The organism is Natrarchaeobaculum sulfurireducens (assembly GCF_003430825.1).
Taxonomy (GTDB): domain Archaea; phylum Halobacteriota; class Halobacteria; order Halobacteriales; family Natrialbaceae; genus Natrarchaeobaculum; species Natrarchaeobaculum sulfurireducens.
In genome coordinates this window covers 1-57671 of the sequence record NZ_CP024046.1, presented here as the reverse complement: position 1 = coordinate 57671, position 57671 = coordinate 1, and the positions used below count along the sequence as shown (strand labels likewise).

General features: G+C 57.5%; 39 protein-coding genes and 1 pseudogene (1 of these 40 running past the window's edge). 22 read left to right on the top strand and 18 right to left on the bottom strand.

Annotated elements, in window-relative coordinates:
• From AArc1_RS00600 to AArc1_RS00590, 3 genes are all read left to right on the top strand, one after another.
• A protein-coding gene (locus AArc1_RS00600) for a DUF6498-containing protein (protein ID WP_133412310.1) crosses the window boundary here: on the top strand, positions 1–510 show its 3' portion. It extends 150 nt beyond the left edge of the window; only the last 510 of its 660 coding nucleotides appear in the window; its start codon lies off the left edge, out of view; the stop codon is at positions 508–510.
• A gap of 273 nt (positions 511–783) precedes the next feature.
• Entirely contained in the window at positions 784–1293 is a 510-nt protein-coding gene (locus AArc1_RS00595) for an IS630 family transposase (protein WP_117362371.1), read from the top strand.
• Entirely contained in the window at positions 1290–1841 is a 552-nt protein-coding gene (locus tag AArc1_RS00590; protein WP_117362370.1) for a transposase, read from the top strand. Before AArc1_RS00595 ends, AArc1_RS00590 begins: the two co-directional genes overlap by 4 nt.
• 191 nt (positions 1842–2032) lie before the next feature.
• Here AArc1_RS00590 and AArc1_RS18415 read toward each other — a convergent pair whose 3' ends face one another.
• Both AArc1_RS18415 and AArc1_RS00585 read right to left on the bottom strand, forming a co-directional pair.
• Positions 2033–2770 carry a hypothetical protein gene (locus AArc1_RS18415; protein WP_133412309.1) on the bottom strand — a complete coding sequence of 246 codons (738 nt, stop codon included), beginning with the start codon at positions 2768–2770 and terminating at the stop codon, positions 2033–2035.
• Positions 2771–3034: 264 nt separating this feature from the next.
• Positions 3035–4804: a transposase gene (locus AArc1_RS00585; RefSeq protein WP_117362443.1), complete on the bottom strand. Its 1770-nt coding sequence runs from the start codon at positions 4802–4804 to the stop codon at positions 3035–3037.
• 499 nt (positions 4805–5303) lie between these two features.
• Between AArc1_RS00585 and AArc1_RS00580 the strand changes: the two genes are divergently transcribed.
• Positions 5304–5864: a TATA-box-binding protein gene (locus AArc1_RS00580; protein ID WP_117362442.1), complete on the top strand. Its 561-nt coding sequence runs from the start codon at positions 5304–5306 to the stop codon at positions 5862–5864.
• 148 nt (positions 5865–6012) lie between these two features.
• Here the strand turns inward: AArc1_RS00580 and AArc1_RS00575 are convergent, their stop codons facing one another.
• Entirely contained in the window at positions 6013–6645 is a 633-nt protein-coding gene (locus tag AArc1_RS00575; RefSeq protein ID WP_186336583.1) for an SOUL family heme-binding protein, read from the bottom strand.
• Between the two features lie 68 nt (positions 6646–6713).
• A complete protein-coding gene (gene tnpA / locus AArc1_RS00570; protein WP_117362441.1) occupies positions 6714–7112 on the bottom strand; it encodes an IS200/IS605 family transposase in 399 nt (132 codons plus the stop codon).
• A gap of 62 nt (positions 7113–7174) precedes the next feature.
• Here tnpA and AArc1_RS18850 point away from each other — a divergent pair, with 62 nt between their 5' ends.
• Positions 7175–7315 (top strand): hypothetical protein, encoded by a 141-nt coding sequence (locus tag AArc1_RS18850; protein ID WP_186336582.1) that lies wholly within the window; start codon positions 7175–7177, stop codon positions 7313–7315.
• Between the two features lie 9 nt (positions 7316–7324).
• Entirely contained in the window at positions 7325–8572 is a 1248-nt protein-coding gene (locus tag AArc1_RS00565) for an RNA-guided endonuclease TnpB family protein (RefSeq protein WP_117362440.1), read from the top strand.
• Between the two features lie 326 nt (positions 8573–8898).
• Here the strand turns inward: AArc1_RS00565 and AArc1_RS00555 are convergent, their stop codons facing one another.
• A complete protein-coding gene (locus AArc1_RS00555; protein WP_117362439.1) occupies positions 8899–10167 on the bottom strand; it encodes a saccharopine dehydrogenase family protein in 1269 nt (422 codons plus the stop codon).
• Between the two features lie 123 nt (positions 10168–10290).
• Positions 10291–10683 (bottom strand): annotated as a pseudogene (locus tag AArc1_RS00550) (hypothetical protein); the annotation flags it as partial.
• A gap of 235 nt (positions 10684–10918) precedes the next feature.
• On the opposite strand from AArc1_RS00550, the gene AArc1_RS00545 reads away from it, so the two are divergent.
• Positions 10919–11512 carry an AsnC family transcriptional regulator gene (locus AArc1_RS00545; protein WP_161958277.1) on the top strand — a complete coding sequence of 198 codons (594 nt, stop codon included), beginning with the start codon at positions 10919–10921 and terminating at the stop codon, positions 11510–11512.
• Positions 11513–11674: 162 nt separating this feature from the next.
• Positions 11675–13954: a heavy metal translocating P-type ATPase gene (locus AArc1_RS00540; RefSeq protein WP_228443363.1), complete on the top strand. Its 2280-nt coding sequence runs from the start codon at positions 11675–11677 to the stop codon at positions 13952–13954.
• Between the two features lie 105 nt (positions 13955–14059).
• On the opposite strand, the gene AArc1_RS00535 is transcribed toward AArc1_RS00540, so the two are convergent.
• On the bottom strand, positions 14060–15088 hold the full coding sequence (locus AArc1_RS00535; RefSeq protein WP_117362436.1) for a proline racemase family protein: 1029 nt from the start codon (positions 15086–15088) through the stop codon (positions 14060–14062).
• A gap of 343 nt (positions 15089–15431) precedes the next feature.
• Between AArc1_RS00535 and AArc1_RS00530 the strand changes: the two genes are divergently transcribed.
• A complete protein-coding gene (locus AArc1_RS00530) occupies positions 15432–16706 on the top strand; it encodes an RNA-guided endonuclease InsQ/TnpB family protein (RefSeq protein WP_117362435.1) in 1275 nt (424 codons plus the stop codon).
• A 42-nt stretch (positions 16707–16748) separates the two neighbouring features.
• On the opposite strand, the gene AArc1_RS00525 is transcribed toward AArc1_RS00530, so the two are convergent.
• The 3 genes from AArc1_RS00525 to AArc1_RS00515 all read right to left on the bottom strand — a co-directional run bounded on the left by AArc1_RS00525 (position 16749) and on the right by AArc1_RS00515 (position 21827).
• Positions 16749–17411 carry a protoglobin domain-containing protein gene (locus tag AArc1_RS00525; protein WP_117362434.1) on the bottom strand — a complete coding sequence of 221 codons (663 nt, stop codon included), beginning with the start codon at positions 17409–17411 and terminating at the stop codon, positions 16749–16751.
• A 246-nt stretch (positions 17412–17657) separates the two neighbouring features.
• Positions 17658–19976 carry a PAS domain S-box protein gene (locus AArc1_RS00520; RefSeq protein WP_117362433.1) on the bottom strand — a complete coding sequence of 773 codons (2319 nt, stop codon included), beginning with the start codon at positions 19974–19976 and terminating at the stop codon, positions 17658–17660.
• A 240-nt stretch (positions 19977–20216) separates the two neighbouring features.
• Positions 20217–21827: a hypothetical protein gene (locus AArc1_RS00515; protein ID WP_117362432.1), complete on the bottom strand. Its 1611-nt coding sequence runs from the start codon at positions 21825–21827 to the stop codon at positions 20217–20219.
• A 111-nt stretch (positions 21828–21938) separates the two neighbouring features.
• On the opposite strand from AArc1_RS00515, the gene AArc1_RS00510 reads away from it, so the two are divergent.
• The 3 genes from AArc1_RS00510 to AArc1_RS00500 all read left to right on the top strand — a co-directional run bounded on the left by AArc1_RS00510 (position 21939) and on the right by AArc1_RS00500 (position 25380).
• Positions 21939–22649 carry an ABC transporter ATP-binding protein gene (locus tag AArc1_RS00510; RefSeq protein WP_117362431.1) on the top strand — a complete coding sequence of 237 codons (711 nt, stop codon included), beginning with the start codon at positions 21939–21941 and terminating at the stop codon, positions 22647–22649.
• A complete protein-coding gene (locus tag AArc1_RS00505; protein WP_117362430.1) occupies positions 22646–23914 on the top strand; it encodes an ABC transporter permease in 1269 nt (422 codons plus the stop codon). Before AArc1_RS00510 ends, AArc1_RS00505 begins: the two co-directional genes overlap by 4 nt.
• A 233-nt stretch (positions 23915–24147) precedes the next feature.
• On the top strand, positions 24148–25380 hold the full coding sequence (locus tag AArc1_RS00500; protein WP_117362429.1) for an ABC transporter substrate-binding protein: 1233 nt from the start codon (positions 24148–24150) through the stop codon (positions 25378–25380).
• A gap of 66 nt (positions 25381–25446) precedes the next feature.
• Here the strand turns inward: AArc1_RS00500 and AArc1_RS00495 are convergent, their stop codons facing one another.
• From AArc1_RS00495 to AArc1_RS00480, 4 genes are read right to left on the bottom strand one after another with little or no spacing between them, the layout of a single operon-like run.
• Complete coding sequence (locus tag AArc1_RS00495; RefSeq protein ID WP_117362428.1) at positions 25447–26151, bottom strand: ABC transporter ATP-binding protein; 705 nt, start codon at positions 26149–26151, stop codon at positions 25447–25449.
• On the bottom strand, positions 26151–26993 hold the full coding sequence (locus tag AArc1_RS00490; RefSeq protein WP_117362533.1) for an ABC transporter ATP-binding protein: 843 nt from the start codon (positions 26991–26993) through the stop codon (positions 26151–26153). The genes AArc1_RS00495 and AArc1_RS00490 overlap by 1 nt, the downstream gene beginning before the upstream one ends.
• Complete coding sequence (locus AArc1_RS00485) at positions 26986–28329, bottom strand: branched-chain amino acid ABC transporter permease (RefSeq protein WP_117362427.1); 1344 nt, start codon at positions 28327–28329, stop codon at positions 26986–26988. The genes AArc1_RS00490 and AArc1_RS00485 overlap by 8 nt, the downstream gene beginning before the upstream one ends.
• Positions 28326–29432 (bottom strand): branched-chain amino acid ABC transporter permease, encoded by a 1107-nt coding sequence (locus AArc1_RS00480; RefSeq protein WP_117362426.1) that lies wholly within the window; start codon positions 29430–29432, stop codon positions 28326–28328. The genes AArc1_RS00485 and AArc1_RS00480 overlap by 4 nt, the downstream gene beginning before the upstream one ends.
• 230 nt (positions 29433–29662) lie before the next feature.
• On the opposite strand from AArc1_RS00480, the gene AArc1_RS00475 reads away from it, so the two are divergent.
• Positions 29663–29944 (top strand): hypothetical protein, encoded by a 282-nt coding sequence (locus tag AArc1_RS00475; protein WP_133412192.1) that lies wholly within the window; start codon positions 29663–29665, stop codon positions 29942–29944.
• A gap of 203 nt (positions 29945–30147) precedes the next feature.
• Positions 30148–30831, top strand: coding sequence for an HAD family hydrolase (locus tag AArc1_RS00470; protein ID WP_117362424.1), 684 nt, complete (start codon positions 30148–30150; stop codon positions 30829–30831).
• Positions 30832–30930: 99 nt separating this feature from the next.
• On the opposite strand, the gene AArc1_RS00465 is transcribed toward AArc1_RS00470, so the two are convergent.
• A complete protein-coding gene (locus tag AArc1_RS00465) occupies positions 30931–31788 on the bottom strand; it encodes an IS5 family transposase (protein ID WP_117362423.1) in 858 nt (285 codons plus the stop codon).
• A gap of 910 nt (positions 31789–32698) precedes the next feature.
• Here AArc1_RS00465 and AArc1_RS00460 point away from each other — a divergent pair.
• The 5 genes from AArc1_RS00460 to AArc1_RS00440 all read left to right on the top strand — a co-directional run bounded on the left by AArc1_RS00460 (position 32699) and on the right by AArc1_RS00440 (position 37393).
• On the top strand, positions 32699–33574 hold the full coding sequence (locus AArc1_RS00460; protein ID WP_117362422.1) for a ParA family protein: 876 nt from the start codon (positions 32699–32701) through the stop codon (positions 33572–33574).
• On the top strand, positions 33571–33993 hold the full coding sequence (locus AArc1_RS00455; protein WP_117362421.1) for a hypothetical protein: 423 nt from the start codon (positions 33571–33573) through the stop codon (positions 33991–33993). The genes AArc1_RS00460 and AArc1_RS00455 overlap by 4 nt, the downstream gene beginning before the upstream one ends.
• 910 nt (positions 33994–34903) lie before the next feature.
• Positions 34904–35230 (top strand): hypothetical protein, encoded by a 327-nt coding sequence (locus tag AArc1_RS00450; RefSeq protein WP_117362420.1) that lies wholly within the window; start codon positions 34904–34906, stop codon positions 35228–35230.
• Complete coding sequence (locus AArc1_RS00445) at positions 35220–35834, top strand: hypothetical protein (RefSeq protein WP_117362419.1); 615 nt, start codon at positions 35220–35222, stop codon at positions 35832–35834. The genes AArc1_RS00450 and AArc1_RS00445 overlap by 11 nt, the downstream gene beginning before the upstream one ends.
• 275 nt (positions 35835–36109) lie before the next feature.
• Positions 36110–37393, top strand: a complete 1284-nt coding sequence (locus AArc1_RS00440) for a tyrosine-type recombinase/integrase (RefSeq protein ID WP_117362418.1) — start codon at positions 36110–36112, stop codon at positions 37391–37393.
• 461 nt (positions 37394–37854) lie between these two features.
• Here AArc1_RS00440 and AArc1_RS00430 read toward each other — a convergent pair whose 3' ends face one another.
• Positions 37855–38835, bottom strand: a complete 981-nt coding sequence (locus tag AArc1_RS00430) for a hybrid sensor histidine kinase/response regulator (protein WP_323368552.1) — start codon at positions 38833–38835, stop codon at positions 37855–37857.
• A 343-nt stretch (positions 38836–39178) separates the two neighbouring features.
• On the opposite strand from AArc1_RS00430, the gene AArc1_RS00425 reads away from it, so the two are divergent.
• The 3 genes from AArc1_RS00425 (at position 39179) to AArc1_RS00415 (ending at position 53308) form a co-directional block, all read left to right on the top strand.
• Positions 39179–39934, top strand: a complete 756-nt coding sequence (locus tag AArc1_RS00425; protein WP_228442308.1) for a winged helix-turn-helix transcriptional regulator — start codon at positions 39179–39181, stop codon at positions 39932–39934.
• A gap of 551 nt (positions 39935–40485) precedes the next feature.
• Entirely contained in the window at positions 40486–51207 is a 10722-nt protein-coding gene (locus tag AArc1_RS00420; protein ID WP_161958276.1) for a right-handed parallel beta-helix repeat-containing protein, read from the top strand.
• Between the two features lie 58 nt (positions 51208–51265).
• Complete coding sequence (locus tag AArc1_RS00415; RefSeq protein ID WP_117362414.1) at positions 51266–53308, top strand: histidine kinase N-terminal 7TM domain-containing protein; 2043 nt, start codon at positions 51266–51268, stop codon at positions 53306–53308.
• 63 nt (positions 53309–53371) lie between these two features.
• Here AArc1_RS00415 and AArc1_RS00410 read toward each other — a convergent pair whose 3' ends face one another.
• Positions 53372–55627, bottom strand: coding sequence for an NADP-dependent malic enzyme (locus AArc1_RS00410; RefSeq protein ID WP_117362413.1), 2256 nt, complete (start codon positions 55625–55627; stop codon positions 53372–53374).
• Positions 55628–55961: 334 nt separating this feature from the next.
• Positions 55962–57176, bottom strand: coding sequence for a Cdc6/Cdc18 family protein (locus tag AArc1_RS00405; protein WP_117362412.1), 1215 nt, complete (start codon positions 57174–57176; stop codon positions 55962–55964).
• Positions 57177–57671: the final 495 nt, after the last annotated feature.

The window sequence follows — 57671 nt, the reverse complement described above, 5'->3', positions numbered from 1 at the left end:
TACGTTCAAAAGATTTCCCGAGCAGAGGGAACCGATGACCCCGAGTCCATTCGGGCGTTTTGGAATATTGCCGGCGAGCCCCCTCGTTCGTACATCGGCAAGCCGAAAGGAGACATTCTGGGCGCGCTCCTTGAGCAGTACGTAGTCATTTGGCTCCTGCTGGGTTTGTTTGTGGCTGGTCCGCTCGTTGGTGCTCTAGAGATCGAGCCTGCGAGTCCACTTACCGTGGTTCTCATCGCCGTTAGCCTCGTTGTCTCCCACATCTATTCATACTGGGCCGAGTATCTCGGCAACCGAGAGTACGAACGCCGCGGCCCTGTCTCGTTGCTGGTCGAACCGGCGGCCCGGTTCGTGGCGCTGTTTGGTGTGGTCTTTATTGGGGGACTCACCGCCCACCTCACCCAAGAACCGCTTGGCGTGGTCGTCGTTCTGATCTTTTTCAAGACCTGTGCCGATCTGTTCCAGCACCGCCGCGAGCGAAAACGGGTGCTGCGGACTCATGAACACTAGCTGTTCAGTCTCCAACACATACGCAGTCAGCCATCTAGGCCTCACAAATTCCAGCAGGGATGAGTAAACGACGAGATTGCTGAATACATCCTCTGGACCTTGTTTAGACGCAGCAGAAATCGGCTCTAACGCTTCGTTCTCAGCCTGTGAATCTGTACCGTGAGATGCTCTTTACTGCGTTCTGCTCAGCCAAAATGATTCCCGGACCGCCCATTCGGGAGCGTCTATAGTGATGTCCAAAGTGATTTACCGGTCTGAATGCAACGAGATGTGATGGGTCGTCTGGACGATATCTCTATAGAAGAGCTTCACGAGCTTCGAGAGCAGACAGAGGGAGAGATTCCACGGGAGCGAGTGCTTGCGGCGATCGGCCGCAAGCAGGGCGACAAGATCGCGACGCTGGCTGAACGTCACGGGGTTGTCGAGAAAACCATCCGTAACTGGCTCGATCGGTTCGAGGAAGAACCGATCGAGCAGGCACCCTACGACGACCCTCGACCGGGTGGACCATCGAAACTCACCGCTGACGAACGCGAGCAGTTGGAAGAAGCTCTCCAGCAGCCACCGACCGAACTTGGCTACGAGCACCAAGCGTGGTCGCCAAAGCTTCTGCTTCACTACGTCAAAGAAGAGTTCGACGTTGAGTACACCGAAAGCCACGCGCGATATCTCTTGCACGAGGCCGGGCTGTCCTGGCGGACAGCGCGGCCTCGCAATCACGAAGCCGATCCCGAAGAAGAAGCCGAATTTAAAGAGACAGTCGAAAAAAACGGCCCGAACTGAGCGAGAAGACTGTCGTTGTCGTTGATCAGTTCACCAAGCGAGTCGGGACGGTTCAACGACGTGGGTGGTATCCGATTGGCTCGAATCCAACAATAGAGACCTCGAACTCTTGGAAGAAGGTGACAGTGCTCGGCGCTGTCACCGACGACGGTGACAGCTTCTACTTCTGGACGGAAGAAAACCTGAACAGATTTCACGGGATTCGGCTGTTAGAAGCGTTGAAAGAGAAGTTTGGGGAGGAGTTAGTGGTATTTCTTGACCGGGCAGGGTACTTCTATGCACGGGATCTGTGGGAACACGTTAGTGGTGAGCGGGCGACCGAAACTGTCGGAGACAGTTCGGTCGCCTGCGTGCGTGGAGACGGCCTCGAAGTGTGGTACTTTCCGTCGAAACTCCCCGAGCTGAACCCTGTCGAAGGTTGCTGGGATCAGCTAAACGAGTGGTTCAAACATCGGTTGATCCCAGATCTCCCGAGGCTGAAACAACATCTAGCGAGAGGAATCTCACAGATCAACGAACCAAACATCTGGAATTATCTGTGTCCCTGATGAACGGTAAAAATACATCTGCATCACTATAAACAAAGCCCATCCTCTCTATGCAGCAGGCCGGTTCTGACGTTCTCCGGATAGGTTGACGAGCGTCTGCTGAATCTATAGCGCGAATGTCGCACGAGGTCTATCTCTGTTTGCAAAGGTAGTGGTCCTCAGTACAGAAGAATCAGTTACCAGTACGTTCGCTATCGGTCAAAGCCCCTTGATATAGCTAAATAGGCTATTCCGATCACTAGTCCACCAGCAACAGGCTTGATAGGAGAGCCGTCAATATTTGTATAGACTATAAGATATGGCCAAATAATAAACGACATACCGTATCCTATGAATCCAAGTGATAGCAGTGGGTGCGACTCGCCTCTAAAATAGGTGAATCCGCCAATGAATAACCCGTATGCAGCAAACAGTGCTGCCGTTACGAAGGCATCTATACTTGGTCCGATGTGCATCGCAGGAGCTAGAGAATGAATTTGCTTTACCACGTACAGTTCGTCATCGTGTTCAACAACAGTGAAAAATGCAGAGTGCACCGTATCAAGTGTGATTTTAGCAGTAGTTGGGAAATCTGGCTGCTCTGTGTACTCATCACATGCAAGCATCAGCTCGACGCATACTGTAATATCACCATATTGCCAGCCAGAACCTGATAGAGAATCTGACTCAACTGGTTGAGCTTTCATCTCGTTGAAAGCGCGTTGGGTTTCAGACGAAAGGCCGGCCACTTGAGTTGGGTTGTCTTCGCTCAAGTGAGTCTCCTGTAAGGTTTGATTGAACGCTTCGGTTGATTCGTGAGCGACCGCGTACTCTACCGCAAGATCTGGGTCTTCGTATGGTTGATGGTAGGGCCCAGAGGCCAAGACGCTCATTGGGAGAAGTACTGCCACAACGATTGCGAGCAGTAGTATCCCTTTGTGTAATTTCACTCATAGGAGATGTACGGGTTATAGATAAATGTTTTCTGATATAACCAGTCTTAATGATTGAAATCAAGTCCATTGACCAGTATATTCGTCGCAGTTGTGTTGGAATGAATGAGATTAATTTGCTGGATCTATGCTCTGACGGCACAGGAGAAAGGGGTGTTCCGCAGGGAACACCCCGAGTGAGTTCTTCCAAGAGATCTATTGAATCGCTTACCAACTCGATGAAACCAGCACTCGGGCCGAGAAAAAATCCTTCTATTCCGGTTATCCGGCTGAATGCTCCTGCTTCGCCTCCGATTCCAAGAATCGTGAGGCTCGCTTGAGATTCGTCCCGATAGCTTTCGCTATCGACGCGTTCTTCACCTTGATCGTCCCTGTGAACCGTGTTTTCTCCCCGTCCTGGTGATACACCTCATTGACCAACGACTCAGCTCCAGCGCGTAAATTCAGAAACTCCTTCTCTGCCGGATCGTCCAACCGCTTGCGTCGGTGGGCGAGGGCTAATTTTCGCTCGTAGAAGCCGTAACTGTAGAACTCCTCTTTCTCCTTGACGAAACAGGTCTCCTTGTGTGGACAGCCTTCACAGAACTCTTTGCCCATTCGTCCTGAGATACGACCACTCTCGGGCATGTATCGCTGCTCGAATGGTTCGTGTCCGGCAGGACACGCAACCATTCGATGCTCATCCCACTCTGCTTCTGCTAGCGACAACTTCTCCGCAGGCGGGGGCTGCCCCGTTAGTCCTGTGAAGTGCTGCGTGATCCCGTGAACACCGCAGCACGCCTCCACTTCTTTGTGCATGTAGCCGCCGTCGACGAGGAGATCAGTTAACCCGGTCTCTTCTGGCAATTCTGGGACGTCTTCGGCTAACAGGTCGCCATCGGCTGTATTGTTCGTGTCAACGCGAATCGTCGTGATCAGGCGAAACGGGTTTTCCGCATCACAGGTCTCGGCGACGTTCGCTTTATACCCGCAGTACGACTCACCGCCCTTTCGGCGGTGAGTCGCGTCCACGTCATGCGGATTTTGTATCGAACCGCTACTGATCTCATCAGGTTCTTTCAGCCCAACGCGATCGTGCTCGGAACCGTCCTCATCGGGCTGAGCTGGCTCATCGGTCGCCTGCTCGTGGCTTGGCTCATCTTCGCTGGATGTGAACGTTCTGAGTGGTTCCCATCCCGGTGACGGCGAGTCACCGGGATGGTCGTCATCCTCGTCTTCATCGTGCTCACGGTGATCATCTTCGAGATCAGGAATGCGGTAGCACTGTTCGTCGAGGACTTGCTGGAGATGAGCAAAGCTCTCCAGTTCAGCGTAGTTTTCCTCCGCTTCGAACGCGTCGATTAACCAGACAGCGTGCTCGATGAGCGTTTCCATGGTCGACCCAACCTCACCTGGGTCCAGTTCATAGGACAGTTCCAGGTTCTCCGTGTCGGCGAATTCGTCTAGACCAGCCGGAAGTTCCTGGACGATCTCGTCAGGGAGATCGTCCAGGAAGTTGTGAACGACTTTAGCGATGAGGTCGATTCGAGAGAGTTGCTTGACGTTAGCCTCGATAAACGTTGAATCCATCCGCTGGGTGCTGGCGTCAATCTCGAACTCGTCTTGGATGTAACTTCGGTGATCCTGGAAAACCTCGTGCAACAGGTCTCGACCGGTTTCTTCCTCGTACTCCATCAACCGTCGGCGGAAATTCGTGAACGTCTTCGCACAGATATTGTCGCCGAGTGTTTCTTTACCCAGGGCGTTTCGGACGCGAAAATCGAACAGATAGGCATGTTCGAGCTGCTTATCGGACAGTCCAAGCAGGTGCTTGATAATCTCCAGCGAAACCAACTCGTTGACTGGCTTGTTCGGACGGCTATACCCGCCATGGTATAGCCGTCCGAACGTTCTCTCATCTATCTGAGTGAAGACGTGTTCGTAAAAATGGGTAGACCAGTGATTTCGCAATTTCTTCTTCGGTCCAGTAGGAAGGTCTTTGACGGGCGAAAAGAGCTTCTCCTGCTGATGTTCGTAGTTTTCCCTAAACACATTTTCACCCAGTTTAGCAACTAATCGAGCTGAAGTAACGTATAGCTATCTTATATAATCTCGGTAAGTTTTGCAGTGCCTACCTGTGACCAATGAACCGTCAAAAGGGACTCCTTTTTACTGCGCCCTCATGCTCTGAGTTAGTCACGCCACTCCTGACAAAAGCTGAGCAGTTAGAACAATCCGTGCTGAACTCAACGCGCGAATGTGGTACAGACTGAGCACCAATCTGAGAGTGTAGTGATCGTTAAGTACAGGTCAAGAAAATAACGAAGGGGTAATCAATATTTCTGATAACTATCGCGAACAGCGCGCCAAATCACTGACTCAACGTTGCACAGCGATATTGTATGATCTAAACACAGGAAACAGTCGATACCGGTCCCTTGGTGGTGAAACTCGCTGGTTAAAATAAATGAACGATTAGTGTTTCGGTTTGTGGCACTCAAATAGAAAATAGCCAGCTACTTCGTTGGTAAAATCGACGTTTAGCGTAGGCATGTCCAATTTAGAATCCTCTCCCACGATAGAGAATATCGTCGCTTCGACTGGGGTCAGTCAAGAACTCGACCTCGAATCGGTCGCCGAAGACCTTGACAGAACGGACTACGACCGAGAGAAGTTCCCCGGGGCGGTTTATCGGACACAGAACCCGAAATCCGCCTCTTTGATCTTCCGAACAGGTAAGATCGTTTGCACGGGCACGAAAAGTACTGACGACGTCTACGAGAGTCTTGATATCGTGTTTGATGAACTTCGTGGTCTGGGTATCGACGTTCCGTCCAATCCTGAGATCGTCATCCAGAATATTGTCTCGACTGGCGATCTGGACTGTCCAGTCAATCTGCACGCCACCGCCATTGGCTTCGGTCTCGAAAATATCGAATACGAACCCGAGCAGTTCCCGGGTCTCGTCTATCGGCTGGACGATCCCGACGTGGTTACTCTCATCTTCGGTAGCGGCAAAGTTGTCGTCACTGGAGCAAAAGAACCCGCGGAAGCGGACCACGCACTCGATGTAATCTCCTCGCGCCTCGATCGACTCGATCTATTAGCCTGACCAATCTTGATCAACGCACGTTCGTCGGTTCGTCGTAGCTGTTGGTCAAAATAAACGAAGGCAGTTCGCTGCATCTATGCTCTATAGTCAGCAGCGCCTATCTGACGGAGCCGAAGTATTTCATTCAGGAGCTGCTGGCTACACAGCGCTAGGTTGGTAGGACTTCTACCGCGATTTCGTTCCGTCGCATGAACGGGGGCGTCCACGGATCATTGTATCGGAGCAGATAGGGGTCGCCTTGCGGTTCCATACCTTCCCGGTCGAGCGTGGACAGAAGCTTCCGCGTCCGCCGTGCGACCCGCCACTCGGGGGTCCACCAAGAAAATTGATCCACAGCAACGGCTTTCCGTGGCTCTGTGACGAGCGAAACGTGCGCTTCAGTCGGTTCTGGTGCAGTTTCAGGGCTATATTCTGCGGGCAGATAGAACGCCATCCGAACCGAATCAGCGTCAGTGTTGGTCACCGCTGACCGGACGGGGGCAGTCATCGGGATCGAATCCTCGCTTTGAGTTTCGACGGGGGCAGTCATCGGGATCGACTCATCACGCTGGTTGGCTCCGGAGATGTAGTTGAAGAGTCGTCGAAACGCGATCCGCTGATTCGGTGCCGAGGTTTCGACGAGAACCGTTTGGGGATACTGACGGAGTTCACCGCCATCTAGCGTTCGCAGCCGTTCATACGGCACGGTCTTTGTGCCTCTGGTCGAATAGAGCCCCCATCCAATCCACCCCGCAAGTGCCACACCACTACCGAGGATGGCAGCCTTCGTGAGCAGTCTCATACGGTTCTATAGGCGGTGCAGGGCGAGAACCCCGACCCTTGAGGTCGGGGGTAAAGCCCGTCGAAGGACTACACATGCTCACTACGATTGATATACTGTTCAATCGTTTCTCGGCTTACCTCACCCGCCGTCCCCACGTAGAACGAACGCTCCCAACACCCCCCTCCCCAGTATAACGACCGCATCACTTCGGGATAGTCTGACCACAATCTCCGGGCCGTCACGCTCTTTAACCTCGACACGATTTCGCTCGGTGAGTGTTTCGGGTGCGCTCCCAAGAACACATGAACATGGTCGGGAGAGATATGCAACGACCGCAACTCGTAGTCGTTCCGTTCGATAATGGCATGGAACTCAGATTCCAGTGTATCCGCAACGTGGTTGAGAAACGAGTGCCGATACCGGGGGCACCACACGAAATGATAGTTGATATTGTACACTGTGTGGTTCGAGCGAGTCGCCTCCATACACACTGGACGACGTAACAACATTTAAGTTGATGTGTTAATAATTATCTACTGCAAACAAGATGGCACGACGATTCACCGTCGATTTCGAGGAGGACTTCTACAAAGACTTCTCGAAGAAATGCATCGACGAAGACCGAACGAAAGCCGATGTCGTACGCGAACTCCTCCGAGAGTGGACGTACGACGAAGACACCGAGTGAGTACCACGCATGGACATCGAAGACCAAAATCTTACGAAAACCCTCCCACTCCAACTCCAGTTTTACGAGGAGGGGAGCGAGACAAAGGTCTTCGAATCCATGCAGGAATCACGCTCGGTGTACAACGACACCATCCGCCTCGCCAAACAAGGCGACGACTGGGATGACATCCGTCGCCAGATGGAGCAAGACGCCAACCTCGTGAAAAACAACACGCAATTGGTCGTCAAGAAAGCTCTCGAAGCGATGGAGAACTACTACGAATACGACGATTACAACATGCCCAGTCACACCAAAATTGGGCCATATCCCTTGCGGATGAACCACACCGAGGGATACACGCTCTCACTTACCGACGACGGTGACGTTGAGTTCCGTATCTCTCCGAAACCGTACAATCCTGTTCGTGGCACGGTCGTTGGCGACCCGGTGCATCTCGACGTGCTGAAAACCGCGTTGTCGAGTGACGAGTGGAAGATAGGGACGGCTGAAGCTCTGTTCCCGGATGGCCGTGCTGAACTCCACGTCAACGTCACCCACCAGACGCAGACCGTTCGAGACAAGACCGACTCGCAGACGGTGATTGGTGTGGATGTGAACGAGGACAACATCGCGTTGACCGCGATGGACGAAACGGGAGTTCTCGACACACTCGTCATCGACTTCCCCGAAATCAAGTCCGAGCGCCACCGCTATTTCACGATGAAAAAGCGGATGCAGAACGCGGGGAAACCGTCGTACAAGAATGTGGTTCGTGACCGGGAGTATCGGTTTGTCCACGACAGACTCCACAAATTGTCTCGGGCTGTAGTCGAGTTTGCGAAGCGGTTTCCTGACCCGTGTATTGCTCTTGAAGACCTCAAGGATATGCGCGAGTCAATCGACTACGGCACTCGGATGAATCGTCGGCTCCACGCGATGCCGTTCCGCGCAACACAAGTGTTCATCGCGTACAAAGCAGCGTTTGAATGCATTCCAATTGCCTCGGTTGAGGCGGAGTACACGAGTCAGGGCTGTGCGTTGACTGGGTGTGAACACGCCGAGCGAGCGAATCGACGGCGGAAACGATTCAAGTGTAAGTCGTGTGGTCATCAAGACCATTCGGATAGGAATGCATCGGTGAACGTTGCGAAGCGTGGATTGGAGAAGTGTATGTTAGATGTGCCTACTCTCAAGAGCCTTCCTCAAGTTCGGAAGGTGCGACGGTGGGCATCGGGGCGCGTGAACCGCCCGACCTCATCCCTCGTAACCGCTTGAGACGGCCTTGCTCTGGAACGGGTAGGCGTCAAGGTTGCAGGGAGTGTTAGCGATAATCTGAGGGAACCACGAAGAAGCCCCGACCCTTGTGGTCGGGGTTGTTCACCTCATACACTTTCCCGGTCGGCCGAAGTCTGTTTTCCATCGATAGAACGTTTTTGACTGCGCTCGACCATGCATACCTATAAACTGGGACGAAAAGAGGAACAGCGTGAAGAAGGGGCCTCAATTCGATGAGAGACAGCCGTTACTGGAGTTGATCAAGAACCACGCCGACGAACTGCCTGGCGACTGGCTCTGACTCCCGGCGATCGAATCCGCACTCGCTACGTTTGATCGGGTACCCGCTCGCTCACTTCGACCATCAGTCCCGCCCGGCGCAGCCCGTCCGCGAGCGGCCCACCGATAGCTGCCGCCGGTGTGAGAATACCGCCCGCGAGCGGCGAATCGATATCCTCGTTCACGAGGCACATCGCGGCCTCACTTAGCATCTTCGCAGTCGCACCATAACCGGGGTCTCGGTCGGCGCTGATCCGACTCTCGACGACGAACGGCCCGTCGGTGGCAGTTCCGCGACCGAGCACGCAAATCCTAAAGTACCCATTCTCGATCTCCTCTCTCGTCGGTCCCTCGCCCGGCTCGGGGAACGCAAAGCGACGGAGCGCCTCCCGCGTCGGGCCAAAGGCCAGTGCTCCAGTCGTCAATCCGAGGCCGGCTGTGACCGCGCTTGCACCCATCATACCGACGAGCCCAGGTCCGACAGGGGCGACCTCCGTACACTCGAACTCGCGACCCCACGGATACTCGAGCAGGGCGTTACTTCGTCGGATCACCCGCTCGTTCACGACCGCCATCGGCGACGGGGCCGTCCACTCGCCTCGTAGTGGGTCTTTCCTCGGGAGAGACTGTGCGCCCGGATCGACGCCATCGCGCTCGCCCGGCGGCGCTAGCGAATACGGGTTCCGAAGCGTCTGCCGGGCGAGCGGATCGGTGGAGGCGGCCCTGAACACCTCGACGACGCTCGACATCGTTCCACCGCTTACCCCGCCACGACCGTCCTCAAGGTAGATCCGAACCAGGTCACAGGGTGTCCCGAACTCGTCGATAGCGTAGGACTGTGCGAGTAACGTAGCGAGATCGGCTGGGATCGAATCGAATCCGCAGCTGTGGACGATACGAGCGCCCGCATCGACCGCATCGTCGTGGTACCGGTCGATCATCTCTCGAACCCAGTTTACTTCCCCGGTAAGATCACAGTAGTCCGTTCCGGCCGAGACACACGCCTCGACGAGCGGCGTGCCATACGTTGTGTACGGGCCGACAGTCGTACAGACGACACGGGTATCCTCGGCGATAGCACGCAGACTCTCCGGCTCAGTCGCGTCGCCGATGACGACTGGGAGTTCTTCCCATCCGGAGCGGTGCGTTACGAGTGTAGCTTCCAGTTCTCCAAGTCGCGTCTCGTCGCGACCGCCGAGTGCGAGTGAGAGGTCGTCCGACGTATACTGTTCGGTGAGGTATTCGGCGACGAGACGGCCGGCGACGCCAGTTGCACCCCAGACGACGAGATCGTATGTCCGGTTGGTGTTCGACACGAGTATCAGTCGCTTCGTGGCCCATCGCCCTCAACCGTTCGGTGACCTCCACACCGGTCCCGCGTCACTCTGCGGAGCGTGGCCATCACGGGGAAATCATCTCACAGACGGTCCCGGGGGTAGTCAGGATTCCTCCAGCAACGAGCGGGCTCGCTGCACGTAGCTGTTCGCATCCCAGCTACGGGCGTCGCTGATTCCATCGAGGAGCATCTGAGCATCGGAAGTTGACAGCTGTTCGCTTCGAACGAGGACTGAGAGCAAGGTCGGAGTCGTCACGAGCCGAGTATCGGCGAGCGACGCGTGAATCAAGCCGAGTTGGTTGAACTCATCACAGAGAAATAGTGCGGCATCAAGTTCGTTCGTGAGGGTGACAGCAGCGTTCTCGCCGTCATCGAGTGGAAACTCAGCATCGAGGTCGACCGACTGTGTCTCGAGCGACCCTGTTTGGTCGAGGACGGCGGTTGCGCCACGACCGTACGCATCATCATACGAGGCAATCTCCCTGAGTTCTTCGATGAACTCCCAGCTCAACGGCCGGCCAGACATACGATGTACTTCCAGCGCGTCAGGGGCTTTCAGAGACGTCACAACTCACCCCGGTGACGGTGATAGTTCGCGCATGTCGTGTCTAGGAGAGCCGTTCTCTTATTCCCATTCCTGTTTCAAATGTTCAGCTATTATCCCCAGCTGGTTTTGAATGTGAAGTGGTTCTTCGGATAAGGTTAACCCAATGGCAGAGGTAGTCGTTTACATGAGGAGTCCAGATGAAACCGACCTCGAGATACTCCAATTGTTAGTCGACGATGCCCGACGACCGTACAGTGAGATAGCCGACCACGTCGGTCTTACACCGCCGGCGGTATCCGATCGCGTCGCTCGACTGCAGGAACTCGACGTTATACAGAACTTCACGCTCGACGTCGATCGAACGAAACTCCAGAACCGCGTGCCGGTGCTTTTGCATCTGGAAGTCAAGCCAGAGGCCGTTGAACGTGTTTTTGAACACGTCTCAACGCTCGACAAAACAGAACACAGTTTCCAGCAACTAGATGGGAGTATCGTCGCTCACGTGAACGCGCCGAATCAGGACGTGCATTCGTGGTTTCGGGAAGCGCTCGACGTTGCTGACCTGGTTTCGTACGATATCAAGCCGCTTGCTCACTACGAGTGGAACACCGGGATAACCCCCGCCGATTTCAGCCTCTCCTGTGCTGTCTGTGACAATACCGTCACGAGTGACGGTGAGACAGCTCGGATCGGTGACGAGATCAAGGTGTTCTGTTGCAGTTCCTGTAAGGGCATGTACGAGCGACGCTACGAATCGATCCAGCAGGGGACCGATTGACTCTCGTTGTGGACTTTGGATTTGAAGATCTACTCCCGTCTCCACTCGAGTATTTGTAACGACAATCCGCTTCAAATTGTAGCCCATAGGTTGACACGAGGTGAAGACGCCATGCCAAGTGATCAACCAACCCTAGAACGAACGGACCTGTCCCTCTCAGGAATGTCGTGCACGACCTGTGCATCGACGATAGCGGACAGTCTCGAGGACGTCGACGGCGTAGAAGAAGCGTCGGTCAACTTCGCGACGGAGCGTGCGGACGTCGAGCACGATACGGACGTGAGCGTCGACGACCTCATCGAGGCCGTCGAGGACGCTGGCTACGGCGTTCGAGAGGAACTCCTCGACGACGAACGAGAGATGGAGGACGAAGAGGAACTACAGAAACTTCGTCGATTAGGGATCCACGCCTGGATCGTCACGTCGCCTATCGTCCTTTTGATGGTCTTCATGTGGACGCCGCTTGATCCGTTGACCGGCTTCCAGATCGACGTCTTGATGCTCATCTTCGCGACGCCCGTCGTCTTCTACTACGGCCTGCGAACACACTCGGCAGCGTACCGTGGCCTCAAAAACGGCGTGTTCAACATGCACGCGCTGATCTCGGTCGGGACGCTCGTCGCGTGGGTCACTGGGGTGATGGTCTTCGTGGCGCCGATGGAGAACTACGCCGGCGTGGGGGCGATGATCATGGCCTCGCACAACGTCGGCACCTACCTTGAGCACCGAGCCAAGGGCCGTGCGAGTTCGGCAATCGAGGGGCTGATGTCGATGCAAGCAGAGACGGCGCGGGTCCTCCGAGACGGCGAGGAACTAGAGGTCCCTATCGACGACGTCGACGTTGGTGACCTGATGGTCGTCCGGCCCGGCGAGAAGATCCCCGTCGACGGACTCGTGGTCGACGGCCGAAGCAACGTCGACGAGTCGATGGTCACTGGTGAGTCGGACCCCGTCACCAAGGAGGAAGGAGACGACGTGATCGGGTCGACGGTCAACAACGCCGGTCGGCTCAAGGTCGAGGCGACCAAAGTCGGCGACGACACCTTCCTTTCGGAGGTGGTCGAACTCGTCGAGGAGGCTCAGGGAACCAAAGTCCCGATTCAGGCGCTCACCGACCGCATCACGAACTACTTCGTGCCGACGGTGTTTGCCATTGCGGGCCTGTCGTTCCTGCTGTGGTGGCTCACGCCGGGTGCGATGGAGACCGTCGCCAGCGTCGGTGCGCCGTACCTCCCGTGGGTCGACCTCGCGCTCGATCCGCTCACGCTGGGGGTCTTCGCGGCCGTAGCCGTCCTGGTGATCTCCTGTCCCTGCGCACTCGGCTTGGCAACGCCGACTGCGCTGATGGCTGGTACAGGTAAGGCCGCCGAGAACGGCATCCTGTTCCGTGACGGCGAGGCCATCCAGACGATGAAGGACCTCGACGTCGTCGTGCTCGACAAGACGGGCACCATCACTGAGGGCGACCACTCCGTCACGGACGTGGTCGTCGAAGCCGACCGGCAGAGTGTTACCGACGGCGGAATCGCTACCGACGATCCTGGCGACGACGCCGACGTCGCCTCCGGAGCAGAGCTCGACGAGGACGAACTTATCAGACTCGCTGCCTCCGCCGAACGCGGGAGCGAACATCCGATTGGCCACGCCATGATCGAGTACGCCGAGAACTCGGGGATCGAACTTTCGGACCCTGATACGTTCGAGAGCGTTCCCGGTAAAGGAGTCACGGCGACAGTCGACGGACGATCGGTCGCCGTGGGCAACCCCAGGTTCTTCGAGGATGAACTCGAGGTCAGTCTCCCGACACGAATCGACGACCGGTTGCGCGACCTCGAGCGAGAAGGGAAGACGACGGTGATCGTCGGCCTCGAGGACGAACCGGTCGGACTGGTCAGCACAGCCGACACCATCAAGGAGGGCTCCGTGGACGCGATCGCACAATTCCACGAGCGTGATATCGAGACGTGGATGATCACCGGCGACAACGAGCGGACCGCCCGTGCGATCGCCGACCAGGCCGATATCGATCCCGAACGGGTGATGGCCAGCGTCCTGCCGCAGGACAAGATCGACAAAGTCGCACAGTTACAAGACAAGGGGTACACGGTTGGAATGGTCGGCGACGGTATCAACGACGCGCCGGCGCTCAAGCAGGCCAACGTCGGGATCGCCATTGGGACTGGGACAGACATCGCAATACAATCCAGTGACGTCAGCCTCGTTCGCGGACAGCTCGACGCGCTCGTGGACGCCTTTACTCTCTCCGAGCGGATCTTCTCGAAGATCAAACAGAACCTCTTCTGGGCGTTCATCTACAACGCGGTCGCCATCCCGGTCGCGTTCTTCGGACTACTCCATCCGGTCATCGCGGTCGCCGCGATGATCACCTCGAGCGTCTCGGTCATCACTAATTCGGCGCGGCTGGGGAGGCTCGAATTGTAGAACACCACGGATCGGGTGACCCGTGGAACTCTCGTTGTCTCGTTTATACGCGCCTTCACAGGCGAGGGAACTGGTTCGGAGCGGAGAGGGGACGATAGCTCCGAGTCATCCCAGATCGAACCCGTCTCGAAGCGGGTCGTCGGGATCGATCAGCAACTGGTTGTGTCCGGTAATATGGGCGCTGCCGGTGATGCGTGGGATGACAGCCGAACGTCCATCTTCGGTCGTCACTTCGTCGATCGTTCCCGTGAACGTGGTTCCAATGATACTCTCGACGACGAAGTCGTCACCGACCTCGAGGGTGCCGCGCTCGTGGTTGATCGCTAATCGGCCGCTCACGCCGGTCCCCGTCGGAGAGCGGTCGATCTGACCGTTGGCGAAGACACAGACGTTTCGACTGTCACAGTCCGGGTTCTCTGGAGGGCCTCGGAAGATGGTCCCGTACAAAAAGCTCAAATCGTCTTCCCGTGGGTGTTCGATCGGTACCGCGTCGGCAACTGCTCGTTTGATCGCCATGCCAGCCCGCCTGATCTCGTCGGTGTTTTCCGGTGTCAGCTCGAGTCCGAGCTGATCGGCATCACAGTAGGCATAAAACGCACCACCGTATGCAAGATCGTACTCGATGGTTCCATACTCGGGTACCGTTATCTGCCGGTCGAGGCCGTCTGCAAAGGACGTGACGTTTTTGAAAGAGACCGATTCGACCCGTCCGTCCGAAAGCGCTGCTTTCGCCGACACGAGTCCCGCAGGTGTGTCGAAGTTAATCGTTTCCGATGGAGGAGATGCCGCCACCATCCCGGTCTCGACCAGCACGACACCCAGTGCGATGATCCCGTGGCCACACATCGTACTATACCCCTTGTTGGTCGTGAAGAGAACGCCGACGTCGCCGGCCGGTGTGCAAGGATCCGTCAGAATGGCCCCATACATATCCGTGTGGCCTCGCGGTTCCCACATCAGTGCCGTGCGCAATTCGTCGTGATGCTCTCGCATGTACCGTCGCCGTTCGAGTATCGAGGTCCCCTCGAGTGGTGGAACCCCATCGATGATCACCCGGAGGGGTTCACCGGCGGTGTGTGACTCTATCGTTTCGACAGTTGTCCACTGCTCGGGGAATTGCGGGACACGGTCCATTGGCACTTCAGTGGTAGCTGAGAGGGAAATAAACTTGGGTCAAAGATGTTATAGCTGTCACTTTGTGATGGGGGAGTCTCCTCTTCACTACGACGTTTGGTTTTTCGGAACCAAGCCACATTTTGATGGTAGTCCCTCGTCAGTGAGCAGCCAACGGAAGTTCCACCACGAACACACTCCCGGTCGGATCGTTATACAGATTCGAGGAGAATACCTGACCCTTTAGGGTCAGGATGAATCCGACATCTCCTACACAACCCACCGCCGATAGCAAGGCTGGATATTCAACGCTAACCGACACTATTAAGAAAACGCTACGCATAACCAGTTATGAAGCCAACATATGAGTCGAACCATCCGAACCTTCGAGGCCACGATCACGAACCAGCGACAGGTTCGTGACGACCTCGACCAACTCGGATGGGCCGCCTCAAAACTCTGGAACGTCGGTCGCTACTACGCACAAGAACAGTGGGACGAAACGGGCGAGATTCCCGATGACGGGGAACTCAAAGCCGAACTCAAAGGTCACGAACGCTATACGGACTTACATTCTCAATCCAGTCAGCGCGTTCTCGAAGAACTCGCTGAAGCGTTTAACGGCTGGTTCGGCAAGCGTCGGAACGGCGACGACCGTGCCCGACCGCCCGGCTACCGCAAAAACGGAGACTCCCATCCACGTTCAACCGTGTCGTTCAAAGTGGCTGGCTTCAAGCACGATGAACAGTTCAACCGCGTTCGCCTCTCGAAAGGCCGCAACCTCAAAGAACACCGTTCAGACTTCATCCTGTGCGAGTACCAGACTCGCCCGGATGTTGACCTGACCGAGTGGGACATTCAACAAGTTCGCGCAATCTACAAGCATGACGAGTGGCGTCTTCAATTCATCTGTCGCACCGTCATCGACCCGGAATCACCGGGTGAAGAGGTGGCTGGTGTTGACCTCGGGATTTGCAACTTCGCCGCCGTCTCGTTCGGCGGCGAGTCGGTGTTGTATCCCGGTGGCGCACTCAAAGAGGACGAATACTACTTTACGAAGAAGAAAGCCAAGTGCGACGATTCCTCATCTCGTGAAGCTACTCGGCTTGACCGGAATCGAACAGGCCGCCGGACACACTTCTTGCACACGCTCTCGAAAGCAATCGTAGAAGAGTGTGTCAAACGAGGTGTCGGCACGCTCGTCGTTGGCGATCTCGGTGGCATTCGAGAGGACGGCGAGAACGGTGAACCCCGAAACTGGGGTGACCACGGAAATCTTGACTTGCACGGGTGGGCGTTCGACCGTTTCACGACGCTACTCGACTACAAGGCGGAAGCCGAGGGCATCGACGTAGAGTTGGTGTCGGAACGCGATACGTCGAACTCGTGTTCAGCGTGTGGTCAAACCGACGACAAACAGCGTGTGGAACGCGGACTGTACGTGTGTGAAAAGTGCGACACGGTTGCGAACGCAGACGTGAACGGCGCGGAGAACATTCGACAAAAGGTACTCCCGAGTCTCGCCACGGATGGCGGTGATAGGGATAACGGCTGGTTGGCACAGCCAGCGGTTCACCTGTTCGACCGTAGTGAGAGTTGTTTCGCCCCACGAGAACAGGTCGTGAACCGCGAACCCTAATATCCCAACTCAGCGGTGCGGTTCCGTGGGATTCCCGCGTCTTTAGGCGCGGGAGGATGTCAACTCGAAGATCGGATCAGGAATGAGATTGATCGCTTCACGAAGTTCCCGGCGACGACTTTCGTAGGTGTCGTTAACTACCTGCATCTCGAGATTGATACACCGAGTTGTCGCCATCGCATCTGCAAACCCCTCTTCGATGGCCGCTTCGACCGCATCTGGGCCGTCACTCTCGGCAGCGTTGCGAGCCGTCTCGATCGTGTTCGCTTTGATTTCTTCGAGAAAGAGTGTCGTCACGTTCCCGAACATCCCACTAAAGTGGTGCAGTGGCAGGTCCAGTTGATCGTGAATTCGCCCGATTCGGCAGCGTTGAGTATAATATTCTGTATCGTATGTGCCACCAGTAAGCGTCTCGAGATACGTTTCGACGACCCGACGGAGTCCGTCGTCTCCCTGTGACGATCGATCGACGACTGCCCGGGTTCGATCGTGGGCATAGATGGTCTCGAGAAATGCGTCGGTGAGTTGCTCTTTCTCCTCTGAAACGACATCGCCCAGCCTCGCCATCCGCTCTTGCTCTTCCGTGTCAAACCCAACAAACGCTTTTCGCCAAGCGATTTCCTCCTCGGTAAGTCCGATCTCCTCGGCCAACTGGTTAGCAGTCTTGTCCAAACTGGTCGATCCGGACCACCCTTCCGTATCCATAAAAACGAGTTGATCGGAAAGCGTATAAGCTATGTTAAATAGAATAAAAGTCCTATGAAACTTCGAGAAATCAGTTTGAGATCGACTTCCGGTGCTTAGCCGGTGTTCTCATGTATGAAAACCATCGAATCACTTTCACTGATATTGCGAGCACATACCCGCGACTTCACGCGTGGGAAGAGGTCAACGTGTATTCCGACGGCCTGTTGTCAGTCTGCACGTCTCACAAAGCCATTTTCAGACCTGTCATCGAAACAGCGTCGTCGGACAGGTATCAACCGCCTTCACTGATTCCTCAGAGGTTACGGCCGGTAATCTGAGTCTGGCAACGGTTCCCGTCTCTGCGTCGGCCGTCTGGTGGACCTGGAAAGAGCCGCCATACTTCGTGACGATCCAGTTTACGATCCACAACCCAAGCCCGAGGTTGTGATCAAGAGCGGTTTCTCGCCCCGCCTCGATTACTGACGACTCGTCGGGATGAATCCCCGGCCCGTTATCGATCACGGTGATCTCAAGATACCCCCTATCGCTTCGAGCCTCGAGATCGACTCTCGTTGGGCGATCGTCGTCGTGGACCAGAGCGTTTTCGAGGAGTTCTGCGAGTGCTCGCTCGATCTCGGGTCCGGCAACGAGTTGATCGTCAGTCTGGACGTCGATATCGACGGTTGCATCCGGGAACTCATCGCAGCACCTCGAGACGACCCGCTCGAGCAGTGCCTGTGGGTCGTGGCCATAGGGGGCGTGCTCGCGATCGATGAATTGCTCGAGTTCTCGAGCTCGTTCGGATACGTCGAGGAGCTCTGTCCCGGTCTCACCGATGTCTTCGGCGACGGTTTCGACTCCGGACACCCCCGCTTCGAGGAGATCCGCATAGCCGAGAATGACTGTCAAGTCATTACGGATGTTGTGACGTAAGACACGGTTGAGGACATCGAGCAGGCGTTCCGTCCGCTTTCGGTCCGTAATGTCGGTGTGGAACCCGACGGAGTGGGTAACCTCTCCATCAGGTCCGTGGACAGGCGTTAGGCTGGTGGCGTTCCAGAACGGGGCCCCGTTCTTGCGGTAGTTGATCCACTCGATCGAGACCGATTCGCCGGCCTCGATTGACTTTTCGAGTGTCTGGATGGAGGTCGCATCAGTCGCCTCTCCGGTAAGGACGCTCAGCTCCTGGGCCAGGAGTTTCTCGGAGTCGTAGCCAGTAAGCGACTCGAAGTGATCATTGACGTACGTTAACGTTCGTTTCCCATCCTCGACCTCGAAGATGGTGATCCCGACACTCGCCTCGTCGACGGCCCGGTTTTTGAGCTTGAGTTCGGCCTCCCGTTCAAGCCGATCCGTGATGTCCTGATTTATCGCCACATATCCCTCGATATCCCCGATATCGTCTTTGATTGGGGCGATAGTCTGGTTTATCACGTACTCCTCACCGTCTTTCCGTTCGTTAACGACTTCTCCTTCCCAGATCTCTCCGTCCGTGATCGTGCTCCACATCTCCTCGTGGAACGTCGGATCGTGTTCGTTCGAGTTCAGTAGGGCCGGCGTTTCACCGATTACTTCCTCGCGGTCGTATCCAGTTGCTCCTTCGAAGGCGGGGTTTACGTACTCGATTTTTCCTTTGCCATCGGTAATCATCACGACGTGGCCAGCGTGTTCGACAGCGTTCTCGAGCCGCCTGAGGCGCTGTTCGCGTTCTTTCCGCATCGTGATATCGCGGGCGACACCCTGGGCGAGAATCACCTCTCCCTCTTCGAGGACGGGCATCGCGTTGACTGCGAGCGTCGCACTCGTTCCATCAGCGCGTTCGACTTCGAGTTCGATACCTTCGACCGCTTTCCCTTCGAGGTTTTTCTCAAGCGTGTTGTCTGCGGTCGTGTGGCTAGCCTCGTGGATAATCTCGGTGAACTGTTTCCCAATGAGCGCCTCAGGGTCGTAGCCGAGCATCTTTTCGACCCCTGGTGAGACGTACTTGAAGTTCCCCTCGTGGTCGAGCTGATAGACCACGTCGAAGTTGGCCTCGACGAGCGACTGGTACCGCCTGCTCTCCCGCTCGAGGCGTCGGTGGTGTTTGCGACGCTCGAGCGCTTGGCCAATCAGCTGTGCCAGCAGTTCGACGAACAGTTCTTCGTCTTCGGAGAACCCCGCTGATCGTAATTCTGGGTCACTAAAACAGACTGTTCCGTGTGTCTCGCCGTCGACGAGGACCTTTGTACCGATGTAGGCGTCCTGATCGAACGTCTCATAGGCGATGTCACTAATCGCTCCCGATTCAGGCGCATTCTGGACGCACAATGGGTCGTCACTCTCGATTGTACGCTTGCAGTAGGCCTGGTCAAGTGGGCACCTGGAGCCGGTTTCAAGCGTGTCTTCTCCACCCACAGAAACGGTGATCGTCTGGACACCGTCTTCGATACGAGTCAAAAATCCAATACTCAAACCTAATCGCTTACGGCCGACGTCGAGTGCCTGCCGAGTCGCCGATTCAACACCGAGACTGCGATCAGCAAAGGCAGCGTAGACGGCCTGGCGAGCAGTTGTGGGTGTAGTTGTAGATTTCTGTATGGTCATACCGTCTTCTCCTGCCAGTTTTTAAGCAAGGGGTTCAGGAGATATTAATCATCTGGCTACACTTGACCTCGTCTCGCGCCCAGAGGCGCAGACGTGGGCTCGTATTGTACGGATTCAACGGGAATACTGGTGGGTTCAGCCAACAATTGACATCCTCCCGCGCCTAAAGACGCGTGTCACTAACTGACGGCGCGTATCCACGGCCTGAAGATCGTGGCATTGCGCCTGTTAACCTGTAAACTACGACCCGTCGACTTCAAGACCAGCGACAACCTCCTGAAGTTCGCGTTCGCTCAAATCGCCTGCGACCGTCGTCGAAACACCATCCTCGACGAACGTGCCTACGACGCCATCGTCGGTTGCCACTACGAGAAGCTCACGATCGTCTACCGGAATCGTCTGCTGTTTGTCCACCCACTCCGAACCGTTCGGCTTCGATTCTGGCGTCTCCATCCACTCCGTCGCTGCCGTTCTCTCGTCAGGACCGACTTCCGACTGTCCGATCAGGATCGATCGATCTCCATCGACGTAGCCCGCAACCACCACGTCCGGACGGTCTTCGTCGATGAGTTCGGGTGCCTCCCCGGAGACGACGGCGCCGTTCTCGAACGCCCACTGCTCGTCCGGTGTGGCGGTCGCAAATGGAGCGACCGCGGAGAACTCCTCGGCCGTTTCGGCGGTTGAAACACCGATGCTGGCCAGCTCAACGGCACCCGGGGGATCGAACGTGCTGTCGGCCACCGGGACGTCAAACTGCGTCTCGTGGACATCGACGGTTACGGTTATGTCGGCAGTTGTTGTCACCATCTTGAGCACCTCCCCGGAGTCCACGCCAATCCATAACCGCGTCTCTCCCTCCGCCTCAGGGTGAGTGAGCAGGAGTTCGTCGGCCGCCTTCCCATCGATAGTCGCTGAGCCGGCGTGCTCGACGGAGACCTCGGAGTCGTTGATATCGCCGGTAACCATCCGTTCAGGGTGAGTGATCTCTGCCTGGTGGTCCTCGAGCGCGGCGATTCGCTCTTCGAGCATGGATTCGTTCCAGTCGTCGAGAGCCGCCCACGTGTCTTCCCAACCGTCTCCGTCTTCCAGCTGCCCGTCCTCGATGGCACCAAACACTGCCGCGAGGTCGCTATCGTTAGCTGCTCCGTCGACGCCCGAGTCCTCCCATGCCTTGGAGAGGTCAGCTTCGTCGTAGTCTTCCCATGCCTCAGGGAGGTCAATCTCGTCGTAGTCCTCCCACGCCTCGTCGTGGTCGACCCCGTCGTAGTCTTCACCGTCGACGCCCGCATCGGCAAGCAGTTCCGCGACGGTGACGTTTTCCGGGAGCTCGTCAGAGTCGACGCCGTCAGAAAGGTCCTCGAACTCCTCGAGGACGTCCCCGAGCTCGTCGTCCCCGTCGATGCGTTCAGGGTCGATCGGGAGCTCCGAGAGCGAGAGGCCAGCGGGCTCCTCGGTTCCGGCCCGGACGCTAGCGGTCTTCTCCCCTTCGTTCTCCTCTACGACGCCAGTGAGGCTACTGTGGGACTCATAGAGCCATACCACTTCGCCGTCGGTGCCAGTCACCACGTGCCCTTCGTCGGTCGAGACGTTGGTCCGCATCTGCTCTTCACCTGCCACGACCGTAGAGAGTCCGAACTCCGTCTCGGCTTCGTCGGTTTCGACAGTCACCGTCGCGTCGGCCACGACGGAGTCCGCAGTATTGTACGTTTCTTGAACGTCTTCGAGCACTTTCTCTCCGCTCGGCTCGTCGCTAGCGAGGGCAAGCCCGACCGTCGCTGTAACCACGACGGCAGCTAGTACGAGCCCTAGGAGTGCGAGCGATCTGACCGCTCCGGCGTCGTCGATCCCCATCTACTGAATGTATGTCTCTCGAGCGTTTATACTCTCGGTATTTTGGAATGCTCACAAGTTATCTTCACGGGAGCGAAACGTTCACCCGCGTGGCAACCTGATCTCGAGCCGATGAGCGGAGTTACGGACCGGGAGCCGGTCGTCAGTCTCAAAGACGTAAGGAAGGAGTATCAGCTTGGCGGGACGGTGACGGCCCTAGACGGCGTCGGCCTAGAGCTCCCGTCCGGCTCATACACCGCGGTGATGGGGCCGAGCGGGTCGGGCAAGAGCACGCTATTGAACCTGGTTGGTGCCCTCGACACACCGACAGACGGCGACGTTGTCGTCGCCGGGGAGAACGTGGCGACCCTCTCGGAGAGTGGACGGGCCCGCCTCCGCGGGGATCGAATCGGCTTCATCTTCCAGACGTTCAACCTCATGAGCCGACTGACCGCCGCAGAGAACGTCACGTTGCCGCTCATGTTCGCCGGGTGGGGACGAAAGCAACGCCGCGAGCGCGCCCAGACAATATTGGAGGAAGTCGGCCTCGGGGACCGCCTCGAGCACCTTCCCAGGGAGTTGTCGGGCGGCCAACGCCAGCGGGTTGCCATCGCCCGCGCGCTCGCCTCTGACCCCGAGTTAATCCTCGCCGATGAGCCAACCGGCAATCTCGACACAGAAACCGGCAACGGCATCATGCAACTGCTGGAGGCGGCGAACGATCGTGGGAACGCGATCCTACTCGTTACTCACGAGCGCCGGATCGCGGAACACGCCGATCGGATCGTCCACGTGAAAGATGGTGTCATCGAAGAGATCGAGACGGCCCCGGTGGAGCAATGAAGCCGCGTGACGCGGTTCGGCTTGCTGGTCGGTCGCTGCTCGGCCATCGGTTGCGGTCGGCGCTGACCATCGTCGGCATCGTCATCGGAATCTCGACAGTAATCATGTTCGCCAGCTTCGGGCTGAGTGTCCAGACGGACGTGATCGGCGAGTTCGAGGAGACAGCCGCGAGCGAGATCGTGATCGTCACTGGCGACATCGGGCTCGATTCCGACGGCGGGTTCGGCGACGGCCCTCCACCTGGCGACGTGGACAGCTTCGCACTCCCAGCGGTAACGACACATGACCTCGAGCAGGTCGAACGGATCGACGGCGTCGAGTCGGTTATCCCGCGTGGATCGATCCCGGCGACGTCGGTAGAACACGATAACGAGACCCTCGTTCAGGACGTCGTTGCGACGAGCCCGGCGGCGTTCAGCGAGGACGATTTCGAGTCCGGTGGTCCGTTCGAGCAAGGGGAATCCGGATCCGTGGTGCTCAGCGAGACATCGGCCGAGGCGTTCGAGACGAACATAACCGCCGGCGACACGGTCGTGGTCGACTACGGCGACGAACGCGAGGAGTTCACCGTTGCTGGGGTTGTCACTGAGGCCCGTGGTGGTCTGGGTGCGTTCGGCCCCCTCTCACCGGAAGTATACGTGCCGACCGATCCCTACTACCGGACGTACGGCGAAAGCGTGGAGTCACCGACTCTTGGCGTCGATCAAGCGGCTTACCGTCAGGTTACCGTCGTCGCCGAAGCCGATCGGGTGACTGAGACCAGCGAGACCGTCGGGGTGTATTTCGACGAGGAATCGGACGCAGGACAGGTTCTCGACGACGGGGTGACCGTCCAGTCGGCCGCCGATCTGGTTGATGGTGTCGAGGCGGTCCTCGAGGACATAATCCAGCTCGTGGCGGGGATCGGTGTCCTGGCGTTGCTCGTCGGCGCATTCGGTATCGCCAACATCATGCTGGTTAGCGTCACCGAGCGAACCAAAGAGATCGGTATCATGAAGGCAAACGGGGCTCGAAATCGGGAGGTCATGGGGCTGTTCCTCGCCGAGTCAGTGTTGCTTGGCCTCGCCGGAGCCGTCATCGGGATCCCGACCGGGCTTGCTGTCGGCTTCGGTGCCTCGGTGTACGCCGATGTCGGATTTACGATCCCGTACGGCTGGATAGTCGTCGCGACCGCGATGGGAGTCGCCACGGGCATCGTTTCCGGGCTCTACCCAGCCTGGCGGGCCGCCCGAGTCGATCCGATCGACGCGCTCAGATACGAGTGAGACGATTCGTCAAATCTCGTTGGCTCGTTCCTGGCTCTCCTCGGCGACGCTTTTGCCCTCGCTTGTGACGACAACGAAGCCGTCGCCACTGCCACCGGTGTTACGTGGAATTGAGGAGAAAGCCTCGCCGTTCACCGCGGGAAGACAGTCAATACCGAGGGTGAGAGGTCAACTGTCTCGCGAGGACTGTCATGGTGGATAACTCTTTATACTGTGCAATGTCATGTGTGAACATGGTCCGGGAACTCAATAGACGGAGGGTGCTCGGTGGTATTGCAGCAGGCGGCGGGCTAGCGCTCGCTGGCTGTCTCGACGGAAACGGAGCAGCGGAAGACGCCGATGCGATGGTCGGTACGCTATCGCCGACGACGGGCGACCTCGGTGACCTTGGTGGGCCGATCGAAGACGCTGCAGTGTTGCCGGGGACCCAACTCGAGGACGAAGGCTCCGATTTCGTGATCGACATTCGAAGCGAAGACACGGAGACCGATCCGGAGGCAGGGATTACCGCGGCCCAGTCGCTCGTCGATGCCGGCTATCCGTCGATCACGGGTGCCGCGGCGTCGAACGTAACGATTGCCGTCGCAGAGGACATATTCATCCCCGACGAGGTCGTCGCCATCTCACCCGCGAGTACCTCGCCAGCGATCACCGATATGAACGGGGACTTTCTGCTTCGAACGGCACCATCCGACGCCTTACAGGGTGACGTGATGGCCAGTATAGCCTACGAAGAGGAAGGGCTCGAGACGATGTCGACGTTCTTCCTGAACGACGACTACGGGCAGGGGCTCTCCGACGCCGCCGTCGAGAACTTCGAGGAACTCGGCGGCGAGGTTTTCGAGGAGGTCGCGTTCGAGCCCGAACAGCCCTCCTACGACTCCGAACTCGAGACCGCACTCGGGGACGATCCGGATCTGCTCATCGTCGTCGGCTTCCCCGACAGCGGCGAGCAGATTTTCCGGGATTACTACGACAACTTCGACGGCGATCACACGATCATGGTGCCCGATGGCCTCCAGGAGAACTCCCTGCCGGGGAACGTCGACAACCCGATGGAGAACGTCATGGGAACGGCGCCGGGAGCCGACGGGCCGGAATCCGACGCCTTCGTAGAGCTGTTCGAAGACGAGTACGGCACGGCCCCGGGTGTGTTCAACGCCCAGGCCTACGACGCCACGGCGGTTCACATTCTCGCCCAGCTCAGCGCCGACGACGCGACCGGGGCGGCGCTCAGCGAGCAGGTCCGTGCGGTCAGCGATCCCGGCGGCGAGGTCGTCGGCCCGAGCAACCTCGCGGACGCAGTCGAGATGGCCGCGGACGGCGAGGAGCTCGAGTACCAGGGTGCGTCGGGACTCGTCCAGTTCGACGACAATGGAGACGTCACCGCCGCAACCTACGACGTCTTCGAGTTCGATATGGACGGCTACACCGTCACCCAGACGATCGAGTTCGAAGCCGAATAATAACCGAACGCCCACTCGAGAACGACCAAAACGACGATTTTTCGACGCGCGCGGACGACTGCCGGACTACCCGCCGAGGAAGTCCTGGCGCACCTGCTCGTCGCCGAGCAGCGCCTCGCCGGTATCCATGTACCGATTGCCACCCTGTACGAGGACATAGCCGCGGTCACACCGTCGCAGAGCCTCTTTTGCGTTCTGTTCGACCAGTAAAACGGCGGTTCCGTCGTCGTTGATTCGGTCGATCCGGTCGAACATATCATCGACCAGGTCCGGTGCCAGTCCGGCGCTCGGTTCGTCGAGCATCAACAGATCCGGCTCGAGCATGAGCGCCCGCCCCATCGCGAGCATCTGCTGTTGGCCGCCGCTCATCGTGCCGGCCTTCTGGCTTTTGCGCTCCTCGAGGATGGGAAACCGGTCGAAGATCCACTCGAGCCGATCCTCGGGGACTTCATCGAGGATGTACGCACCCATCTCCAGGTTCTCGATGACCGAAAGCGACGGGAACACGTTGTCGTTCTGTGGGACGTAGCCGATGCCCGTCCGGATAATCTCCTCGGGTCGTTTGCCGTGGATGGCCTCGTCGCCGAACGTGACCGACCCCCCCATGTAGTTCGTCAGCCCGAAGATCGACTTCATGACCGTCGACTTCCCGGCCCCGTTGGGACCGACGATGGTGACGTACTCGCTGGCATCGACGGCCAAGTCGACGTCGTCGAGGATCTGTAAGTCGCCGTAGCCGGCGTCCAGACTCGAGGCTTCGAGCAACGCCATCAGACCTCACCCCCGAGATAGGCTTCGATGACTTCCTCGTTCGACTTGACCGCCTCGGGGGCTCCCTCCGCGAGCACCGATCCTTGATGCATGACGATGACGTGTTCGGTATGATTCATAATGACGTCCATATCGTGTTCGACCAACAGGAACGTGTAGCCCTGTTCTTGCAGTTCGTGGATGTGTTCGAGCAGTTTCTTCTCGAGCGACGGATTGACACCAGCCATCGGCTCGTCGAGCAACAACAGCTCCGGCTCGGTCAACAGTGCCCGGGCCAGCTCGAGCAGTTTCCGCTGCCCACCGGAGAGCGTACCAGCGTACTCCCCAGCTAGGTGGTCGATCTCGAAGAATTCGAGGACCTCCCAAGCACGTTCGCGGAGTCGTTTTTCCTCTTCGATGACTGCCCCGCGAGTTCGGGGGGCGACCGACCGCCACAGCGATTCGCCGAGCTGATTTTTCGGCGCGAGCATCATGTTCTCGAGGACGGTCATTTCCGGGAACTCACGTGCGATCTGGAACGTTCGAACGAGACCAGCCGTCGCGACCCGATTCGGGGTTCGGCCGGTGATGTCGGTCCCGTCGAAGACGACCGATCCCTCGTCGGGTTCGTAGACGCCGGTGATACAGTTGAACGTCGTCGACTTGCCGGCGCCGTTGGGCCCGATCAGCCCGGTGATCGAGCCACGTTCGATCCCGAAACTCGCACCGTCGACCGCCGTAATACCGCCGAACCGTTTGACAACGCGCTCGATCTCGAGGATCGGGTCATCGACGGATCGATGATCGGAATCGGTGCCCGTGGCACTGTCAGCCGCCGACGGACTCGAGTCGGCGTCACTCATCTGGCTCACCCCCATCGCTCGCGGTGGCACGGTCGGGTGGGGATGGGCGCTTCGAGAGGTCAGTCGCGGCAGCGATCTCCTTGCGATGGCCCAACAGACCCTCGGGTCGCCAGAGCATTAGCAGGATCAAAACGACGCCGACGAGGACGAACCGCAACTCGTCGAGCGAGCCGACCAGGTAGCCAACCAGCGGTGTGAGATCTCCGCTCGCGAGTTCGACAAACGCGTCGTAGATAGTCGGCGGCGAACGGAGGTTGAGGTTCGCGTTGAGGATGCTGCGGACGAAGCGCGGGCCCTCCCAGAGAAACGCAGCGAAGGCGAAGCCGCCGATAACGCTGCCGGTGTTCGACCCGGCGCCACCGACGATGAGCGCGACAAAGATGTAGAAGGTGATGATCGGCATGAAACTGTCCGGGCTGACGAAGCTTCGACTTCCCATCCAGAGCATCCCAGCGAGTCCCATCAGCGAACAGCCGACGACGAACGCAACGATCTTCGCGCGGTCGGTGTTCTTACCGAGGGACTTGGCTGCGAGTTCGTCCTCGCGGATCGCCTTGAGGATGCGTCCGTACGGCGAGTTGGCGATCCGACTCAAAAACAGGTAAAACAGGCCGACAAAGGCGATCAACACGGCCGTGTAGAGCCCACCAAGAATAACCGACCGCTGGATCCCGACTGCCCCGCCGACCTCGAAGAGAATCTCTCCGAGTTCGCCGATCACCGGCCGCTCGAGCAGCCACGGAATAATCGTGTCGACGGGCGGGTACTGGATGCCGCTGCCGCCGCCGGTGCCGTAGACAGTGTCACCGACCTCGATCGAACGCAGGCTCCCCGAGAGGAGTGCGAGCCTGATGATTTCGGAGAGGCCGAGGGTGACGATCGCGAAGTAGTCCGCACGCACGCGAAGGGCGGGAAGGGCGGCGACGAGTCCGACCAAGCCGGCGGCGATCATCCCGCCGAGGATGCCGATGGGGATCGGGAGGCCGAGTCCGGCCGGAGTGGCGTCCGGTGCGGCCGTCAGGAACGCCATCGTGTAGACGCCGACGGCCATGAAGCCGGCGACACCGATGTTGAACAGCCCGGTGTATCCCCAGTGGAGGTTTAGCGCGAGTACGACGAGCGCGTAGACGGCAGCATAAAAGGTCACCGTCCGGAAGAAGCCGACGATCGAGTTGATCCCAACGCCGCCGAAGAACCCGAGGATCGCAAACGCTCCGTAGGTCACCAGAACGACGCCGACGATCAACACCAGGTCGTACTGCCACTGCGGGAGGGCTTTGAGCCGATCGTGAGCGTTCGAGATGGGTTCTGGCAGCCTCGAGTCGCGTTCGCTCATGCCGTCTCCACCCCTTTGAACAGGCCATCTGGCCGGAAGATCAATACCACGATCATCAGCGTGAATGCGGCGATCTCGTTCAGGTCGGAGGGAATCCAGATCAGCGAGAGGTTGATCGTGAGGCCGATGACGAGCGAGCCTGCAAGTGCACCGTAGATCGAACCGATCCCACCGAGGATAACCGCGGCGAAGATGAGCAACAGCAGGAACCAACCGAGGTTAATCGTGACTTGCCCGCGATCGAGGACGATCAGATATCCTGCGACGCCCGCGAGGCCAGCCCCGATAACCCAGGTCGCGAAGATGACTCGCTCGGTAGGGATTCCCGTGATGAGTGCCAAGTCCTTGTTGTCGGACATCGCCCGCATCGACTTTCCGAGTTTGGTGTACTGCAACAGCAGGTGGACGCCGACGATCAGCGACAGCGCCGAGATGACGAGCGTCGCCTCGTGGAGGTTGATCGTCTCTATCGGGACGAACGCTGGCATCTCCCACTGTGGCGAAGAGGCGACGACACCTCGGGTGTCGGTCGTATAAAATAGCGCGATGATATACCTGAGCGCGAGTGCGACTCCGACACTGGCGATCAGCAGTGTGATTCCGCTGGCGTCTCTCAGTTTCCGGTAGACGAGCCGGTCGATCGCGAGGGCGACCAGAATCGTCAACACCGCCGCGACAAGTAATCCGAGCACGATCGCGATCGGTGCCGAGACGACGTCCATCCCGACTGCTCCCGGCTGTGCGCCGCCGTCCGCTCGGAGCAATAGCCGACTACTGAGTTCCGCGATACCGATTCCACCGACGAGATAGGCCGCCGTCCAACCAGTAAAGGCGCCAGTAGTGATCAGATCGCCGTGTGAAAAGTTCGCAAATCGTAGAATGCTGTAGGTCATCGAGAGCCCGATCGCCGCGAGCCCGATGTACAACGAATCGACGATCCCATTCCACGTAAACGCCCATAGCCGCCCAAGTGGTAACTCGCCGACCAGAACCTGTCTGATGAGGTCAAGAACCAGCAGACCGACAACGGCCAGCAACAGCCACCCGATCACCTCCTGTATCGATACGTCTGCAAACCGTCCTTGTTCGGCACCTGTACTCATGTGTGAGAATGTCACAACGGGAGTTGATATAGTTCACGCCGGGTGGGACTTCTGAAAGGGATCTTCTTCAGAGGGCAGAGTAAGAGCGGTACACACTCTGGGCCGCACGAAACTCACTGGAGATGATGTGACGAAAGGAACACGGGCACGACTCAGATACGGCTTCAAAGTGCGCCAAACCAAAGATTCACTGGGGTAGCGTTCTTAGCTGCGAAACGAAAGGGGTCATGATGAATAAAAAGGTTCACGCCGGGATGTTGATAATTGACCTAGCCTTCACAGCTGTGCTATTTTATATCGGGTACAACGTTCTCACCGGTAATCAGGCGCTCTTCGGGCTCGACGGACCAGTCAACACTGCACTTGGGATCGTTGCACTGTTGTTAGCCGGCATGGGTCTCGTTCGTTCGTTCAGAGGTGTCCAGCAATTGATCGGTGATGGGCCTGAACCCGCCGGGGAGGACGTTCCTGAGTATGGCTATCAGGACGAGTGGGAACGCAAAAACCTCTAGTCGACAACCGACGCAGCGACGGATTGTTCTGGCCGTCTCAGACCATTTTTCGCCGACACCTCGTCTCGTATGCGGTTCCCCGCCGAACAGCAGCGGTCGTTCCCGCCTCCAGAAGTGACCGACCCACCTACATCAACTCGAGGTTCCGGTGCCAGTTGTCCGGTACCAATACGCTCAGTAGCTTAGACTCCGTTTATCGATCAATGAATGAGACGCGGTACGATGGGCTTCTTCTCGACCACGATGGGGTGATTGTTACACTCTGCTCACGACAGGTGTTGCAGAGCGCAGCGATCGACGCGTTTGCCGATGCAGGGGTTTCGGACCCAAACCCGACGGACGTCGACGCGATCACGATCAACGTCTCGGAGACCGAACTACGTACTGCTGCTGAGCGATACAATATCGATCCCGACGCACTTTGGCGCTATCGAGAGGATCGAATCGAAACGAGACTCCGAGCGGAGACCAAGGCCGGAAGGAAGGCCCCATACGAGGATGCAACGTGCCTCGAGCGCGTTACCGTTCCAACCGGAGTCGCAAGCAACAACCAGACTCGAATCGTCGAGTTTGTCCTCACGGAGTATGGGCTCCGCGACTGTGTCCAGACGGTCCAGGCCAGAGCCCCCACTCGCGAAAGCCTCCGGGAAAAGAAGCCAGACCCAAGATATCTCGAGGCAGCTGCGAGAGAACTGGATTGTTCGAACCCTGTGTACGTCGGCGACAGCGAAAGCGACATCATCGCTGGGAAACGGGCGGGGTTCGATACCGTCTTTCTCCGTCGTGACCACAATGCCACCCGTCAGCTCAGCGTTGAGCCGACTCTGGAACTCGAAAGCCTGACCGCAGTCGTCGAGATACTGGACGAACTGGAACCAGCTGACTAGAAGGAAGCTAGCCATCACAACAATTCGTCAAGTTTGTCTGCTGTGTTCAGCCATTGTGTTCAGCTGTTAGGAACACTCTTTGTGTTCATTCGGCCGTGTTTAATCGCATGACGGGAGCGGAATTTCCTGTTTTGCGGCCTTCTTGATGTTGTAAACCGCACACATCAGCGCAATCTCACGAAATTCTCGGTACCATGTCCGCGCTCGCAGGGCGACGCCCAGCGAGCGCTTGACAGACGAGAAGACGGTTTCCGACATGGCTCGTTGACCGTAGAGTTCGTCATCAATCCGCGCGTTATGCGCGTGATCGTACGGTGCATGGACGCAGTGCTTGATCAACGGCCGAATGTCGAGTTCTCGGAGGTCTTCTCGAAGCCAGTTACAGTCGTAGCCCTTGTCCGCTGTGAGGACGCGCAACTCGCCCGCGTGCTTGCGGGCGAGTTGCTCACAGATTTCTGCATCACTTCCTTCCCACGTCGTAGTACAGTGAAGATCGAGAATCGCTTGCGTCTCTGTATCGACGAGTTTCGTCACTTTCATCGTCTGAACGTGGTAGTTTGTTCGTCGGCAGTAGTGGCGACTTGCACGAGAGCGGTCGAAGTACGTCGCGTCGATCGTGCCGATCTCACCAGTCTCGTGCAGCTGCGCTGAATAGCGCAGCAGCACTCGGCACACACTCATCTCAAGTCTATCGAACGCTAGACATAGTGTGGATGGATGAGGGAGATCGGCCGGTTCAAGGCCGATCTTCCGGATTATTCGTGGCATCTCCGTGAGGATGTCGATGGTCATCCGATAGGACGTCCCGAGGTAAATTCGCAAGCAGTGAAGCGGAATCATCGCATAATCGGCGAACCCGCCGCCGCCTTCCGGGGCGGCGGGTTCGTCCGTGTCGTCAGCAACTCTTTTAGCAGTCCAGACACAGCGTTCGGTGAAGCGGAAGATTTGGGTTGGCACAACTTCCCGTCTTCCGCTTCAACACCGTGATTCTAACGACTCAACTTGACGCAGTCTAGCGATTAAACAGAGCCGTTCATTCACCATGTTCATTCATTGCTGTACTCAACCACACACAGGCTGTGGACCAAGTGCGTGTTACACACAATTACAGGCGGAGCAGCGCAATGCCACGGCCTGAAGGCCGTGGATACGCGCGTAAGCTTGATTGGGCTGTATCCCGTAAACGGCAGTACCGGAGTTCCCACATTGAGAAACGCCGTCTTCGACGGCACTACGGCTTCGCCGTGACTTCTCACGTGGTAACAAATCCGATCGAACCAGTCCACGACGTAACACTAAGCGGAACCCAGTTCCGCGAGGGCAGCGGAATCTTCGATTCCGCCAGACTTCGGGTGACGCGAATCGTGGTACCGTGCGGGCTGAATATCCCGCCGTGGAGCGACGAGCGGTATTCGTCGCGTCGAAACGCCGACCGAGTGTCGGACGGAAGGCCCGTTTGGCCGGGCTAGACGCGCTGTAACGCACGTCCTTGGTCACAACTGGACGGCGACCGTCGACGTGGGACGCGAAAGCGTACTTCGCCACCGAGGAAACGCGCAACCTTGAACTCCGCTTCGCGGATTCCCGCGTCTTCAGGCGCGGGAGGAGGTCAATCAACACCCCGTGCAATCCGACCTAGCACAAGTATCAAGAACGACTTTTTTGACACCGTTCACAGCCCTGCACAACACCAACCTACAATTTACGACCGACCTGAATGAGAGAGATTGGTGTTGTTCGTGTACTGTGTTCATGAACTATGTTCACTGCTTGTGTTCAGTGCACTAAATATGAGATGCCAACAATGTGGCCTGAGAATGAATGTGTCTTGCGTACATTCAAGATGAATGGCTTTCATGGAGAGCATATGTTAGCGTACTCGACGTACAGTGAAGCAGGAGGTGTCGGAAAGACAACGACAGCGGCTAACCTAGCCGTCGCCCACGCTCGTGCAGGCCTCAAACCACTCGTCGTTCCGCTCGATCCTCAAGACGGGAATCTCTCACGACTGTTCGGCGTCGACGAGGACCGGACCGAGTCGGTTGATAATATCGTTCGCCACATGATTCGACGGCCAAAAGGTGACTTCGAGGATCTCGTCCGGTCGTCCGAAGGGGTCGATATCGTTCCCGAACACAACATGCTCTCAGATCTGGCAGAATATCTCCGACGTGAGAAAGAACAAGCAGAAGCGATGGGAGAAGCGTTCGGAATGCACGCACAGCTCTTGCGGGTACTTCGCGACGCAGGTGTTCCCGAAAAGTACGACGTCCTCATCTGTGATCCCCCTGCCACGGAAGGACCACATCTCTACAACGCAATCCATGCGACTCGTTCGCTGGCGATCCCCGTCGAGCCGACAGCAAAAGGAAGAGCCGCAGTGGAAGGGTTAGAAGCACTGGTCACTGGACTCGAGAACCAACTCGAAGTGGAGGTAGGCGTTCTCGCCGCCATCCCGATGGGGTTCAAAAACACAACAGACCAACGCCGGATCATCGACGAAATCGAGTACCCCACGCCAGAGATCATCGGTGAACGAGCGTCACTGATGGAGGGGTGCTGGATGAAACAGTGCTCAGCGTTCAGGTACGTTCGCGACCACCGAGACCGACACCGAGACTACGAGATCGAGACCCTCGCGCAGTTCGACCGAATCGCCCGTCATCTCGAGGACGAAGTTGGGCTCGAAGCTCCAAACCCACCCGAACCAGGTGATGTTGAACACGAGGTGATGACTGCATGACCGGAATGAAAGAAGGAGCCGGTGAAAACCCGTTTGCTGAAGAGACCTCGTCGGGGACGTCCGACAGGGAAGACGAGACCGACTTAGGCGATGTGGAGTCTGCGGAAGACAATACTGAAGGCCCGGTGGAGCAGTCAGCGAGCTCACCAGAGCAGTCGACCAATCGAAAGCCGATGCAGATCCCGTACAAGTTCCGTCGAGACGGAGTTCAGGACGGTCGGGACCGGGTTCCACTGTTCTTACACTCGGAGACAAAGCGGGATGAACGGGATGCACTACGCGAACTCGAGGAACGACTCGACGACGACGTATCGTTAACCGACCTCAGAGAGGCCCTCGTTATTGCTGGGCTCGATCATTTGGACGAGGTCGAAGGCCAATTGGAAGAGTGGGGCTATGGGATGGTTTTCGACAACTAGCGATTGAGAATTGTAAGGGCTTTTGGCAGAACATAGTGGACACAACTAGTGAACACAATTGCTGAACACACCCAATGAAGGAATGAGTGCGTATCGCGGCACCGTCCGTCATCTATCACTTCCTCAGACGATTCTGGAAGAATCGGAAATATATGCAAGCAACCGATACAGCTATTTGTTAACACTAATCATATACAGACGGTCTCGTCGTCGAAGCAGACCAACGTCGAGATCGACGCCCACCCATACCCACCACGCACACTGCCACGTGCATTGAGCCAGAGATACCATCTCTGGACTCGTTTCGCTTTTTTGACCTCAGAGCCAGTCACAATCTCTGGTTGGTCCTAAGTGATCCCCGACAGGCCTTTGTGTGGCAAAGAAAGGAGATGAACTCATTGTGACCGTGATCACTTTCTCTAGATCGAGTTGCTCGCTACAGAAGTCAGACTCATCCCCAAAGCTGGTTTGTCGAGCCCCGTTGAGATATTGGGTCTCGATTTGTGGTTCGCAAGTATCCAGGTGTCTCCCAGACCTCTGACCAACCGAGCGAGGAATACCAACACCATTGTGGCCAACGGCGACTACGAAGTGGACCGTCTACCCGTTGACGATTGAATCGTCGTACTTAACGCGGATTTCTTTAGGAGCGAGTTGCTGGGCCAACGAGTGCTAGTTACAATTAAAGGCGGAAGAACCACGCTACAGTCTCAACTTCCAAGAGAGAGAGGACGAGTTCACTAGCTTTCGCTCATTTCGTTAGATCATAATGGTTCTGCACGATCCCTAACTCATATTGCACCCCTCGAGAGAGGAAGACCTGTCTGGTAGTGCTACGTTCTTGGCCACTTGTAATGACAAGTAAGTACGCGTCATAACATATATGCCTCTCCACGTCGAACCTCAACATATGAGCGGATCAAGCTACGACAAGACGATTCAGTTCCGTGCCGGAGCCGAAAAAGAGGCCGCGGAGCTCCTTGATGAAATTCACATCGGCGGCGTCAACGTGAGCGAACTCGCCCGCGTCGGCCTGGTCGAGATGCTTCGGCAGTCATTAGATGAACAAGACAAGATTGCGGTGTACGAACGATACAGTCGTGGTGAGATTGGCGAGGACGTGGCCCGTGTCCTTCTCGATGAGAAACTCGATAGGATGGAAGAGGAGAAAGAGTCGTTCGAGGCGGCTATGGAACGAGACACGTCTGAATTCTTGACGGGCAGCGATGGCGAGTGAGGCTCGCTATCCGATACTGGCTGATACGAGTTCCTTGATCGCGGTTGCGAACACCACTCAGTGGGAACGACTGAAAGACGCGATCCATCTTACAACGACGAACGTCTGCAAGCACGAACTTCAAAACCACGTCAGCTCGAACAAATACCCGCTTGAGGGCAGCCGTGAACACTACTTGAAACGAGGAAGCCAACGTGTTGTTGATCATCTAGACGAAGATTCGTCGCCATGGTCGTGCGTCACTGTCGTTCCTCGCCCGCATGGACCAGATGCAGGCGAGCAATCGCTCAAGCAGGAACTTTCTGAACACGGTTCATCGTATCAGATCGTATCGATTCTTGACTCAGCTGCGAGACGGTCAATTCGGCGTCTCATCGATGACAACGGGTACGACATTGACGTTGTGGGACCACCGTATCTCCTCTACATCCTGCTTGACAACGACCTCATCGAAAAGCCTGAATTCTGCGAGGCAACCGTGAGGATAATTCAAACGGAAGGATGGACTGGGTACGAGGTTGTGAAGAACGCGTGGACCAGTATTCCCGTTGATTGTTCTGAAATCCTTGACGGCGAATATGATGACACCCTTCCACCGAAATAGTCTGGCTTATACTGCCAATCTGATCAGTGAAATTGCTAATCGTCAGGAGATAGAATTTGGTATAGCGCTATACGATTTACTCGTGAATGGTGGAAGACGGTGCCAAGTTTTGGGTTTCACACAGACTGATGGAGTCTGTATGGTCCCAAAAAATATATGTTTTCTGAGCATATGTGTCTATCCGGTGAAAATGAGAGTCTTAGAATACGGATGGTGGGAAGCACTGCTTCTTCGACCGGCTTTCACCCACCAGAGAAGGATATTGAGGAGTCACCATGCATAGAGCAGCAGAATCAGCTGCTGAGTGGGACACCGCCAGCGACGTTCCCTGGACAGTCCTCGAGCTCGACGACCTCGTCGACGCCTACTGGGAGGTCGTTGCGCCAGAGCTGGAAGCCGACGGCATAGATCCACAGAACGAGAAACCAACGCACAACTGGCTTACCGAGCAGGGTCTCAGATCGTTACTCTATACCCTTCGGGAGCACCATAACCGGACGTTTTCGGAATTCTGGGAAGAAGACCTTGGACTTGAAACCCCTGATGAGGGGTTTGAGTGGGCAACAACAGATGAGCGAACGATCGAAGCGCTGGAGTCGTTTCTCACCTCTCGACGGTCTCGCAAAGGGTTAGCAGCGTCGTCGATCGATACACTCCGATATCGGCTAAACCGCTTCATTCGTGCCTATAAAGAAGAAAACGGAACTGCTGACATCGTAAGCCCGGTTGCTCGAGAAGGCGATGTGCCCGCTCATGTTGCCGTAGACAACTGTTTCAGCGCATTCGACAGACTCCATCGAGAGCTCGAGGGGAACCAAACCAAACAACGGATCCACCTTGCCGTGTCGAACTGGTACTCACACCTGGTTCGGCGGAAATGGGCTACCTTCAACCCTGTCGAAGGACTCGATGAAGAATACGATTGGTCGAAAAGTGATAGTGAGAACGACGATACACCCTGTTTAACGGCTGCTCACGTCCAATCGCTCTACGAGACGGCTACTGATATCGAAGAGCAACTCTTAGTGGTAGCCCTCTGTGGATGGGGGCTCCGACCAAACGAGGTGGCCAAACTCAGGACAGAGATGTTCGTTTTCGATGTTCCAGCGGGTGAAACCCCCTACATTCAGTTCGAAGAGCGAAAAAATGGACCCGGCCAGGTCTCTATTCTCTTCGGCCAAGAGTTGATCAACGCCTATATCGACAGCTGGGACGGAAGCGACGACTGGAGCGGATACCTGTTTCCCTCACCCCATAGTTCTCGAGCCCACATTACCCGATGGACGGTCTGGAACCGATTCCAGGATCTCGCTGAACGAGCAGGCCTCCCTGCTGAAATCGCAGGCGAGTCAACGTCAGCGAAAATGGGGAGGCGGTTCTGGTACGATATCTACTCATCAGCCCTCGACGTTATTCTCGACGGCCTCGAGGGAGTTGCCGCCGATCAGGGTAGCGAGAGTCCAGAGGTCGTGTTGCGAAATTACCTCTCTGAGGCCCGGATTCGTGACCTGCGGAGAGAGTACATGCGGGCACAGTTAGCAGACGCATTTAGTGATTGACCTCCTCCCGCGCCTGAAGACGCGGGAATCCGCGAAGCGGTTACCACGTGAGAAGTCACGGCAAAGCCGTGGTGCCGTCAAAGACGGCGTTTCTCAACGTGGGAACTCCGGTACTGCCGTTTACGGGATCCAGCCCACTCAAGCTTGCGCGCGTATCAGCGGCCTGGAGGCCGTGACATTGCGCTGCTCCGCCTGTAATCCTTCAACCGCGTTGTGTAAATCATATATTGCTATATCGTTTGTCTTGGCCACGTAAACAGTATCAGGATTCGGTGTGTCCGTCGAGGCTAACAGTCGGCTCGACAGACAGGCAACAGTCAGCTTGCCCTGAACTCTGGGACAGTGACACCAAGTAGCAGATTTACCGACCACTCGGAAGGGTTTGGCGTTAAGTCCACGGACAAGCCCCATTCTCGAATCGCCGAAGGCACTGAGGATGAGATTGTTGATAGCCTGCGGTGTCAGTCTCGAGGGTGGGACCCGTGGTCGAGCGAGACGATTACCCGAGCCCCGCGGGGGTGGTTGTCGTCGATCTCGAGTCTTCCGTCGAACGACTCGAGCAGGGTTGTGACCAGGTACAGACCGACACCCATTCCCGACCGGTCGTCGAAACGGGCGTTCGGATCGGTGAGCACCTGTTTTTGTGCGTCGGGAATACCGATGCCATCATCTTTGATCTCGACCGTTACTTCCTCGGGCGTCGTCTCGACGATCACCGTCACCGCTGGTGTCGATCGATCCGAGTGGTCGACGGCGTTTGCGAGCAGGTGTTTGAACACCGATCCGAGCATTGGCGAGGCAGAGACGATTACCGGGCCGTCACCAGTATCGCGTCGCTCGAGCGTGACGTCGACGTCACGTTCACGGCGGAGTCGCGAAACTTCGGTCTCGAGGACGACATACAGGTCGCAGGGCTCGCGTTCGACGTCGTCGGCGGAAATGACATCGATCACAGTTGCCGCCGTGTCGGTGAGGTCGACAGCGTGCTGGGCAGCGTCCAGCAACATCTCGACTGCATCCTCGTTGTTCGGGTCGACACCGTGTCGGAGCTGGTCGCCCAGGCCGATGATCATACTCAGGTCGTTTCTGATGTCTTGTCTGACGATTTGATTCAACGCTGCGAGTCGATGATTTCGGTCAATCAATTTTCGTTGGTACCGCGATCGCTCAATCGCATATCTAACTGTGCGCAAAAGCGTCTCACCAGTGAGGTCCCCCTTAGACAGGTACTCCTGTGCGCCGTGCTGGACTGCGTCGACACCGACGTCCGTTTCGTCCTGGCCAGTCAGTACAACGATCGGAACGTCTGGCGCGTATTTGCTCACTCGCTCAACTGTCGCGATGCCCCGAGTATCAGGGAGCATGAGATCGAGTAAAATCACGTCCGGAGTGCGCTCCTCGAGGGACTCGAGGGCAGCTCCCAGAGAGTCGACGTGGTCCATTTTTGTGACTTCGATCGGGGAACGAGCTGCCTGGCCATCAACAGCGGATTGCTGCTCGTGAAGTAGCCGTTCAACAAATCGGGCCTGGTCGTGTTGATCCTCGACAAGCAGCATTTCTACGTCTTGGTCTGTGGTTGACAAAATTTCACCCCGAATAAGTGTTCGGCACGATCTTATTTCGTAAATGAACGGGTTAAATAATAAAGTTTGTGAGACAATGAGGGTTCATTGGCGGCAACCAGCTGTGAGACAGGAATATTAGGTTCCTAATCGCATAGGCTGCATGGATAGAACTGCTGTTGCTATATCACCCAGTAACCGGGCCGCGCTAGACGCGCTTTCGATGCTCTCTAACAAATGGGGGCCGGTTGTCGTCGTCGTCCTCCTGGACGGGGGGTCGCTTCGATTTAGCGAACTCGAGGGACGAATCCCCGGAATCTCACCGAACATGCTCACAAAGACGCTCGAGTCGCTCTCTACGGATGGACTCGTCACTCGGAGTGTAATCAGCGAATCACCACTCACAGTCACGTACGAACTGACCGAGGCTGGATATGAGTTACAACCAGTGTTCGACTCGCTGACGACGTGGGCCGACGAACACGTCGATTCCGTCCGACCGACGACCGTCCTGGGTGACCGTGACCATCGACTCGTCGAACTCTATCGCAGCTGGTTGTCCGATCAGTTCGATGTTGTCACAGTAACCGGTCCGGAACAGCTTCAGCACAATCTTGCTGACGCGCCGGACGTCGCTATTTTCGATATCAGCCTCTGGAATAACGCCCCAACCACGCTCATCGCACACAGTCACACCACAACTCGCCGGATCGCGCTCGTCGGTGATCGACCCGAACCGTCGCTCTGTACGTGGCCGTGTGACGACGTGCTACGGAAACCACTCGTAAAGTCGGAGCTTCTAACCGCCGTTACCCAGCAACTCGATCAGTTCGACCAACCCGAAGCGGAGCGTGAACGCGACGGGATCGAAGCCAGACTCGCGTTGTTGGAGTCCATCTACTCGAGGCCGGTTTTAGAACAAGATGCGACGGTCTCGAGGCTGTACGACAGACTGGAGTCGTTGGACAAACGGGCTTAGCCTAGCCTAAGTGACTCACTTCGTTCGTCCTAAGCAGAATGTTATTACATCCTGAACGATTGGCTCTGCATGGCAGTTCGGACATTTCTTTACCCAAAGCCACCCCTGTGGAATAACCGGCTAGAACGGCTTCAAACCCGTGTGGTGGTTCCGTGAGTACGAACGGAGCCACGGACCGCCAAACAGGCGGGCGTGAAACAACGCGAGAACACAGAGAGAGTAATACAACCACGTCGCCAACAAAGCGCCGCTCGAATCCCCGACGCGTATCGGCGACGGGTGACGAAGCAACCTCGACGCGGGGCGGCGACGGTTACTATCACCGTGATAGGACGTCAGACCGGCTACAAAGCGGAGGCGTTCGGTCCGACACTCTCACTGTTAGCAGAGGAACGTTCTCTTTAGCATTTCGCTACATGCACGACCTACTCTCCCTGAATCAATGGCGAGATAGATCTCGACGGGGAGCGGGGTTGGCAGTCTGGATTGGAATCATAACCATCTGTGGACTGTTCTTCATAAGCGCTGGTATTGGCCTCGCATCGGCTGACGTGGGTAACGCGTCGGCGGCGGACCGGGTTGCCCCAACACAGTTCGATACTGACGAGGGCGACATGCTCTGGGAGTTTAATGTCGATCTCGAGTCGTACAGCGAACCGATAGTCGTCGATGGGATCCTCGTAACGATTGCGGATGGGGACGGCTCCTCGGAGCAGGTAGTCGCCTACGACATCGGCACCGGCGAACAGCGGTGGGCGATGGACATCTCCGCGCGCGAGCTGACCGCGGCCGACGGAACGATCTATGCGACCGGCGATGACGGCGTCCACGCGCTTGCCCTCGAACTCGGAACGGTCGAGTGGCACGCCGAGTTCGACGCTCGTGGTGGGGTTGCAGTCGGCGACGGCACCGTGTATGCCGTCGAACGGATCTCTGCAAGCCGCGACCAGCTCACCGCACTGGATGCTGAAACCGGCGACGAGGAGTGGTCAGAAGAGACCGATGAGATTCTGAGCGGCCCCACCGTTATCGATGGGACCGTGTACGTCGTCAACAGTGGCGGCATGATTGCATTCGACGCTGATGGAGAGGAAGAATGGCAGTGGAACGCTGAGGAGAACATCGATATTGCAAACGGGCCGACCGTCGCCGACGGTCACGTCTACGTCAGCCACAGCGCGAGTGACGACGACCCGGGATTAGTATCGGCGGTGGACACCGATGGTGAGAGGGTTTGGCAAGAAGAGCTCGGCGTCGCACAGGAAGCTCTTGCGACGGTCCCAGCACCGACGGTCGCTGCCGAGAACAACGAGCCGACAGTCTACGTCGGCTACGATGGACTCTACGCGCTCGATCCGGCGAACGACAACGAGCGCTGGTCGGACGGGGATGCCGTGTTCGACGCACCGACGGTCGCTGATGGGACGCTCTTCGTTCCCCAGACAACCGATTCGGAGGCGTTCAGAGCCCTCGACCCGAACAACGGCACCGAGCTGTGGTCGGTTGATACGGGTGACCGAAGCGAGGTCGTCGTCGTCGACGGCGTGGCGTACGTCGCTGTCACGACCGGTGACAGAAGCATCATGGCGATTGACGCCGGTGTGGCCGGTTCGAGCAGCGACTCCCGTGTCATGCTCGGCGGACACCATCACGAATGGACCGGCAAGATACCGGACGCTGAGCCTCGAGTCGTCGACGCCACGTTCGATGAGGGCGTGTTAGTCGAGGATGAACTGACGGTCTCGGCGACAGCCAGAAACGACTGGAATCCGAGCACGTCGGCGACGTACACCCTCGAGTTTGATGGAACCGAATACGACGAAACGATCGAAGTACCGGCGTTCGGAACGAATACAGTTGACTTCACCGTGGCCGCGCCGAGTGAGAGCGGTGAGTACAGCCTCGAAATCGACGGTGAGGAGATCGGAACGCTAACCGTTGTCGACGAAACCGACCCGGTGTTCCGGTCGGTAAATCCATTTTTCGACACCCAACTCGAGGGTGACCTGATACAGATCCCCTACAACGCGACGAACCTCGGAGACACGTTCGTCGAGGAAAACGCGACCCTCGCACTCGAGGGGCCGGCGTTCGACGGCCGTGAGGACGTGGCCTTCGCAGAAGGACAGGAAGGCCTCGAACCGGACGAAACGGCACTGTACCTCCTCATCACTGACCCGATCGACGAACCGGGCGAGTACACCGCCTTCCTCGAGGACGAGGAAATCGGCACGATCGAGGTGCTCCCCGAAGACGAACCGATCTACCTGAGCGACAGCAACCGATTGCATGACTCGATCATCAGCGGTATCGAAGCCCCAGTAGAGCCGAGTGCTGCTGGCGAAGCGAGTGTCGACGTTCGATACGAGAACCTCGGTGAGGACACAGGCAGCGTCGAAAGCGAACTCGTCGCCTATGACGACGAGGGCACGGAAGCCGCCAACGTCACCAAGACGATCGAAGTCGAAGGTGAATCCAGCACGACTGCGCGACTGAGCGTGCCACTCGCTGAACCGGGCGTCTACGACCTCGAGGTCGATGGCAAATCAGTCGGCGAGGTCGAAGTCCTGGTCGACGGTGTCCAGGATGGCGACAGTATTCAGGAAGCGATCGACGCCGCCCCGGCCGGTGACACGATCTTCGTTGGCAACGGTACCTACGAGGAGTCGCTGACGATTGATAAGGAATTCACGCTCCGGAGTGTTTCTGACGGTGGGGCGGTTCTCGATGGCAGTGGGGAAGAGTTCGAGCGAGCGATGACAGTTGCTGATGACGACGTGACTGTGGAAGGGTTCCGGATTGAGGGCTACAGCGCCAGTGGGCAAAGCGATGGCGCGGTGTACGTTGAGGGAGACCGGTTTGAATTCCAAAACAACACGATTACTGACTCCGTCGATGCTATTCACGTGGACAGGCGTATTAATGAATTCCAGCTAGTGAACAACCACATTCACGATAACGAAGGAACTGGCATCGATCTCCAGTCCGACCACGAACAGTTCACTATTGACAGTAACAAGATTGAACGAAACGGAGATGGGATCCTGGAGGGAGGAGCACTTGGAACTAGCAGCAATGATGGCACGATTGGGAACAACACGATAGCAGACAACGATGATGCAGGTATCAAACTCAGCACTGGATCCGATAACCTGATATTTAATAATACGGTCACGGGGAACGACGGCGGCATCAAAGTCGGCACTGACGAGGTCCGTGATAACCATGTGAGTGATCCGAATAAATTTGCTATCGAACTTAGCCCGTCTTCGACGGTGGCAAATAACACGGTGTTGAACGCGACAGCCGGTGTTGGCCCCCGAACAGCAGGTACTAAACTCGATAATGCCGTTATCGAGAACAACACCTTCGACAACGTCTCACGTGCAATCTCCCGCGGCGGCGACAACATAGTCATTCACAATAACGAGTTCTCAGAGACGAAGACCGACGTCGTTCTTCGGGATGCAACCGGCGCAACCATCACGAACAACACGTTTGCGACTGGTGTTAACCTCGACGGCGTTCCCGAGGAAATCGATCAGGAACCGCACGAGATGTCAGAAAACACCGTTGGTGGCGACCCACTCGTATATTTCGTCGGTGATGAGAGTCCCGAGATTACACCGGAAGCAGGACAAATCATTCTTATCGACGTGAAGAACGTCGACCTCGATGAGTACTCCTTCTCGGACGTGACGGCAGCGATTCAGATCGCACATTCGGAAAACATCCAGGTAACCGGTCTCGAACTCTCTGACGTACCTCCCAGCGGGATTACCGATATTAACAACCCCAGTGCTGTCAAGTTCTGGTACTCCTCGGATGTGACCGTTGATGACTTTGAACTCGTGGATACGAACAGGGGACTCTACGTTGAAGACAGCGATAATGTGACTATCTCGAACGGGCAGGTCGTCGACAGTTCACGTGCCATCATGTTCGCCGGAGACAACGCCGATGTTGTAATCGAGGACAACGACATCTTCGAAGGTCAAAGCTCTCTCGGTACTGGCATACAGGTTAGCGAGGCCGATGGACTCTCGATTACTGGAAACACCGTCCAAGATGCGTCAACAGGCATTACCCTCAACAGAGGCACTGACGTGAGCATCGCAGACAACATCGTTGAAGACTCGGCCACTGGTGTTCGGTTCGGCAACCAACCTAGAGGAATCAATGCCGACATCAGCGATATCGACTTCATCAACAACACCGTCATCAGCGGTGACAGAGATGGCGTCACTGTCGACCGTGGTTCACTAACCGGAAATGTCAGCGTGACTGACAACGTCGTGATGGAAACAGGACTCACTACCAGTCCTGCGTTCGACCCTATTGGGTTTGACCTCGCTATCGACGGTGAGACGGCAATTATCGCAGACAACGATATCATAGCCAATCAGGGTGACGCCGGTTTCGTCATCGACGTGGATGTCGACGAGGGAACGATCGAATCGAATACCATCCGTGACAATCAGGACGGACTCACCGTGACCGGTAACGGTGACTGGGGACTTGAGAACATTATAATCAGTCAAAACACCGTCGAAGATAACTCCAGGACTGGACTCACTGTCGGTGGTGACCAGAACGTCGTCGTCGGCGAGAACTCCATTGTCGGAAACGACCAAGGACTCCTCTACACCGACGGACTTGAGAATCTTGATGCGCGGGAGAACTGGTGGGGCGCTCCGGATGGACCAAGCGGCGGCGAGACGGACCCGGAAATGGGGGCCGTTGCCAACGGCTCCGGTGACTCGCTTGATACCGCCGGCTCATTTGAGGACTACATCCTGTTTGACCCGTGGCTCGATGCACCGATCTTCGACACTGGCACGCTCTCCGGTACGGTTACTGATGGGGCTGGCGACACACTCGCCGATGCAACTGTCGAAGTACTCGACGGGAACGCCGTCATCGACTCAGCCGAAACGGAGACCGACGGTACCTACGAGCTCACGCTCGCCGTTGGAACCTATGACGTCACCGCGAATGCTGATGGATACGAGGAAGACATTGAACAGAATGTGGCGATCAACGCTGACGAGACGAGGACTGTTGACCTGACGCTAACGGAGACGCAGGACGGCACCATTGAGGGCACGGTCGTCGATTCAGAGAGCAGCAGTCCGATCACCGGCGCGGCAATCGAGGTCGTCGAACAGCGAGGGATTGGTCTTCCACCTGCCATCGGTGGGGTCACCACCACCGTGGAGACGAACGAGGACGGAGACTTCACCGCAGACGTTCCGCCGGGCGTCTACGAGTACACGGTCAGTAAAACTGGGTTCGACGAGGCAGGAGACAAGGACGTCAAGGTGAGCTCCGGTGAGCCGTCCGATGTGGGGACGATCGAACTGACTGCCTTCCCGGTCGTGACCGGTACGGTGACTGACACAGTGAACGGCGACCAAATCATGGGCGTGTCGATCGAATCCAGCGCAACAGGAGCCACAGAAGCGTTCGACACGGCGGAGACCAACGCCACCGGCGAGTACGTTATTACCGTCCCTGAGGAACTGACTCAACTCGAGTTCACCAGTCCAGGGTACCTTCCGAAGGATGTCTTCGTTGATGGTCAAGAGACCGACGGAACCGAACAGGTTGACGTCGAACTCACGCTCGAGGACGACCTCGGGACCGCCACCGGCACCGTCACTCGCGAGTCGACCAGTGAAACCGTGCAGGGTGCGATGGTGATCGCGACTGACGAGGATGACACGCAGATCGACGTCGACACCACCGACGGCGACGGCGTGTACGAACTCCAGGTCGAACCGGGAACGTACACCATCACGGCAACCGAGGAGAGTGGTCCCGGACTTCCTGAGTCGGGAACCGTCGAAGATGTCGACGTGTCTGCTGGCGAGCAAAAGACCGTAGACATCGAACTGGAGCCGATGGACTTCTTGCCGCCGTCCGACGTGACAGTCGAAATCGACGAGGGTGAAAGCGTCACCAACGTCACCGAGGGCGAGACCATCACCGTCGTTGCTGACATCATCAACACTGGCGACGAACAGATCGACCAGGAGGTCGTTTTCGGTGTGTACGATCAAGAGGCAGACGGCGATGTGCTGGACGAATCTGACCCAAAAGTCGTGACCATCGCACCAGAGGAAACAGAGCCAGTGAGTTTCTCTGTCGAGTCCGAACGTGACTTCGACAACACGACGGGCATCGTCGCCTCGGGCGAACCTGGGGCTGACGAGGCAGCTGCGTTCGACGTGATCGGCCTATCGGTCTCACCGCTCGATTCTGAGCCTGAGCCCGGACTCGAGTCGATCACGCTCTCAGTCGAGGAAACGACGCTGATCGACGGTTCGACGACGCCAGCAACCGTGACGGCAACCTTTGACGACGAAACGACCGAGGATGTCACCGAAGAGTCAACATTCGACAGCGACGATACCGACGTCGTATCGGTCGATGGCTCGACGCTGACCGCAGCGGGGCCCGGAACAGCGACCGTCACGGCCACGTACGAAGGCGAAACAGACAGCCTCGAGGTGACTGTCGATGCTGAGGATCAACCGGAGCCTGAGCCCGAGCCCGAGCCCGAACTCGAGTCGATCACGCTCTCAGTTGAGGAAACGACGCTGATCGACGGTTCGACGACGCCAGCAGCCGTGACGGCAACCTTTGACGACGAAACGACTGCGGACGTGACTGACGAAGCGACGATCGACAGCGACAACGCGAGTGTCATCACCGTCGATGGCTCGACGCTAACCGCAGTGGGCCCCGGAACAGCGACCGTCACGGCCACGTACGAAGGCGAAACCGACAGCTTCGAGGTGGCTGTCGACGATGAGGATCAACCGGAACCTGACCCTGATCCAGATCTCGACCCTGAACTCGAGGTCAGCGACCCGACCGTCACACCGACGCAACTCGAGGTCGGCAAAGACGCAACGATCAACGCGACGGTCGAGAACGTCGGCGAAGGCGATGGTGAGTTGACCGTTCCACTCGAGATAGACGGTGTAGAAGTTACGAACACGACCGTCACTCTCGATGCGGGTGACGAAACGAACGTCACGTTCACGTGGACGTTCGAGGCGCCAGGCCAGTTTTCCGTTGGTGTCGGAGGAGTTGATGCTGGCACGGTAACGGTTATCGAGGACGCCGACGCGGACGTTCTCATCTATGGCGCGGACGTCAACCAGTCGTCGCTCTTGCTCGGAGAAACGGTCGCCATCACGGGGGACCTGCTCAACAGCGGCGGCAGCGGGACCTTCGATGTCGACCTGAACGTCAACGGCGACGTTGTCGATAGCACGACCGTGGAGATCGGCCCGGGTGCAACGCCCGGTGCCGTGGAATTCGAGTGGACGCCGACGGAAGCCGACCTGCCAGCCGATGCAGACGAGATGGACGCGGCGATCACCCTCAACGGGTTCGTTGTCGACACGGTCCACATCACAAACCCATACTCCGACATTACTATCATCCAGACCTCTGCATCGACGCTAGAACTCGTCGAGGGCGAGGAGATGTACGTCGTCGGAAGCCTCTATCAAAGAGGCACTATCGAGGGGCCCGAAACGGTCGAGATGACTGCCACCAACACCGACACGGGTGAGAGCGAGGTCGTGGCGAGTCAGGAAGTGACACTGGAGCCCGAGTTTTACCATTTCGGCGGGATCAACGTCAGCTTCGTCCTTGAGGAGGCTGGCACCTACGACCTCGAGTTAGGTGACAGAGCTGCTGGTACCGTCGAAGTCGAACCCGCCGAATCGGACATCACCGTCATCCAGGCCTCCAACTCCAGGGCGGAGACGGTCGAAGGCGAGGAGATGTACGTCGTCGGGAGCGTGTATCAAAGAGGTACTATCGAGGGGCCCGAAACGGTCGAACTTACCGCCACCAACACTGACACAGGTGAGAGCGAAGTGGTGGCGAGTCAGGAAGTGACGGTAGGGCCCGGGAATTATCTCTTCGGTGGGATCAACGTCACCTTCGCTTTTGAGGAGGCCGGCACCTACGACCTCGCTCTGGGTGACCGGGACGCCAATACTGTCGAGGTCGAACCCGCCGAATCGGACATCACCGTCATCCAGGCCTCCAACTCCAGGGTGGAGATGGTCGAAGGCGAGGAGATGTACGTCGTCGGGAGCGTTTATCAAAGAGGCACTATCGAGGGGCCCGAAACGGTCGAGATGACTGCCACCAACACCGACACGGGTGAGAGCGAGGTCGTGGCGAGTCAGGAAGTGACGGTAGGGCCCGGGAATTATCTCTTCGGCGGGATCAACGTCAGCTTCGTCCTCGAGGAGCCCGGCACCTACGACCTCGAGTTAGGTGACAGAAGTGCTGGTACCGTCGATGTCGAACCCAGCGAGGCTGACATCCGAGTCATCGCCGCCTCCGCGTCCGAAGTCGAAGTAATAGAGGATGAGGAGTTGTATATCGTCGGGTCGATACAAAACCAGGGTGATGACGAGGGAACCGAGGAGATCGAACTCACCGCAACGAACACCGAAACCAACGAGACCGAGCTGCTCGGAAGCCAAGAGGTAACCCTCGGAGCTGGAAACACCCACCTTGGCGCGATCAACATCACCGCCGAGTTCGACGAGGCGGGAACTTACGACCTCTCCTTGGGTGAACGGGACGCCGGACTGGTCGCCGTCGAGGATGCGATCACCGACATCACCGTGGTTGCGGCCTCGGCCGGAGGTCTGGAACTCGTCGAAGGCGAGGAGAGCTACGTCGTCGGCAGCATCTACCAGAACGGCACCGCCGCGAAGACCGAGGAGATCGAACTCACCGCGACGAACACCGAAACCAACGAAACAGCGGTCCTCGGCAGTCAGGAAGTGACGGTGCAGCCCGGGAATTATGTCTTTGGTGGGCTCAACATTTCATACACTCCAGAGAAGGCTGGTACCTACGACCTCGAGTTAGGTGACAGAAATGCCGGCACTCTCGAAGTCGAGGCCGCCGAATCCGATATCACCGTCATCCAGGCCTCCAACTCCAGGGTGGAGATGGTCGAGGGCGAGGAGATGTACGTCGTCGGAAGCCTCTATCAAAGAGGGAATATTGAGGGGCCCGAAACGGTCGAACTCACCGCCACCAACACAGACACAGGTGAGAGCGAGGTGGTGGCGAGTCAGGAAGTGACCGTGAGGCCCGAGTTTTACCATTTCGGCGGGATCAACGTCAGCTTCGTCCTTGAGGAGCCCGGTACCTACGACCTCGAGTTAGGTGACAGAAGTGCTGGTACCGTCGAGGTTGAACCCGCCGAATCGGACATCACCGTCATCCAGGCCTCCAACTCCAGGGTGGAGATGGTCGAAGGCGAGGAGATGTACGTCGTCGGGAGCGTTTATCAAAGAGGCACTATCGAGGGGCCCGAAACGGTCGAGATGACTGCCACCAACACCGACACGGGTGAGAGCGAGGTCGTGGCGAGTCAGGAAGTGACCGTGAGGCCCGGAAATTATCTCTTCGGCGGGATCAACGTCAGCTTCGCCCTCGAAGAGCCCGGCACCTACGACCTCGCTCTGGGTGACCGGGACGCCGGCACTGTCGAGGTCAACGAACCGATCGTCGAGCTTTCGGCGGTCGAGGTCGACGGCTACAGCGAGGCCTTCGACCCCGACAGTGACACCGTGTTGACCTACGCGAGCGACGACGCGACCGTCTCCGTCGACATCGACGCCGACCTCGAGTTGGAGACCGTGAACGTGTTGTTGAGTTCGCTTGAAACGACCTACGTCCGCGCGTTCGAGGCGACCCACGAGGACGGCGACACGTGGACCTTGTCGGTTCCGTTCGACGATATCGAGGACGATGGACGCTACGAGGTGTCGGTCGTCGCCGTCGACGAGGTCGGGACCGCGGGTTCGGCGAACGCCGAGACCCCCCTCGTCATCGACCGCGACGCGCCCCGGCTGACGGCGACGCTTGAGGACGTCGACGGTGAGAGCGCGACGGTCGTCGTCGAGAGCGACCAACCGCTCGTGGAGCCGCCCGAAGTGGAGGGCGTGTTCACCGCGCCGGACGGATCGACGACGAGCGACTCGGTCGCAATGATCGCTGTCGGCGGCAGCGACACACACTTCACGGGCTCGTTCGCCACCGGCGAGACGGGAACCTACGAGATCACGAGCGATGGGACCGACCGTGCCGGAAGCACGGGAACGGACACCGCCTCGGCGACCGTCGACACCCGGTTTACCCTCGGGGATGGCGTCATCGAACTCGAGGACACTGGCACGAGCATCGAGTTTGACGTTGCAGACGAAGCCGACGAGGCAGTGCTCACCCAGGACCTGTTCGTCTCACTCTCGGAGACGACCGCCAACGCGAACCTTGGGGAGGGTGATATCGGCGTCAACTTCATCACCGGAGACCTAGATTCTCTGCTCGATTACTATCTCGAGGACGGTACCATCGAGAGCGCTGAAATCACGATGGCAATCGACGAGACCGAACTTCCTGACGGTGCGTCGGCCGACGACGTCGAGTTGCAGTATTACGACGACGCAAGTGAAAGCTGGACCGTTGATCCAATTACCGACACGGCTATCGAGTACGACGGGAACGACCCGTTCTTGACTAGCTCCGTTACCGGATTCTCGACGTACGGTCTGTTCGTCCCCGACACTGAGCCGCCGGAAATAACGGCCGAAACACCCGTTGACGGGCAAGAAATCGCGGCCGGAACCGAAGTTGTCGACATCCGCCTCGAGTACGACGACCGCTACTCCGGGGTCGACGTGAGTTCCGTCCGCCTCAAGATCGACGGCGTCGACCGCACTGACGACGACAACACTTCGATCACCTCCTCGGCGATCGAACACACACTTTCCGTCGAGGACGGGGCCACCTACGACGTATGGCTGTCGATTAGCGACCAAGCGGGTAACGAAGCAACCGAGGACTTGTCCTTCGAGGTAGGCTCTCCCTCGAGCGGTGGTGGCGGTGGTGGCGGTGGCGGTGGTGGAGGCGCTCCATCTGCACCTGCCGATGACGATACGTCCGCAACTGACGATGACGCCGACGAAGAGGTTCCCACGGATGACGATGACGCCGACGAAGAGGTGCCCACGGATGACGATGACACCATTGGCGAAGAGGTGCCCGCGGATGGCGAAGACGCCGCTGATGCCAGTGATGACACACCGGTCGATGCCGACGATCAACCGGAGATAGCCGAGGACGCTGACGGTGTTCCTGGATTCGGAAGCCAGGTTGCACTCGTTGGATTGCTGCTCGCTATTGGGCTGTTAGCGCGACACTCGAGCAGTCGTCGATAGTCCACTTCTTCAATTTCTCTGCGCAATATATTTCACCGCTCTCTACATTCAGAGAGACGTGACTCAGGAGTTCACGACGCTGCACGCGCTCAGTCTCGTACTCATCGGGCTCCTGAACTTGGCACTCGCCGTCGTGGTCCTTCGGACGCGTACGAAAGCAGACATCCTTCCGCTGAGCGCCTTCTTCGCTGGAATCGCTCTGTGGACGATCCCACAGGGGTTCCTGCTCGTCGAAACGGATCCGACCGTCGGGTTCGCGCTCGCGAAAACCGTTGACTCGGGTGCGGTCATCATGTCGACCGGGCTGTTTCACTTCGCACTCTCGTACGCTGGACGACAACACTGGCTCTCTTTACGCCGGCTTGGACCGCTCTATCTCGTCACCACTGGCTGGATCGTCCTAACGTGGACGAATCCAGCACACGGGCTGATGCACGATCCGATACAGTTTACGGAAGTCCTCCTTCCGGTTGAGGCGTACCAGAATCCGACCTACTGGCTCTATGTCCTCTACAACTGGGGGCTCTCGGCTGGTGGGATCTACCTGTTCTTTCTCGAATACCTCGACGCTCGAGGAAGCGGCGTCTATCACAAACAGGCACGACTGGTCGTGTTGGCCCCGCTCATCCCGGGGTTCGCTAACGTCCTCGCCCACAACGAGGTGACCGAGCTCAACTACTCCGTGTGGGGATTCGGCCTGACCGGACTTCTGATCGTAATCGCCCTGTATCAGTATCGCTGGCTCGATCTCGTGCCGATCGCCCGCGACACCGTCATCGAAGGGATGCGTGACGGCTACCTCGTTGTCGACGACGAACGACGTGTCGTCGACCGCAATCCAGCGGCCCAGTCCTTGCTCGATGACGAGAACGTGGTTGGAAAACCGATCGACACCGTCCTACCGGAGTGTCTCCCGCTGCTCGAGGGGAGTGTACAGGAATTGACGTTCGATAGAAACGACGCGATCGTCGATGCGAGTGTCTCTGTCGTCGATGACGACCAGACCGCCGGGGCCGTGTTGACCCTTCGAGACGTCACCGAACAGCGGCGGGCAGAGAAACGGTTTCAGGCACTCATCGAGAACGTCTCCGACGTGGTTACGGTGGTCGACGAAGACGGGACCATCACGTACACCAGCCCGTCGATCGAGACCGTACTCGGATATCGGCCTGAGGATCGAATCGGTGAGTCGTTGTTTCGGGTCGTCCACAACGACGATCGTCCCGCCGCTATCGAGGAGTTCAACACGCTGTGTGAGGGACCCCGGATGGAAACGAGATTCGAGTATCGCGTCCGCCATCGCGACGGGTCCTGGCTCGTTTTCGAGGGAATCGCCGTCGACCTACGCGACAACGATATCGTCGGTGGCGTCGTCATCAACTCCCGCGACGTCACCGAGCGAAACGACCGCGAGCGAGAACTCGAACGGACGAACCGGCGGCTAGACGAGTTCGCAGGCGTCATCAGCCACGACCTACGAACGCCGCTGGGCATCGCTCGGACCTACGTGCGGTTTGCCGAATCGTCCACCAGTCAGGAGGACTTTCAGGCGATCCGTGACGCTCACGACCGGATGGAAGCGATGATCACAAACCTCCTGACGATGGCACGAGCCGGGACCACACTCGAGGACCCGTCACCGATCGAACTCGAGTCGGTCGCGACCGACGCGTGGGCAGGACTGAAGACCGAGGATGCAACGCTCGAGTGTGAACTCGACGATGGCTGGACAGTGCTCGGAGATCGTGACCAGTTGCTCCACGTCTTCGAGAACCTCTTCCAGAACAGCGTAGAGCACGGTTCTACGGCCAGCCCAGAAGGGGGAGACGCCGAAGGTAGCCTCGATCTCAGCACCTCTCCCGTGACTGTTCGGGTCAGCCGCCTCGACGGTGATGCTGACCGGGGGTTCGTCGTCGAAGACGACGGCGTCGGGATCCCGACAGACCAGCGCGAGTTCGTCTTCGAACGCGGACACACGACGAGTCAGAGCGGAACCGGATTCGGTCTGGCGATCGTCCGTGACGTCGTCGAGGCTCACGGCTGGGAAATCGAGGTTTGCGAAGGAGCCGACGGTGGTGCCCGGTTCGAGATCAGCACGTAGTCAGTGTCTGTGCCACCAGAAATTGACCGCACAGAAAGCGCTAAACTGGCTGAACAGGAGACGTTACGGCTCTTCTTGGGCGTCGACCGTCGCCACTGCAGCGAGGTTGACGATGTCCTGGACCTCGTCGTCGCGCTGGAGGACGTGGACTGGTTCGTCCATCCCGACGAGCATCGGACCGATGGTTTCGGCACCACCCAGTCGCTGAAGCAGTTTGTAGGTGATGTTCCCGGCCTCGAGGTTCGGCAAGACGAGCACGTTCGCGGGTTCGTCGAGTTCCGAGAACTCGTAGGTGTCGGTCAGCAGCTCTTCGACGACGGCCGTGTCGGCTTGCATCTCGCCGTCGACGGGAAAGTCGACAGCGGGATCGTCTCGGAGGGTGCGTGCAGCCCGACGGGGTTTGCGCGTCCCCTCGTTATCGACGCTGCCGAAATCAGAGTACGACAGTAGAGCCGCACGCGGTTCGACATTGAACCGACGGGCGAGTTTAGCAGCCTGTTTGGTGACTTCCGCGAGCACCGCCTCGTCGGGGTCCTGATTGACCGTCGCGTCGGCGAGGAACACCACACGGTTTCTGAACGCAAGCATGTAGACGCCCGCAGCGTAGTCAGCGTCATCGGCCGTGCCGATAAGCTGTAGGGGAGCCTGCAGCGCCGAGGGATAGTGGTCGGTCAACCCTGTGAGCATGCCGTCGGCGTCCCCGCGGTCGACCATCACCGAAGCGTAGTAGTTGCTGTCGACGAGCAAATCTTCGGCCTCCGAACGGGTGATTCCCTTCCGTCTGCGGGCCCGGTGGAGATGGTCGACGTACGTTTCATGATCCTCCCCCGCTGGCTCGACGACCTCGGGGCTAAACTCAAGACCGAGATCCGTGGCCACTCGCTCGATTTTGTCGGTGTCACCAATCAACACGGGCTCGGCGATCCCTTCTTCCTCGAGTCTGTATGCCGCTCGGACCATCTTCTCGTCAGTACCCTCCGCAAGCGCGATGCGTTTTGGGTCGCGTTTCGCTTTATTCAGGATGACTTGCATCATCTCGCGTTCTTTTCCGAGACGGGCCTCGAGTTCCTCGCGGTAGGTCTCGAGGTCGATCTCACGGCGGGCGACACCGCTGTCGATGGCTGCTTTAGCGACGGCGGGGACGACCTCGAACAGCACCCGTGGATCGACTGGTTTGGGGATGACGTACTCGGGGCCAAACTGGAGGGGCTGATCGCCGTAGGCCTTCCGGACAGCGTCGGGAACGTCCTGACGTGCGAGGTCGGCCAGCGCGCGGGCGGCAGCGATTTTCATCTCCTCGTTGATTTTGCTCGCCCGGGCGTCGAGTGCACCCCGGAAGATGAACGGGAAGCCGAGGACGTTGTTGACCTGGTTAGGGAAATCAGAGCGCCCAGTAGCCACAATGACATCATCCTCGCGAGCGGCTTTGGCCTCCTCGTAGCCGATCTCGGGGTCGGGATTTGCCATCGCGAAGAGTATCGGATCGTCGGCCATCGACCGAACCATCACTTTGTCGACGATCCCACCGACCGAGAGGCCAACGAAGACGTCCGCACCGATCATCGCATCAGCGAGGTCTCCATCAGGGACGTCCCGAGCGAACTCCCGGCTGTACGGATCGAGGTCGCCGGCCTCCGCACGAGCGGTCGTGAGGATGCCGTCGACGTCGACCATAGTGACGTTCTCACGAGACACCCCGAGAGAGACATAAAAGCGGGCGGTAGCGATGGCTGCCGCCCCTGCACCAGCGAAGGTGACCTCGAGATCGGCGAGGTCCTTCCCGAGCAGTTCAATAGCGTTGAGTAGCGCCGCTCCGGAGATGATCGCCGTGCCGTGTTGGTCGTCGTGGAAGACAGGGATATTCATCCGATCGCGTAGCCGCTTCTCGATGGTAAAACAGTCAGGGGCGGCGATGTCCTCTAAGTTGATCCCGCCGAAGGTGGGCTCCATCGCGGCGACGGCCTCAACGAACGCGTCCGGCTCCTCGAGATCCAACTCGACGTCGAAGACGTCGATGTCAGCAAAGCGTTTGAATAGGACGCCTTTCCCCTCCATAACTGGCTTCGAGGCTGCTGCGCCGATATCACCCAGACCGAGTACAGCGGTTCCGTTCGAGACGACGCCAACGAGGTTCCCGCGGGCAGTGTAGGTGTACGCGTCATCGGGGTTCTCTTCGATCTCCCCACAGGGCCAGGCAACCCCCGGCGAGTACGCGAGTGAGAGATCCCGCTGGGTCGTCGTCGATTTGGTCGTCGCAATCTCGATCTTGCCGGGCGGGGCGGATCGGTGGTACTCGAGTGCGTCATCTTTTTGAGTCATTGCTCATGCGTATGAATATCCGCATGAAAAAGACCGTCTATAAGGTATATTCATAATCCACACAGGAACTATGCATACAGACACAATCGTTCGTTAGCATTAGCCAGAATACGAGTGGCGGATGCGACTACCTCGAGCAGTACGTCGGGAACCAAAGCGACAAGGAAACACAAGGATAGCCTCCGAACCGCTTACAGTGTAGTTACCTCGGTGAAAATTTCAACCAGGCTATAACTACCGAAAGAGGACAGTTCCGCCATCAAGACGCCACCGGCGTCTCGCTGGAACGGCTCCACACTAGCCTGGACACACCGGGTTTCCGGTGAAATACGTGTCAGTCAATCGAATCCGCAAGAACGCTCTTGACCACTTCAGGATCCTCGAGAAGCATGTGTTCCGTGTAACTGCCTTCGGCACTCCCACCACTGTGTCGAGACTGCTCGATAACGTCTAGGAATGCATGCTCTTTGAGGAGGTCACGAACACGCCGAAGTGAAAGTGACTCGACAGTTTCCTGTCGACAGATCTGTTCGTACACTTCGTAGATCCGAGTCGTCCGAAACCCCTGTTCGAAGGTTTCGGGCTCGGGAGTACCGTTATCGAGTGAGAGCACAGTCAGTGCCTGAAGAACGTACTTCGAGTGGGGTGTCGAACCGCGAATCAGTTCCTGGAAGCGATCGACCTCGGCTCGTTCGCGGGCCCGGACAATGAATTCTTCGCGAACCGTATCAGCACCCGTCGACTGAGCGATTTCGCCAGCATACCGAAGGATGTCGATCGCCTTCCGTGCATCTCCATGCTCTCGAGCAGCCAACGCTGACGCTCGAGGGATAACGGCTTCTTCCAGCACGCCATCGCGGAACGCATCGCTTCGGGCCTCCATAATGGCGTTCAACTGGGTTGCGTTATACGGCGGGAAAACGAACTCCCGTTCGCAAAGACTGGATTTGACGCGTTCGTCCATCCGATCTTTGTACTTGATCTTGTTGCTGATACCGATCACACCGATCTTACAATTTTTGAGCTTGCCCGCTTCGCCTGCACGAGACAGTTGCATCAGAATGGCGTCGTCCTCGAGTTTGTCGATCTCGTCCAGAATAATCAATAGGACGTCGTAGGCGTCATCGAGAATTCGCCAGAGCCGTTTGTAGTAGGTCGCAGTGCTGATGCCTTTATCAGGGATGTAGATATCTGTCTCGGAGGTATTCACAGAGCTGGCGATCGTTTGTACGGTTTGCGTTTCAGTACTGTCCTGGGCACAGTCGACATAGACGTACGCTGCTTTGGTTCCCTCCTCGTGAGCGGTATCAACGAGTCGGTTAGACACGTACTTCGCACAGAGTGATTTCCCAGTTCCAGTCTTGCCGTAAATAAGAACGTTACTTGGGCTTTGTCCGAAGATTGCAGGATTGACAGCGCTTGCTAGTTGTCCGATTTCGTCGTCCCGGCCCACGATTCGACCTTCATCCGGTACGTGACTGATCTCCAAGAGCTCCTTGTTTACGAAGATAGGATCTTCCCGGACGAACAAATCGTTGGAGTCGGACATTGACTTAGAGACCGTATTTCCGGTGAAATAGCTTGAAGGTTTCGCCGAGACACACACACCACGTTTCCGGTGAAACACTGTGAGAGAGGGGCAGGAGGGCAAGAGAAATAGAGGTATGAGTTTAGCGGAAAGACAGTAAGATAAGGGAACAGACCTCGAAGCGTGAAATTCAGTATTCAAAGAGAGATCGACACAGATAGAAGTTCTACTCGAAGCTTCGACCGATAATAATCGGTCTTTAAACCGATCACCGATTGAGTCAATGGGCTTTTCTCGTTGGTGCTATTTAACTGCTTGGATAATCTAATAGCTGAGCGACTGAATCATGAGCAGAGCGTTTCAGCTTCAGATCCAATTTCACCGGAAACGTGGTGTGTCTCTGTCCATGGTCTTTGCTCCGACCGCAGATACCACAGGAGGACTCCGAAGCTTGTCCTCGATGGTACTTCATCGTGGCTCAAAAGTGAAGTACCTCGGTAGATCAAGGCGGATTCC

Bases quoted from the DNA above. Each gene is read 5' to 3' on its own strand.
- AArc1_RS00595 (WP_117362371.1), top strand. From the start codon at position 784: ATGGGTCGTCTGGACGATATCTCTATAGAAGAGCTTCACGAGCTTCGA.
- AArc1_RS00580 (WP_117362442.1), top strand. From the start codon at position 5,304: ATGTCCAATTTAGAATCCTCTCCCACGATAGAGAATATCGTCGCTTCG.
- AArc1_RS00575 (WP_186336583.1), bottom strand. From the start codon at position 6,645: ATGAGACTGCTCACGAAGGCTGCCATCCTCGGTAGTGGTGTGGCACTT.
- tnpA (WP_117362441.1), bottom strand. From the start codon at position 7,112: ATGGAGGCGACTCGCTCGAACCACACAGTGTACAATATCAACTATCAT.
- AArc1_RS18850 (WP_186336582.1), top strand. From the start codon at position 7,175: ATGGCACGACGATTCACCGTCGATTTCGAGGAGGACTTCTACAAAGAC.
- AArc1_RS00565 (WP_117362440.1), top strand. From the start codon at position 7,325: ATGGACATCGAAGACCAAAATCTTACGAAAACCCTCCCACTCCAACTC.
- AArc1_RS00545 (WP_161958277.1), top strand. From the start codon at position 10,919: ATGAGGAGTCCAGATGAAACCGACCTCGAGATACTCCAATTGTTAGTC.
- AArc1_RS00540 (WP_228443363.1), top strand. From the start codon at position 11,675: ATGTCGTGCACGACCTGTGCATCGACGATAGCGGACAGTCTCGAGGAC.
- AArc1_RS00535 (WP_117362436.1), bottom strand. From the start codon at position 15,088: ATGGACCGTGTCCCGCAATTCCCCGAGCAGTGGACAACTGTCGAAACG.
- AArc1_RS00530 (WP_117362435.1), top strand. From the start codon at position 15,432: ATGAGTCGAACCATCCGAACCTTCGAGGCCACGATCACGAACCAGCGA.
- AArc1_RS00525 (WP_117362434.1), bottom strand. From the start codon at position 17,411: ATGGATACGGAAGGGTGGTCCGGATCGACCAGTTTGGACAAGACTGCT.
- AArc1_RS00520 (WP_117362433.1), bottom strand. From the start codon at position 19,976: ATGACCATACAGAAATCTACAACTACACCCACAACTGCTCGCCAGGCC.
- AArc1_RS00515 (WP_117362432.1), bottom strand. From the start codon at position 21,827: ATGGGGATCGACGACGCCGGAGCGGTCAGATCGCTCGCACTCCTAGGG.
- AArc1_RS00510 (WP_117362431.1), top strand. From the start codon at position 21,939: ATGAGCGGAGTTACGGACCGGGAGCCGGTCGTCAGTCTCAAAGACGTA.
- AArc1_RS00505 (WP_117362430.1), top strand. From the start codon at position 22,646: ATGAAGCCGCGTGACGCGGTTCGGCTTGCTGGTCGGTCGCTGCTCGGC.
- AArc1_RS00500 (WP_117362429.1), top strand. From the start codon at position 24,148: ATGGTCCGGGAACTCAATAGACGGAGGGTGCTCGGTGGTATTGCAGCA.
- AArc1_RS00495 (WP_117362428.1), bottom strand. From the start codon at position 26,151: ATGGCGTTGCTCGAAGCCTCGAGTCTGGACGCCGGCTACGGCGACTTA.
- AArc1_RS00490 (WP_117362533.1), bottom strand. From the start codon at position 26,993: ATGAGTGACGCCGACTCGAGTCCGTCGGCGGCTGACAGTGCCACGGGC.
- AArc1_RS00485 (WP_117362427.1), bottom strand. From the start codon at position 28,329: ATGAGCGAACGCGACTCGAGGCTGCCAGAACCCATCTCGAACGCTCAC.
- AArc1_RS00480 (WP_117362426.1), bottom strand. From the start codon at position 29,432: ATGAGTACAGGTGCCGAACAAGGACGGTTTGCAGACGTATCGATACAG.
- AArc1_RS00475 (WP_133412192.1), top strand. From the start codon at position 29,663: ATGAATAAAAAGGTTCACGCCGGGATGTTGATAATTGACCTAGCCTTC.
- AArc1_RS00470 (WP_117362424.1), top strand. From the start codon at position 30,148: ATGAATGAGACGCGGTACGATGGGCTTCTTCTCGACCACGATGGGGTG.
- AArc1_RS00460 (WP_117362422.1), top strand. From the start codon at position 32,699: ATGTTAGCGTACTCGACGTACAGTGAAGCAGGAGGTGTCGGAAAGACA.
- AArc1_RS00455 (WP_117362421.1), top strand. From the start codon at position 33,571: ATGACCGGAATGAAAGAAGGAGCCGGTGAAAACCCGTTTGCTGAAGAG.
- AArc1_RS00450 (WP_117362420.1), top strand. From the start codon at position 34,904: ATGAGCGGATCAAGCTACGACAAGACGATTCAGTTCCGTGCCGGAGCC.
- AArc1_RS00445 (WP_117362419.1), top strand. From the start codon at position 35,220: ATGGCGAGTGAGGCTCGCTATCCGATACTGGCTGATACGAGTTCCTTG.
- AArc1_RS00440 (WP_117362418.1), top strand. From the start codon at position 36,110: ATGCATAGAGCAGCAGAATCAGCTGCTGAGTGGGACACCGCCAGCGAC.
- AArc1_RS00430 (WP_323368552.1), bottom strand. From the start codon at position 38,835: ATGGACCACGTCGACTCTCTGGGAGCTGCCCTCGAGTCCCTCGAGGAG.
- AArc1_RS00425 (WP_228442308.1), top strand. From the start codon at position 39,179: ATGCTCTCTAACAAATGGGGGCCGGTTGTCGTCGTCGTCCTCCTGGAC.
- AArc1_RS00410 (WP_117362413.1), bottom strand. From the start codon at position 55,627: ATGACTCAAAAAGATGACGCACTCGAGTACCACCGATCCGCCCCGCCC.
- AArc1_RS00405 (WP_117362412.1), bottom strand. From the start codon at position 57,176: ATGTCCGACTCCAACGATTTGTTCGTCCGGGAAGATCCTATCTTCGTA.